This is a genomic window from Alteromonas sp. I10 (assembly GCF_003201515.1).
In the GTDB taxonomy this organism is placed as follows: Bacteria; Pseudomonadota; Gammaproteobacteria; order Enterobacterales; family Alteromonadaceae; genus Alteromonas; species Alteromonas macleodii.
Map to the genome: position 1 here is coordinate 461,372 of NZ_QJJN01000002.1, position 57,671 is coordinate 519,042.

Sequence of the window (57,671 nt, forward strand, 5' to 3'; positions counted from 1 at the left end):
GCTAAACTTGTAGAAGACTACAAAATTGATGCAGTGATAATTCGTCAGCGTCAAAGCAAAGGTAAATTTGCAGGTAGTGCAATTGGCTTCAAGCTAGAGGCTGCCATTGAATTGATTGAAGGGCTTCAAGTTGTAGTATTTAGCCCAACGGATATTAAAGAATCACTACGTAGAAATCCGCTTGCAGTGCCATTTTCTGACACGGGTTTAAAACAGTTTCAAGAAACCGCTTTTACAACGGCGTACGCGTGGCTTATGAAAAATGAGTATGCCTCGCAAGAGTCAGACGAGTAATAATCGGGAGCGGTTGGCTCAATGTTTATACTACTGTGCCTGCATTTATTGTGCGGGCGCTAGTTATCTTCATTGTCAATTTCCGAGATTGATTTTTAGATGGAATATGGCAGACTTTAATTAGACATAGTTATCAAAAGAACACGGAATGTCACAAGTCGTTTTTTCTCCAAAGCTGTCACCGCAGCTTAACTACACTACTCTGCTCTTATCTGTTTTCTCAATTTTCTTTGTTGCTAGGCTTATATTTCTTCTGGATATCGATGAAGACAAGCTATCCATCCCGGTTTTAGATTTTATAAACCTCTTCGCCAATCTAGAGTTTTTTGCTCTAGCTCGATTGCCTGAATTTTGGAATTTCAGTGATTTAACGTTTAGTAACCTATTAGCAAATTTACACACTACAGCAAACGTATACGCTGCCATTTCTTTAAGCATTTTCCTTATTGGGTTAATGATTTTTCACCGTAACATGACGCAATTGCCATTTCGCTATTGTGGATTAATGTTGCTTGTTATGGGGTGGATGCATCTTCTAGCAGCAAAGCTCGTGTTGCTCTCATCATTACCTATATTACTTACAGGGCCTGTTTTAGCTGTGGGGTTAATCTCTGTCGTCTATTTTAGTATTCCTTGTTTTTTCATTGAAATTATTTATTTACTTAAGCGAAAGGGACATCAGTGAAAAAGCTATCTTTCTTGGCTGTCTTGTTTTCTTCCTCTGCAGTAGAAGCAGTGTCAGATGCCGTCATTGAGTATCAAGAAGTCGCGGCTAATACCATCATGCTTTCTATTGTATTGGCATTAAACCTATTGTTTTTCTTTTCACTTTTAACGATAGCCGGAATTTTGAGTAAAAAGCGAGTATCAGCTTTAAAAGCGGCTGAAACGTCTGCGAATCTTGATCCGCTTACTGCATTACTTAATCGCAGAGGTTTTGAAGCTGCAATGAGTATAAAAGACGATGCCAGTGGCTTTCTTCTCATTGTAGATATCGACGACTTTAAGAAGATTAACGATACTTATGGACACTCTTATGGAGATAAAGTCCTTCAGGAAGTTTCCACACGTTTATCAAGTGTAGTTAGAAGCGGAGATGTTCTCGCTAGATTAGGAGGAGAAGAGTTCGTAATTTTTGTGTGCTCTGAAGATAAAATAGAAAAGTTAGCTGATAGGCTGGTAAAAAGCGTTTCTAGCGAATCTTTTTATTTAGATAATGGTGTGAATATCCAAGTTACAGTAAGCGTTGGAGTTGCACCAATTAACGATTTTTACGCACAGTATGAATCTGCTTATCAAAAGGCGGATAGTTCTCTTTATGAAGCTAAAAAACAAGGAAAAAATCAGTTCGCGGTTTCATTGTCTCATTGTGTAAGCCCACAATGATGACTAACGTTCATAGTGCGAGAATAAATGAACGTTCTTTGCGTCCTTCCTTTAAATTACCTATTTCTTAACTTTTGCTCTTAATTCTAATAAAGCGTTGTATAGCACTTCTAATTGATTACTGAATTTATCTGCTGTTTTGTGCTCGTTACGTTTTATGGTTAATTCTATTGAACTTGCCAATTCCGCAAGCGTATAAGCGCCGATGTACCGAAGAGCAGTTGTGAAAATATGCGCATTTCGCGCAATAGAAGGGAAATCACGATTATCTATGGCTTGTTTAAGCGCGTTAAGCTCATCTTCTAGCTCCAGAAAATCGTTTAGTAGGTCATCATAAAGTTTATCATCACCCATTACCGCCTGTAATGCTTTAGGCTTGTCTATGGATGTCAATGATGATGCCTCTATTCTCGCCTCGCCGGTAACTTCAGTGGTCGCCGTCGACTTTCCTTTATTTAGCACTTCAACAAGCACGTCAAAGAAGCGATTTGGGTCAACCGGTTTGTTGATGTGGCCGTCCATGCCCGCTGCCAGGCTCTTGTCAATGTCTTGCTGCATGGCGTGAGCCGTCATGGCAATAATCGGCAAAGTTAATTTCAGCTCATCTCTGATTTTTCTAGCTGCTGTTAACCCGTCCATAACGGGCATTTGGATATCCATCAACACCACGTCATAGCTGTTATCTTCACGTAAGGCTTTTATGGCTTCAAAGCCGTTGCTAACCATTTCAATAGTAGCGTGGGTGTCGTTTAACAGGCCAAGGGTTACTTTTTGATTCAGCGTATTGTCTTCTGCGAAAAGGATCTTCGTTCCTCGCAGATTAGGCACAGGCGCAGCATCTGTTGGTAGGGTTCTTGTGTTCACGTTTAAGCAAAGCTCTTGTAGCTTATCTACAAGCTCACTGGTGCTAAAAGGCTTTTTAATGAAGGTTCGAATACCTAGTTGGTTAGCCTGCTCTCGCATATGAGGCGACTCGAATGCATACAGCATTATCACCTTCGGTGGCTTAATTGAAAACTCCTGCTTCATGATGGCTGCAACTTCCAATCCATCAATGTCAGGCATATTCCAATCTAAAATAAGTACGTCGTAAGGCGCACTGTTTCCCACAGCAGCACGCATTTTGGCTACGGCTTCTTTACCGCCGGTCGCAACATCTGCTCTAATGTTAGCTATCGATAGCGACTCGATAATAGCGTCGCGCGACACGCCAATGTCATCAGCAATAAGCACCTTAAGTAACGAAAGTTGCTTAGACGGCGATACAATTTGTTGGGAAGCATCCTGTTTAACGGTTACGGTAAAATGAAAGCTTGCGCCTTTTCCAAGTTGGCTCTCAACCCAGATCTCTCCGCCCATTAATGTGACTAACTGCTTACATATTGCTAAGCCTAGGCCGGTGCCGCCGTATCGGCGAGATATAGACTCATCACCTTGGTTAAATGGTTGAAATAGCAAAGCCTTTTGCGTGCTGTTTAGCCCAATTCCTGTGTCTTTAACTTCAAATTCAAGCTGAATGTCTTCTATATTATGCGTGCACCTAACGCTTACCGAAATCAGTCCATCCTCGGTAAACTTAAGAGCGTTGCTAACTAAATTGCTGAGAACTTGCTGTATGCGTAACGGGTCGCCGATAAGGTTTAACGGTACGTCACGTGATATATGCTGAATAAGCTCTATGTGCTTTTCCTCAGCGCGCCCTAGATGCAGTCTAATGGTTTGGTTTACTAGCGCGTCTAAATTGAATTGCGTCGATTCAATATTAAGCTTGCCCGCTTCTATTTTCGAGAAGTCGAGTATGTCGTTAATTATACTTAGTAGGGTTTGCGACGCGCCTTCTATCTGAATAAGGTTCGTTTGTTGATCTTTATCTTCTGCAGCCCGCTGCGAAAGCTTGGTCAGGCCGATAATGGCGTTAAGCGGCGTGCGAATTTCGTGACTCATGCGTGCAAGAAAGTCAGATTTTGCTTTTGTTGCTTTCTGAAGGTCTTGAGTAAGTGCATCGAGCGCCTTACGCTGTTGGCGAGTTCTAAGCCATAGGCCAACGACTAAGCCTAATGAAAGGATCACGAAACCGATGAAATACAGCTGAAACGTGTTTTGCTTTTTCTGTATAAGGTTACGCTGCTCTTTTAACTGGTTGTCTTTCTCTAGAAGCTTGATGGTTTCTTCTTTTTCGGAAATAGAAAGCCGTACGCGGTTAAGGGCTAACAATCTTGACTGCTGTTCATTAAAACTCTCTTCATAAGTTTTCGTGTATAGCTTTGAATATTCTAATGCGGCTTCAAAATTGTTGGTTGATTCAAGGAGTGAAATGAGCTTTTCCAACATGCTTAGCACCACTGACTTGTCGTTTTTTATGGCGTCTTTTTTTAATCCACCTTCAAGTTCGCTAATAGCCAAGTCTATTTGATTGCGTTTAATGTAGATGTCGACCAAGCGCAGTAGTCTAGACCCTTCGTTGTATTTAAAACCAACTTTGCGATCTGATTCCGCAGCGCGGTTCAACATGGTTAGCGCTTCAGTTAAATTGCCTTGGGCGATATGTAGCTCAGCCATTTTGGTATGAACAATGCCAATAAAGGGGTAGTGCACCTCTTTGAACAATTCTTCTGCTAGCAGAAGGCTTATTTTAGCGTCTTGATAGTCGCCCAGTTCCGTTTGCGCGTAACCTTGGAAAAAGTAAGCAATGGCTTTGTTTTCTTTATCATTTAAACGCTGAGCTGCGGCGAGGAAGTTTTGACCTAGCTGCAACATCATTTCGTAGTTTTGCAGCGACATGTACACATTGCCCATAGCGCTATATACAAGCAAGGCGTTATCGCTATTTACTTCAATGAAAGCAGCAAGGGATTTGTTGAGCGCTTCGAGTGCACGAGCATGCTCACCTGACAAGTCCAAAATAAGCCCTTCTAAGCGAAAAGACTCTGCCAGCGCCATGGTGTTGCCGCCTTTTTTTGCAAGCTTGCGGGCTTCCAACAGAGTTTCGTACCCCGCAACAAGGTCTTGCTCAAGAATGTGCTTATAAGCTCTTAGGTTGAATAAGCGGGCTTGCTGAAAAGCGTTTGGGTGGGCGTCGAAGAAATAGCCTAGCTCGGTGAATGTGGTTTCTACAGACTCATCATTGTTTTGAATACGCTGTTTCAGTTCGTCTAGCGTAGTGACTGATGATGTGGTGTTAAGTGGTTCTTTTAAAAGCGCAAAAGTAGGAAGCGCCATCGTAAAACAAACGATAGCGAAGATGCATTTCAAACGGCGCTTCACTTTCTACTTCAGCTAGCTTAAAAAGATAACGACTAGTAGCTAATTACGCGGGTAGCCTTGCTTGTATCATCAAAGCGTTTGGCTACTTCGTCCCAGTCTTGGTCTTTAATTAGCTGAAGATCTTCACCAGATAAACCGTACTTTTCTGCAGTGCCCACAGGGTCCTTTTTATACGCATCCATTAGTTTGCTGTTGCTGTCTAGCTCAACCAAGAAATCTACAATTGTTTTCTTTGCCATGTCGTTTTTTCCTTTTAGTTTACTTTTGGAGATCTAAAGTCAATAACTTGCTGCTCAGTTAAACCTAGCTTTGCCAAACGATCCTGACGGTATGCTGGCATGCCAAGTGAGGGTACAACTAGGGTCGAAATTAATGTTGGCTTGGCGAACTGTAATTCGCGAAGCAACACTTTTTGTATTTTTGGCTCGCAAAGGGGCAGGGTGGCTGCCTCGTAAATAATCAGCTCGTGATCTTCTGGGTAGTGCTCGGCCAGAATGTCAGCCAGCATGGCAAGCCCAGATTCACTGTGATTAGCATCTAACACGCTTAGCGTTGCTTCTCCGGCTAAACCTATTTGCCAGATGATTTGCGTCATGTGAGGATCAATGCGGTAATCGCGAAACAAAAATTGAGTTGCTTCATAAGACTGACAGCCAAAGCGAGAGGGATCTATTCCCAAATCCGCAATTAAGCAGTCTTCTGCAGACACGCCGGGGAGCATTTGCGCATCTAGGCCAAGTTCCCGCACTCTGCGAATAGCCTCATGAGAAGGCGTAACAAATACGCCTGGGTGACCATAAAAAGCCACACATACTTTTTTACCTTCAACAACTGACTGCACGATGCGGTCGGCCATTTGGTCATAGGTGACAGCGCGAGATTTCCCTTCTTGATAAAGATCGTCTAAAGACACACTGTTCGGGTTTATGTTGGTGACCACGTGTTCACCAATTTTGTTCATGATCCCCATGTACACAATGTCAGCATTTTCGATGTGGCTTTTGGTCGCTATCGTCATTTGACCCGCAACACTGATTCCAGTGCCAACTACAACTAGCGATCCCTTAGGAGTATGTTCTTGTCCCTGAATTAGCGTCATATTTTCCTTTACCACTTGCTAATTGTGATTCACTCAACACTATAAATTAGATTTAGGGTATTTGCTACGTTCACTGATTTATAGCATCTACCATTGCTTTCACATCAGCGTATCGGCAGTTTTCACAAGAACCAAAGCCCTTCACTTGTCTCACTTTAAATCGAGTGAACAAAGGCATGGTCATGCCAGTTAGAAAACGACAGCAAATAGATGATGTGATTGGGCCATCAAATTTTCCGCTCAAATGGGCTCTTAGTGCTGCTATGGCCTCTGATATTTGGTCTGGGTTCGGTGTGGGAATTGGGTTTGAATAGCCGAGCTTAGCCACATTTCCCTGACATACACTGCAGTGCCCGCATTCATTGGGCGCTTGGGAATCGTCAAAATACGCCGATAAGTTATAGCTTAAGCAAGTATTGAGTTCGAAGAAGCCTACCAGCGCGGCGATACGTTCTATTTCTTTGCGCTCGTTTTCAGCGAAATAGTGAGCCAGATTATTAGCTAAGTCGGCATTTTGCAGTTTTTCGTAGTCCACGCGGTATACGTCAGTTATTAAGCGCGAGGCAAGCTCAATATGATTGTGTTCATGTAAATACTCTAGTGCGGCAACCACTCTTGCACGCTCTGCGCCGTAATGCTGATAAATACTGTCGAAATCTACAATGCCCCACACCTTTTTCATATTTGAATGAGTGAATACGGCGTCTAGAAAGCGAGCCCGTTCTTCTGAGAAAAGGCCGAGTATGGTGGTTTTCTCTGAAATAAAGCGAAATTTATATTCAGCAAAATAGGCATACAAAGGGCGAATAACGTTGGCAAGTTCAAGCTGTACCAGCAGGGTTTTAAGCGGAAGCTGTCGTATGTTGCAGGCACTCGATAAGCTATTTATTTGCGTTTCCCACTGGTAAACATTGTTTTCGCCGTTAATAGGTGAATCATTTTGCGCCGCTGAATTTATGTGAGCAGGGACCTGTGAGCTAATATCATCAATTACGCGTTGAATGGCGCTCTTATCTGGTGTGTCGCCGTAAACGAAGTTCTCTATGGTGACTAAACCGTCAAGGTTTGCTAATACCGTGCAGTTTGCCGCTTTACCGTCTCGTCCACCCCGGCCAATTTCTTGGCTGTAGTTTTCAATAGACTTTGGTAAGTCGTAATGAACAACAAAGCGAATATCCGACTTATCAATGCCCATGCCAAATGCAATGGTAGCCACAACAACTTGAAGCTTATTGTGCATAAAATCTTGCTGGATACCTTGTCTTACATCACTGTCGAGACCAGCGTGATAAGCCTTTGCAGCAAACCCATGTTGCTGTAAGAACCGGGCTACTTCTTCTGCGCTATTTTGAAGCGTGACATAAACAATACCCGCGCCTTGCTGTTTTTGAATTTCTTCAAGTAAGGCTTGGTTTTTATATGGTTCATGTACAGGGCGAACATGCAAATTCAAGTTGGGTCGATAAAACCCTGTTTGGATAATATTAGCTGGCGCAATATCAAAGCGCGCTGCCATATCTTCTTTTACTTTTTTAGTGGCAGTAGCTGTGAGCAGAAGTACTAACGGAATATTAAGCTCTTTCTGATACGCGGGGAGTTTTAAGTAGTCAGGGCGAAAGTTGTGTCCCCACTCAGAGATACAGTGTGCTTCATCGACAACTAGCATACTTACTTGAACAGACTCAATGAACTGCCTAAAGCGTTCGTTCTTAAAGCGCTCCACCGACACCATCAGAATTTTACACTGGCCTGACCGCACGTCGTTCATCACTTGCTTGTTCTGCTCGGGCGTTAGCGTAGAGTCGATACTCGCTGCTGTAATGCCTTTGCTATGAAGAAACTCCAGCTGGTCTTTCATCAGCGCTAACAGTGGCGACACAACCAAGGTCAAGTGTGGCAATTGCGTAGCAACAAACTGATAGCACAATGATTTGCCCGAGCCAGTGGGAAAAATCGCTAACGTTGAATTTCCACCAAGCAGTGATTCCACTGCCTCCTTCTGTCCCTCGCGAAACGCCGAAAAACCAAACAGCTGCTGCAAAATATTGGGGTCAGAGTACATTAATAAGCTCCCAAGTCGCGATATAAAAAATGGGGTCAGAGTACATTAACTTATTTCCAAACAGTTTGTGGTTAAGTGTTCGCAGGTTTGAGCTAGTTGAACCATCGCGACATTTATTAAAAATAAAGGGGTCAGAGTACATTAAGCTATTTCCGAGCAATCAGCGGTTAACTGCTCACTGGTTTGCGGTGGCCTACCCAACGCTTCGTGTTTTAAGCGGTGCCCAGTCAAGCTTTCAATTTGTTGTTTAAATGTATCGCTTCCCAGTACTAGTCCTCTTCGAGTACCGCTTTGAATTTTATCAATGTCAGTTTGAGGCAGTTCATCATCGAACAGAACGCGGTAAGCGGCAAGACGCTGGTTTTCTGAAGCTCCTAAATTTAGGTATACAGGATGAGGACTGTGCAGTGACGAAGGTGTGCCTAACGCATTTATTCTGTAGCTTGACCATTTATATTCAACCGGCTTTTCGACCATGTTCGCTCTTACAGGGTTCAGCTCGATATATCTATAAACCGTGAGAAGATATTCGTCGTTAGAGACCAGACTGGAATGAAACCTTCCTTCCCACAACGTTCCAGAGCGCTCATATTTGTGGTTAAAGTACCTCACATACATGCGGCCAAGCGCTTGCATCATTTTGCTTACGCCAAGGTTATCAAGCTTAGGAGTGCAAAGTAAATGAACATGATTGGTCATCAATACCCAAGCATGTATGTCTACATCAAATTTTGCAGAGAACTTTTTAAGCCAGCTAATATAAGCGATGTAGTCGTTTTCACACTTAAAGCATATTGAGCGATTGTTACCTCTTTGGATGACGTGTTGAGGATAGCCTGCGGGAGCCAAACGAGGTTTCCTTGCCATAATTTCACCAAATTCCTTTCTATATTCTCTCTAATAAAATGAGTGAACTGAGTAAAGGCTACAACCCTGTACCTATCAAAACTGGTCTAACGGGCAAGCTGGAAGAATGAAATGAATGGCTTGTTTGGCTCTCCTAAATTAGAAAATGTACTCTGACCCCATTATTCATATCCCCAGGAGGCGCTTGGCGTTGCTATAGGATTTTCGAGATCAAAATCTACCTGTACTTCGCGGTCAGGGCGAATTAGTCGATAGCTAAAGCGGCTAGGGTAGATCATCATTTGCCAGACGTTATCCGTTGATGCTGCAATTCCCGATTCTATAAATAACGCTTTTGAATATACATCTGCAGGAAACGACTGCACTTGGGGGAACCCTTCATCTACTGTGTGGCCGCCATACATGGTTGAAGAATGAAAGCTGCCATCTTCATTTCTATGGTCGTGCTTCAGCATAAGACCCGCGCCGGTTTTCGTTAGAATCCAAGTGCGAGATGCATCGTCTCCCACGTGAAAAGGAATTTGAATTTCAGAATCTGTACACTTTCGTACGTGCATAACAAGCTTCGCATTACCGAACGTATTACCCGCATTGTCTTTGCTAACTTTGCCCTGAAATGCTTTACCGCAGTGGGCCTTTATCGCATTAAAAAATGCATCGTGAGTAGGAATCGAGACCAACGGTGCCTCTTTAGCAAGCGCAGCATTGCTTATTACAGCAAGCCCAAGTAAGACATACGCACAATACTTTTTCATTTCTTAATTCATCATAGCAAGTTGATACAGGCTTAGCAGTGTAACCCATCTGAGTAATGGGGTCAGAGTACTTTATTGATAAAGCTCATGGCGTGAAGTGTGATTAGGAGAGCGGCGGTATCACTTGGTGTAGCCGTTGGGTTGCTAAGCAGAAACACTCGGAAAAAATGTACTCTGACCCCATTTTTTTATGAGGGGGCAGTTCAATACTTGAAGTAATGGGGTCAGAGTACTTTATTGATAAAGCTCATGGCGTGATGTGTGATTAGGAGAGCGGCGGTACCACTTGGTGTAGCCGTTGGGTTGCTTCGCGGAAAAACTCGCAAAAAATGTACTCTGACCCCATTTTTTCTGAAGGGGCAGTTCAAAACTTGAAGTAATGGGATCAGAGTACTTTTTTGATAAAGGCTGTGGCGTATTGTGCAATAGAGAGTGGCGGTATCAGTTGGTGTAGCTGTTGGGTTGCTACTCGTAAACACTCGCAAAAAATGTACTCTGCCCCCATTTTTCTGAGGGGGCAGTTCAATACTTGAAGTAATGGGGTCAGAGTACTTTATTGATAACGCACATGGCGTGATGTGCGATTAGAAGAGAGACGGTATTACTTGGTGTAGCCATTAGGTTGCTTCGCGGAAAAACTCGCAAAAATGTACTCTGACCCCATTAATTTTGAGGGGGGGCTATCTGGGGGAGCAGGGAAATGTGCTCTGACCCCATTTTTTGGGGTGTATAAGTGGTCGAAACGCATATGTATTCGCAATATAAATATTGCTGATAGTTGCGGCGTGTTAGCTTAGCAATACATTCAGCGTTTAATTTTCAGGGCAAAATAATCACATGAATAAATCAAAACAACTGTTTACGCTAATTACCTCAGAAGGTGAACTTCAGGTATCGTTAAAAGAAGTTGATGTTCCAGAGCCGAAGCCGCACGAAGTGATTGTGCGTATGGAAGCATCTCCTATTAACCCGTCAGATATGTGGCCTATGTTTGGTCCAGCAAGCCTAGATAAAGCGACCTTCGATACAGATAAAAGTGCGTTGGTTGCGCCGGTGCATAAGCCTTTGTTAAATCGTATTAAGTCGCGTTTAGACCAGACTCTGCCTATCGGAAACGAAGGTGCAGGTACGGTTGTTAAGGCGGGTGATAGCCCGGAGGCACAAGCTTTAATGGGCAAAACCGTATCTATTCTTACTGGTGCAGCGTATACCGAGTATGCCTGTGTGCCTATGCAGGCATGTTTGCCTCATCTAGAAAGCACAACGCCACAACAAGCAGCGTCGTCATTCGTTAACCCACTGACCGCGCTAGGTATGGTTGAAACCATGCGTATGGAAGGCCACAAAGCGCTAGTACACACCGCAGCGGCATCGAACCTTGGGCAAATGCTGAATAAGATTTGTTTAGAGCAGGGCGTAGAGCTTGTAAATATTGTTCGCAGTCAAAAACAGGTGGATATGCTTAAAGAGATCGGCGCGAAAATAGTGCTCGACTCAAGTAGTGAGAATTTTAAAGCCGAACTTTATCAAGCCATCGACAGCACGGGCGCAACACTAGCGTTTGACGCCATTGGCGGTGGTGAGCTAGTTAGCGATATCCTCACTATGATGGAAGCGTCGGGCAGTAAAGATGCAAAAGGCTTTAACACTTACGGCTCTGACAGCAATAAACAAGTGTATATCTACGGCGGCTTAGATTTCTCGCCTACTACTTTGAATCGCGCTTACGGCATGACGTGGAGCATCGGTGGTTGGCTATTAATGCGTTTCTTAGGCAAGCTTGATAAGAAGCGTGTAGGCGAGCTTTACCAAAAAGTTGCTACGGAAATTAATACTACCTTTGCGTCGTCCTACACCAAAGAACTGAGTCTTGAGGAGGCATTACAGCCTGAGAATGTGGCGCTTTATAACGCTAAAAAGACCGGTGAAAAATACCTGATTGTGCCAAACAAGGGCTAATCAGCGCAGCGTTTAAATACGGCATTTTCAGCTAAACTTTGATTAATAAAAGGGTCTGTTGATCTTTGATGTACAAACTTCGGTTTAAAGTACATCAAAGGGCTACAGGCCTTTTTTGTATTCGTTATCATCCAGCTGCAAAGAAGCTTAAAATGATGCGAAGTAACCAGTAACCGATATAAAAGGTATTTGAGACAGCATGCCTGAAGGCCCAGAGATTCGTCGCGCTGCAGATAAAGTTGAAGCGGTGATAAAAGATATCCCCCTAGAGAAAGTAGAGTTTGGATTAGCTCAGCTAAAACCCTATGTTAAACAGCTAGAAGGCGAAAAAGTCTTGCGCATGGAAACCCGCGGCAAGGCGCTAATTACCCATTTTAGCAATGGGCTCTCTATGTATTCACACAATCAACTCTATGGCGTGTGGCATACCTGTAAACGCAACGAAATACCGGGTACTACCCGCCAGCTAAGGGTAGGGCTTCATACCGAAACACACAGTGCTATTTTATATAGTGCGTCTGACATTAGCATTTGGCCAACACAAACTATTCATGAACACCCTTTTTTACAAAGAGTTGGACCCGATGTACTCAACAATTCGGTGTCAGAAGAGTTGGTATTAGAACGTTTACGTTCAAAAGCTTTTTATAACCGCGCACTAAGCGGTTTATATCTGGACCAACGCTTTTTGGCAGGTCTGGGCAACTATCTTCGCAGCGAAATATTGTTTGCAGCAGGTGTTCACCCCACACTTAAACCCTCTCAGTTAGGTGATGAGCAGCTACGCAGCTTGGCACATCACACCTTAGCAATATGCAAACGCAGCTATGAAACCGGTGGCTATACCGTGTACACAGAACTACGCGAAGTGCTTGAAGCAAAAGGCGTTAACTTTGAAGGTACGCGGTTTATGGTGTTCGACAGGGAAGAGCAGCCTTGTAGAGTCTGCGCCACTCCAATAAAACGCCAAACGTATAACGGGCGACGTCTTTATTGGTGTAGCCAGTGCCAGGCGAAGTGAACCACATCCCCGTTTTTTGATGATCAAATAATAATCTGTTTGACTTGTCTCCAATTACGATTAATTATGTCCGTAACTGGTTACGGAGTTTTGTGAAGTGAAGTCATTTAATGAATTGGGGCATATTGCATTAGGTACTGCCTTACGTCAGTTAGCCGCGCAGGTGTCAAAGGATGCGGAAAATACTTATGCGAAATTTGGGTTTGCGATAGAGCCAAAGTGGTTTCCAGTATTTTACGTGCTCGCGTCAAAAGGTGCTGATTCCGTCGTGAATATCGCTAAAGAGATAAATCATTCTCACGTGTCGGTGAGTAAAATCGTAAAAGAAATGAAAGCACGCGACCTAATTGAAAGTTATAAATCGAGCGACGATTCGCGGGTTACGCTGGTGGCGCTAAACGATAAAGCGAAAGCGATGGTGCCCAAAATGGAAAAGCAATGCGATGCCATAGACGCTGCTATGCGCGAACTCAAGGAAGAAACGGGTATCGATTTATGGGAAGCGGTGAGTGTAGTTGAACGGCACCTTCGATATCGCCCAATTAGTGCAAGAGTGGACGGTGACTCGCCTGATATTAAGGTAGTCGATTATGCGCCAAAGTATCGCGAGGCATTTAAATCGCTCAATGTTGAATGGATAAGTAAATATTGGGAATTGGAAGAGCCCGACTTTAAAGCGCTCGACGACCCTGAAGGCTACATTTTGAATCAGTCGGGTGTGATATTGATCGCGTTAGATAAGGGCGAACCCATAGGCTGCTGTGCACTTATTAAACAAGCTGACGATATGTTTGAACTTGCCAAAATGGCGGTGTCTCCCAAAGCTCAAGGCAAAGGGGTAGGGCTGCTGTTAGGTAAAAGTATTGTCGAAAGAGCGAAACTGATGGGTTTAAAGCGGCTTTATTTAGAGAGCAATTCGGTACTTAAGCCCGCAATACGTTTGTACGAAAAGATAGGGTTTAAGCACATTAAGGGGGCGTCATCGCCTTATGCGAGATGTGATGTGCAGATGGAGCTTTATTTAAATAAGTAATTGTTACCGTGAAGTGCAGCGATAAGTAAAGCCACACAACACCACGGTCACTGTCTTGGTTTAACTGGAGGTTCGATACTGTTGCCAAAACGGATAACTCTCAGCTTTCAATGTAAAATGATAAAAAGCTGAGACGCATTCAGTCCATTCTTGCCAAAAGACGAGTGTGCGCCTTGTTAACCGCACACTCACATTTTCACTTAAATATTCACTCAAAAGCTATCGGGCTGAAAGTATTATTACTTTCTTTGTGAGTAATAATGCTGCTCTCTGCCTTCGTTTACCATTTTTACATCGGCGCAGTATTCAGAGACCGGCCTTATCAGTAACCTAGGAATGCCAATGGGTTCTCCGGTCTCCAAGCAGTATCCAAAAGACTTGTCTTTTATTCGTCGCAACGACTTATCGATTTTAGGAAGTAGCTTTCGCTCCCTGTCCAAAATTCGAAGAGAAAGCCTGGATTCTTCTTCATACTGCGCCCGATCAACTTCATCGTTTATCTCAGGAGGTTGGCTTAACGATGCCTTCATCTCTTCAATATGAGCCATGGTTTGCTGTTTTAAATCGTTGAGCAATGCCTGAAAAAATTCAAGCTGCTCATCGTTCATGTAGTCGTCTTCACTGGCGGCAAGAAGCGCTTCTTTAGTCAACGTTTTACTCATTTCAGCTCCACTAAGGCTTGATGAAACCAGCCTAAAACCTGCTTATAGTGTGCCTCGCCATACAAACGTAGGAATTGCTTTGTATGCTGATCCTTCATGTTCGAAAGCGCCGCTATCCGTGATTCTAAAAACGCTTTGTCTAACGTTATGCCACAATCGCGGACAATACAGTTTTGCCATTCAACGAAGTTAGACGGTATTACCGGTGAATTCATGAGGCCTCCTGTTAGTCGAGTTTGGTTTTAAGCCCTCTGCGAATAAGCAGAGCATCTGTTGTTGGCGCTTTTCCTCGAAATGCTTTATAAGACTCCATCGGGGGACGAGAATTGCCGGTAGATAAGATTTCCTTTCTATATTTCATACCGTTTTCTAACTTTAATCCGCCGAGTTCTTGCATATAAGCAAAGGCATCAGCGGCTAAAATTTCACTCCACATATAGGCATAGTAGCCAGCGGAATAGCCGCCACCCATTGAATGTGCAAAGAATGCTGATTTATAACGAGGTGGTACATAAGACAAGCCAACATTATGTTTATCGAGAGCTTGGGCTTCAAAGTCTTGGACATCTTCAGGCGTCTGCTCGGCAGAGATAGAATGCCACTCCATATCAAGCAGTGCCGCAGACATATATTCCAATGTGTCATAACCCATATTGAATGTACGTGAACGAATCACCTTTTCCAGCAGAGCCTCTGGAATAGGCTCGCCAGTTTCGTAATGTTTGGCATAGTTTGCAATAACGTCAGGGTGGGCTGCCCAGTCTTCTTCGAAGGTAGAAGGGAACTCTACATAGTCTCGCGAGACAGATGTGCCGGCCAACGTTGGGTAATTTACGTCTGATAGCATGCCGTGAAGTCCGTGGCCCATTTCATGGAACATGGTAGTAACATGATCGTAACTGACTAATGTAGGCTCGCCATCAGGCGCTTTGTTTATGTTCATTACATTAACCACAACAGGCTTTTGCGAGAGCAATTTCGACTGTCCTACGAACGAACTCATCCAAGCTCCACCGCGTTTATCTTTGCGAGAAAAGTAGTCGGCATAAAAAATCGCTAAACTGTCACCATTTACATCAAACAGCTCGTAAGCCTTTACATCAGGGTGGTAAACCGGCAAATCTGGACGGGGCTTGAAGCGCACTCCGTACAATTTATTCATAGTGAAAAATACGCCATCTTCAAGCACGCGATTAAATTCGAAGTATTGTTTCACCTCGTTTTCATCTAGCTCGTATTTAGCTTGTCTTACCTTTTCTGCGTAGAAAGCCCAATCCCAAGGTTTTAGTTCGAAGTTATTACCTTCCGCTTCAATCATTGCTTTAATGTCAGCGGCTTCTTTTTCAACGTTTTTAAGCACAGCGGGCACCATACTGCCTAGCATGTCGTATACAGCGCTTGGCGAACCGGCCATTTGCTTGTCTAGGCTGTAGGCCGCCCAGCTATCAAATCCAAGCAATGCTGCTTTTTGTGCGCGCAGTCCTGCCAATCGGCTAATAATTTTGGTGTTGTCGTATTCCCCAGATTGGTTTCGGTATGCTGATGCTTCCCACACTTGCTGGCGAAGTGCTCTATTTTCTAGTGAAGTAAGGACAGGTTGACGAGTAGTGTTCGTGATACTTAGAAGATACTTGCCTTCTTTATCAGCAGCTTTAGCAGCATCTGATGCGGCCTTTATTTGGCGCTCTGACATCCCTGACAGCTGCTCTACGTCATTTACTACCACCGCAATTTCAGATGACTCTGCCAGTAGGTTTTGAGAAAACTGCGTGGTTAAGGTTGAATGTTCTTCGTTTATTTCACGTATCTTCTGTTTATCTGATTCATTGAGTTTAGCGCCAGCGCGAACAAAATCAGAGTAATACTCTTCGAGTAGTCGGGTTGATTCAGTATCTAACTCCAACGCGTCGCGCTGGTTGTATAGCGTTTCAATACGCTTAAAAAGCGCACTATTTAAATTAATGGTATCGCTGTGAGCCGCCAGCTTTGGCGCTAGAATTTTTTGGATTTCTCTGCGTTCAGGCGAGCTATCTGTTCCTACTAAGTTGAAAAATACTCGGCTAGTTCTGGTGAGTAAACTTCCGCTTTTTTCAAGCGCTAGCAGCGTATTATCAAAGGTGGGGGCGTCAGGGTTAGACGCTATTTTTTCTACTTCTTGTAAGTGCTGTTCCATTCCTTTTTCAAATGCAGGAATGAAATGCTCGTCCTTTATCAAATCAAATTGCGGCGCGCCGTAAGTCAGTGAACTTGTCATAAACAAAGGGTTCGTCTGCTCTGCTTTTACTGAGTCTGTCTGCGTTGTGGCAGTCTTATTCATTGTTGACGCCTGTTCGGTGCAGCCTGTTGCCAAAAGTATAGAAGATATCGTGGCTGAAATAAGGAGCTTTTTCATAGGGTTCCTAAATTTTTAGGGTAATTAACTGTCTTTGAGTGTAATGTTATATTGTAACAATTGTCAATTGTGAGAAAGTGCGAAGAAATTAAAGGGAGCGATAGAGGTGCTGCTGGGTTACGCCTTGAATAGCGATCTGCTAGTTTTCTTTGAATAAAACTTAACGTGCTTCTCGTTTTACAAACATGAACACTAACATTACGTTTAAGCCAAATATGGCAATGCACAACGACCCAATAGTGGCATCTCTGAAGCTAAAGAATTGAGCCACGGTGCCTGCGCCAATGGTGCCTAGCATCATACCCACCCGAGTGGCGTTTGAATAAAACGCTGAAGTGAATCCAGTTAAGTCGGGCGCTTGTTGTTGCAGTAAGGTCAATCCAATACCAGCATATAAACCGTAGAACAGCGCGTTCAATATTTGAAGGGTCAATAACTCCCAACTTGACTGAGAAAAGTACACGCCAACGTAAAAGCAACAGCCGAAAATAAACGCCACAGCCATGATACCCGCAGGTGGGAACCGTCGGGCTAATTTGGCTGCTAGCAGCATGGTAGGTATTTCAAGTGCTGCCACAACCCCCATCATTAGCCCAGGCAAATTTTCCGGCAACCCCAGTTCATTCATTACGTACAAAGGCATGGATGATAAATACATGACATTGCCTGCCATTCCGGCAAGTATGGCTAACCCCACAAGCCAAAACGGCAGTGATAGCGAGCCTTTAAGCGTTGTATTGAGTGACTTTTGATTGGCTTTTTGAGGCGGCACAACGTTCACCACAAAAAGCGTTGCAACAATCACACATGCAATGGCCACCGAGAAGGACGCTGCGAAGCCAAAATTGGCAACCAGCGTAAATGCCAGCGGCGGACCTACTACCCAAGCGAGAGAAATGGCAGCGCGAACTTTTGAGTTAAATGCGGCTAAGTCGATGTCTTGGTTTTTTGCCCATAATCCCGAAACGGTCAACATTTGAGACACGGCTCCAGCGCCCACCGACATAAATAAGACGCCTGCAAGAAATACGTGCCAAAACTGTTTGCTAAAGATAAAGGCGACCATGGCAATGCCCACGCAAATCATGGTTAGCCCGTAAAGGCGATTTGCGTTAAAACCTTTGTCTGCCAAGTGCCCGAGGTACTGACTGATCACCAACCCTGATAGCGTAACGGAAACCATATAAATACTTATATAAATAGGCTCAACGTTGATCTCATCAATGAGGAAATAGCTCATCAGTGGCGTAACAAACGACGATGTTAGGCCAGTTAATAGACTTAACAGTAAAAAAGGAAGTTGTGGAGAGAATGCGTGACGCGATGACATGAGGATACGAGCTCCGAGGGACTGTTAAACGTGGTTGACCGAAATTCGTAAAGAAAAGGTCGCAGCCCTTAATAACGAGGGCGCATTATAAGTGCTGCGTATCTCATGTCTATGACAAAGCTTTTATTAGTTATGCCGTTTTAAATACTTAGTTTACTTCATGCGCCCAGGCCAATAGCGCTTTTTAAATTTAAAGAAAGCTCGCAATTTCTCTAAGCGACTTTTTCTGCATGGCGTGTGCAGGAATTGTGGCGTTATCCGCCGGATAACCTGCAATAATCAACATGTAAGCACGCTCGTTATCAGGCCGTTGACAGACTTCGGTTAAAAAATTCATTGGCTTTGGTGTGTGGGTCAAAGTTGCCAAACCTGCGTTGTGGAGTGAAGTAATAAGCATACCCACTGCGATACCCACCGATTCGTGCACATAGTAGTTTTGGCTTTTTTCGCCCGATTCTGTCTCTCCAAACTTTTGACTGAATACGGCAATAAGCCAAGGCGCGGTTTCCAGATAAGGTTTACTTGCGTCAGTGCCTAACGGCTTTAAATCATCTAGCCACTGTTGCCCAGCACGCCCATTATAAAAACCGCGCTCATGCGCTTCAGCCTGTTCGCGTATTTGTTGTTTTACTTCGGGCGACTGAATGGCGGCGAAATGCCAAGGCTGATGATTCGCTCCACTGGGTGCGGTGCCAGCAGTCAAAATACAGTTTTCGATTACCGTTTTATCAACGTGCTTGTCACTAAAGTGACGAATACTGTGGCGGCGCTGCATGGTTTTCAAAAAATCTTCGCTTCGGGAAAGCATTTGCTCTTCAGGGTACTCAATGAAATCACTGAGCGGAGAATGGTCGTGAGGCTGCATTTATAATCTCGTTTTTCTGCTTTTTTACTACTCTATCGTTAGTGACGGGTTATTAAAAATAAAAACGCGCTAACTAGAGCGTGTTATTTACATCGAAGTAAAAAATAGCGTAAACAAGTATGCACAATAAAAAAGCGACTCACTCAGGCAAAAGTGAATCGCTTTGGTGCAATTTGTTGGTAGTAGAAAATGCTGTTAGTGGCGTTTGAACGGCGGACGAGTGCCGCGTTTTTGCGTGTCAGTTTGCTCTTCTAGCATTTCAAGTTGGGCAACGTCATACACAGGCATCATGGTTGTCACTCTGCGATACGGTGGCTTACCGCGCATAATGACTTCTTTCACTTCTACGTATTCAATAGCTTCTTGCCCTACTGATTCCAATTGCGCTACATCGTTAACCGATAAGCTTACGATCTTGCGTTTAAATGGCGGCTTTCCTGAATAATCAACTACTTGTACATCAACCGTTTCATCAGTTGATGATGTCATAGCTTGCGCTGCGTTTGCAGAAAAACCAAGTGAAACAGCCGTAATTAATGAACCCAATACATAGCGTAATTTCATGTCGTGTCCTCTCGTTGACATACTTACCTTTCTACATTGTATGAGCGAAAAAGTTCTAAACAATGACGATTGGTGATAGGTGATTGCTATCACCTAATTGGATATAGAGAATTTGAGTAATCAAGAGGATAGAGAGCAGTTGAAAGAGAAGCTACTGCGTTGAAAACGGAGTGTTTAACGATGGTGCGGAATGGATGGTTTTGTGCACTATTATGGTGCTTTGGCACCGCCTGGTATTGTAGAGTTTCGGTAAAATCAATCATTTACCCTTTGGTCTTTATCTTGCTGTCAATCAACACCTATGTAAAGAGTCGACAAAGGGTGTATGTGCGGTGAGTGTAAAATTTAAAATCCCCTTATTTTTTCTGCTAACTTTTTGGTTAGCGTGCACATCTGCCGTGTCAGCGATAGAGCAAAATATTCCTCTTTCACAAAGCAAAGGCGGAACACTGTATCTAGAAGCGACCCTAGAATCGAACATAAAGGCTTCGTTTCTATTAGATACGGGTTCAAGCTTGTTAACCCTCAATCAAGCTACGTTCGATGCGCTAACAAGAAATCAAAAGCTTCTTGCCACCAGAACCTCTGCTGCCAGAATGGCAAATGGAAAGATCGTTAAAATATCTCAGTATCAATTAAACTCGGTTCGTATAGGAAATACGTGCGAAGTGGGGCCAGTGGAAGTGGCCGTGCTTCCCAAAGGGAACAATATTTTAGGTATTAATACGTTGCTTAGGGTCGCACCTTTAACTATAACACCAGACGCTGTGATTTTAGCCGGGTGTGAATAGCGTGAATGATTCACTTTTGTTTGGTTAAACACCAACAAAAAAGCGAACCCGAAGGTTCGCTTTTAAATTTGCTTTTCGCTGGAAGATTAAATTAATCGTCGCACTCGCTAACGTCGCCGCCCATTTGCTCTTTCATTTTTACGCAAGCTTCATAAGCTTTTTTCGCTGCGGCGTCTTTAAATTCGCCTGCTTTCTCAGCCGTTGCGTCGTATGCGTCAGAGGCCATTTTCTTGCCATCTTCGTATGCGTCTGAAGCCATCTCTTTGCCGTCATCAAAGGCATCAGAAGCCATTTCTTTACCTTCTTCGTAAGCTTCAGAGCTCGCGTCTTTGGTTTTATCCCATGAATCTGCAGCACTTTCTTTTGCGCTGTCATATGCGTCTGCTGTCGCTTCGCCCGCTTTTTCCATCTCTTTTTTTACTTCGCTTTTCGTCTCTTCGCTAGACTCAGTACAGCCCATTAAAGACAGTAACAGTGCTAACGCCATTGCTTTAGTTTTCATTGTGAAGCTCCTTTTGCTGGGATAGTGGCTTGTTTCAAAGCCGGTCAACATGGTGTGTTCAAATATCCATTGTAAACGTTCAAAATGCCTGCCGCTTTATTGTCATATTCGGCAAGCTGAATATTCGACGAGACCAGTCTAGCCTACTTACCTGATAAAGTGTAAGTAGACTTTATGAGGAAAAATGAAAGGTTTATAACCAAAAACAAGCCTAGCTAAGATTGAACAAAGAAGTTGGATACCCTGTTCTGCAAAGCGTGATGTGGGTTACTCTTCTGGGCCTTGTGTGGTGAATATAAGATGTCGACGCATATCTTTTAACACTACGCCTTTTTTAAGCAGCGCTGCGCTTAATTTTCGCTGCCACTTCTTTAGCTCGGGCTCAGCGTTTGACACCGCTTCTTTATTTTCGAATTGAAAGCGAAGCAGTAAAGAGCCGGGGAATTGGTGATACTGAACGTCAAACCAACACTGTTGCATACCTTTTAACTCTTCAAGCGCTTGTGCTTCAAGGCTATCGGCTACACTAAAAACCAGTGCTTGCTGTTTGAGTTGAACGGCAGAGAGTTTTTTCATTACAACTGCTTCTCTATAGACACTTCAACGCTCTCGGTGACATCTGCACCTTCAATGGTTAGCCACATTTGCCCATCTTGAATAGTAACCTGTATTTGCATAGAGCGATGAACAGCATTGGCCAAAGTAGCGGCAAGCGACTCTGGCAAGGTAAAAACTGATAAGTTCTTTTTGGTTTGTAGCTTGTTATGTTCTTTCTTCCACCACGCGTCGAAGCTGTTGTCGGCGTAGGAATAAATCATCATTTGTTGGCTTTGATTGCAGCCCTTTTTGATGCGCTGTTCAGAGGGTTGGCCTAACTCAATCCACAGCTCTATTTCATCGCTAAAACTCTTTTGCCATAAATCTGGAACGTCGTCGTCAGACAGTCCTTTGGTAAACTGTAGGCGTTCATGAGCATTAACAATAAACGCAACCACGCGCAGCATCATTCGCTCGTCATTTTCAGAAGGGTGACGGGCAATAGTAAGGTTGTGGTCGTTATAGTAATTGCGATCCATATCCGTTATGGATATGTCAGCTTTAAAAATGGTCGCTTTAAGAGCCATGGTGTTCCTGCTTTGTTCTTAGGAGGCTTGAAGTTAACCCCGTGTGCTATGTAAAAAAGTGGCATAGCAAGTTTTGGCGCTATAGTAGCAGTAAAAAGCAAATTTCGCTGTAGGTGAGTAGCGCCCAATACAAGTATTTGTCGGTTTATTTATTGGTGCGCGAAATTTCTAGTGAGGCTTCTCGGTCATATTGGACATCGCGCAAAGCGCGGATAACCAAAAACTAAACAAACAAAAATGAAAACGGAGAGGGTTGATGAAGAGACTAGTAGCTATGGCGATGTTAATGTTCGCCTGTATAGCAGGCGCATCAAATGCGTATGCTTTGGAGCGTGGCACTATTGCAGAAGATGCAGATTCAGTAACGCCGTTGCTTAATGGTCAAGTGGTGCCTAAAACAACACTTAAAATGGCAGATGGCTCGCCGGTAAGCTTACAAGCGCTTACTATGCAAAAGCCCAGCATTGTACTTTTTTATCGCGGCGGGTGGTGCCCGTATTGTAATGAGCAGCTTGCCCAGCTTAAAGATATTGAAAAAGACTTGGTGGATATGGGCTATCAGATTTTGGCCATTTCACCTGAATCACCAGCGCGCTTGCAAGAGCAAAAGCTTGAAACAGAATTCTTGGTTACGCTTTTATCCGACGACAAACTAGACACTATTCGTGAGTTCGGCGTTGGATTCTATTTAGATACTGTGACTGAGTTAAAGTACAAAACCTATGGCATTAACTTAACAAAAGATGAAGGCGGTAATAGTGTTTTACCAGCACCCAGCATCTTCATGCTCAATAAAAAAGGGCAGGTTTTGTTTAGCTATGTTAACCCAGACTTCAAAGTTCGCCCGTCGGCAGACTTAGTTTTAGCGGTTGCGAAAACCCTTAAAAAAGAAATGTAATGCGAATAGCCTTACCAAGGCGTTGTTCTTGGTAAGGCATGCCAAAAGAACTTTATGATATCGAGCACTACATTTCATCGTGTCTAATATTGATTAAGTTAGATTCGCACGTATTTGACTGTCATAACGAGCTGTACTTAACCATTTACCAAGTCACCCTATCTCAAAATATCAAAGTGTAAGGTGTAAGCATTTACACTGAGATCAATGAAGTGATGTGCGCGGCTAGACGTTTAGGTTCAATATAAGTGTCGCCTTTACAGTTTTTCACGACGCTTAATAGCTGAGTAAGTAAGTGTTTATTCGCTACGTTCCGCTGACATATAGCGTGAACGGTATTGAGTTCAAGTGTACTTGCTAATGCGTACACACCTTTCAAATTGCGATTTATTAGAAGCGCGTTTAAAACGCGGTTAGCGGTGTATCGACGCCACGCCATATGAAAGCTGTCGAAATCGCACGTTAAGTCAACAGTTAACGCCACATGAAGCGCCCAAGACAATGGGCGAAAGTGTAAAAGATGTTCGGTTAGTAAGAATATTTCAAGTGCATGGTCAACAAACAGTGACGGCTTTGCAGTTTCACTTAGCTCAATAATGGGGAATAGCCCTTCAGCAGCGAACATAGACTCTACGAATTCAAAGGTGTAATACCCGTTACCATGAAGAGCAAGAAGGCACGTCTCAATTTCATCGAGAAGCGCTTCATCGAGGGTATTAGCAATGTCTTGAAGCGTTAGGTTATCTAAAAACTTCGCAATGTTCGGGTAGAGGGCATTAATCTCAGCCCATTTACTTTCTTTTGAATGACGTAAGGCCCTCTGATATTTGAGAACGTCGTCATGCCGTGTTAAATCGATTTGGGTGTGCAATTCGTTTCTCGAATAAATCCATCCTGCCCAAGCTATCATTGGCGAGTCCGCTAATCCGAGTGCGTGGAGCTCATTGAGCGAAGAACCTAATGAGCATACCGCTTCCACCAAGCCATGGGCAGCCTTTACATCATTCCCCATAAAATCGGGTTCTTCTTGCATATGTTCGAATGAATACACGCCATTACGCCAGCCTGCTAAATAGCAGCCTTCTATACATTTTCCGCACATGACTGTGCTCCTGTTAGTGTTTTTTGGTGATAACGAAGAGTCATGTTGCTCTTTGGTGGTATTTAGCCTGTGTGACAAGGCGCACGCCAACGAGCAACTGGCTCGTTGCTACTGAAAGTTATGAAAAGTAATCAAGAAAAGCATCGATAGAGTGAAGTTAGATGCCAAGAGCGAACTTAAAACAAATTTTGTTTCAAAAAAAGCACTGTTTTGTCCCGCTATAAAAAAGTTATTTTCTGCAAGAGTGCGAGGTTTACAGCGCCAAGTGGTATAGTAGGGCTTACGCCTTAACTCATCGTATTTCCATGATAAATAAAAACTTTCCATTACTTGATTTACATCGTCATTTAGATGGCAATGTGCGTCTGCAAACCATTCTGGAGCTTGGTCAGCAATTTAACATTTGTTTGCCTGCTTATTCGTTAGAGGGCTTGCGACCGCATGTTCAAGTAATGGAGATCGCCCCCGATTTGGTGTCATTTTTAGATAAGCTTACTTGGGGCGTTAAGGTGTTAGGCAGTCTCGACGCCTGCAAACGGGTGGCGATAGAGAATGTAGAAGATGCGGCTAAGCAGGGTATTGACTACACAGAGCTGCGTTTTAGTCCTTATTTTATGGGTGAAAGTCACGGGCTACCAACTCAAGGTGTGGTTGAGGCCGTGATAGACGGTGTAAAAAGCGCAACTAAAGATCACGATGTTAAAGTTAATCTCATCGGTATTTTGTCGCGTTCTTATGGCGCAAAAGTATGTCAGCATGAGCTAGATTCAATCTTGGCCTGTAAAGCGCATATAACTGCAATTGATTTGGCGGGTGATGAAAAAGGCTTTCCTGGCAACATGTTCATAGAGCACTTTACAAAAGTGCGCCGCGAAGGGCTGCCTATCACAATTCATGCAGGTGAAGCAGTAGGCCCACAGAGTATTTGGCAAGCCATTAACGACTTAGGTGCTGTGCGAATAGGGCACGGCGTTAATGCTATTAATGATGCTAAGCTAATGGACTATTTGCGCGACAACCGTATTGGTATTGAAAGCTGTTTGACCAGCAACGTATTGACGAACACGGTCACATCATTAACTGAGCACCCGTTAACAACCTTTTTGGATCACGGCATACTCGCCTGTCTGAATACTGACGACCCGGCAGTTCAAGGTGTAGAGCTAGATCACGAATTCTCCGTTGCAGCTAAGCAAGCTGGTCTTATGCCTTCTCATATTAAACAAGCGCAAGAGAATGCGCTGGCAATTGCTTTTTTAAGTGAAAGCGAAAAAGCCGCACTTAAGCGCAAAGTAAACTAATCCCAAAGATAAAAATCGTGCCGTGGTTAAGCGGACAGTAACATTATTTTGATTAATAATGCCACCGGTGGCATTATTGTCGTGATGTGAATATTTTGTTTCTTAAACGTAATAAGTTACGACTTAAATAATGGAGCTTTTATGCTGCGCTTTATACCTGATGTTGACCGTTCTATGAGTAGCTACCCCAGCCGTTTCACACACCGCCGGGCTTTGGGATGGGTGGCGTTTATTGTGACCCTTCTAACTTGTTCCTGTGCGTCGGCATCTACTGACGAAGACTGGAAAATTGCTGAACAGATTGTAAATCAGATCCAGCTGCCCACTATTCCAAACGAAAAATTTGTGGTTGATGTGAGTGATACTTCACTAAGCGCAGCGCGAGCGCCAATTCAACGTGTAATTGACACGGCTTCTGCCAGCGGCGGCGGTATTGTTGTTGTGCCCAAAGGAACATGGCAAGTAGACGGTCCTATTCGTCTTAAAAGCAAAGTGAATTTGCACCTAGAGGAGGGCGCTACTCTGCTGTTTTCCGGCGACCCTTCGCACTACCTACCGGTGGTTAAAACCCGTTGGGAGGGTACTGAGGTATTTACCTATTCACCGCTAATTTATGCGCTAAATGTGGAAGATGTGGCCATTACAGGTAAAGGTACTATCGACGGAAATGCCCAATCGGCGTTCATTGGCTGGTATGAGAAACAAAATACAGATATGCATGCGCTTCGTAAAATGGGGTTTGATGGCGTTCCGGTAGAGAAGCGTCAGTTCGGCGAAGGGCATTACTTACGCCCTCCGCTTATTCAGTTTTTCCACGCCAAGCGTGTGCTGCTTGAAGATTATACAGCCCTGAATTCCCCGTTTTGGGTTAATCATCTGGTTTATACGTCTCATGCTACGGTGAGACGAGTGAAGGTAGAAAGTCACCTGTACAATAACGACGGGTTAGATATTGAGTCGAGCCAGTTTGTGCTTGCTGAAGATAATCACTTTAGAACCGGTGATGACGGTATCGTTATTAAGTCTGGCAGAGACGCAGACGGTCGAAATATAGGTATACCTAGCACAGACATTGTTGCACGAAACAATGATTTAGGCGGGGAAGACGGCATTGGTCTTGGTTCGGAAATGTCTGGCGGCATTAAGCGCGTATTTTTCGAGAACAATGTCTTGCATGAGGGAGACTCAGCATATCGTTTTAAAAGCAACTTAGACAGAGGCGGGCGCGTAGAAATGGTTCGAATTAGAGGCAGTAAAGTGGCTTCGTTTAAGCACTTATTCTGGTTCCAGCTAAACTACCCAAGTAATTTACACGGTAATTTTCCGGCTACCTATACCGACATTATTATTGAAGATTTAACGGTAGAAAATGTAGGAACGGTTTTGGAAATTCACGCTCCGGACGCAGCCCCTGTGCATAACGTTAAATTCAAAGACATTAAAATTAAGGAAGCAGAAGAAATTCTTATCCTAGAAAATGCCGACGATATTAGCTTTGAAAATGTCACCATAGGTGAGCAAATCTGGAACGGCACGTTTTCTTCGCAGCACATTGAATCTGTTACTCGCTAGAAAACAGTTTAAACGCGATAGGTTGTTCGCATTGGTCGTGTATTTTTGATAATTTATTGACGACTCCCTTAAGAGATATGGATTGTGAACCGAAACTTTGCTGTCAAAATACTGCTAATACTAGAGATTGTGTTGCAATCGTTTAATGCAGTGTCAGCTTTGTTATACGCTCACCAAGTCGATGCACAGCATCTTGAGACGGTTCACGATCATGCCTCTGACACGAAAAGTGTTGCTGAAAATCAAGTTACTGACGTGGGTGATGATGATCACAACATAAACGATTGCCATCACTGTGGACATTGCAGCGGCAGTCATTTTTCTTGGGTTTTAGTAAAAGCCTATTCTCCAAACATTGCTTTTGTTAACTCGGGAAAAATTCTCAAAGAAGGGGCTTCTCCCTTTCGAATAAGTGGTTTCATTTACCGCCCTCCCATTGCTTAACGTTTGAACTAATTGGCCCTTTGGCGCCGTGGAAAAAATTTAGTTAAAACAAACGTTGAGATCATTATGAAGAACTCTAAAACGGTCGTAGGCGCAGTCCTGACGACATTGTTGTGCGTGCCTGTCAGCCGCGCAACTACAGCGATAGAAAACGACAAGAACATTGATGCACCTATTCAGTACTACCTAGCACATGAAAGTGGCTCGCATCAGCATGAGAAAGCGCACGAGCCTGAGGAAAATCATAAGCCTGAGGTAAGTCATCAATCTGAGGTGAATCACCAGCCTGAGGAGGTAGCCCTTACAGAGCAGCAAAGGCAACTTGCAGGCGTTCAAACCTCCGTAATAGAACCTCGTATTTATAACCAACGCGTTTACGCGCCTGGTGAAGTAAAAGTAAATGGATACTCAAGCTCATTGGTGTCTCCTCGGACTGATTCGGTAGTGATTAGTCGACACGCGGCGCTTGGGGATGAAGTGGAAAAAGGGCAGGTGCTTGTCACCTTGTTCAGCGAAACCATTGCCCAGTCTCAAGCCGAATTTCTTATTGCTTCATCCAATTACAGTCGGGCAAAAAAGCTAGACAAAAACACCATAAGCGAAAGCGCGTTAGTTGAAGCTGAGAATCGTTACAAAGCGAGCTACGGAGAGCTAATTGCATTTGGACTTACTCCTAACGCGATTTCAAGCATCACTGCTTTAGATGTTGACGCTTTCGGTCAGTATGAGCTTGTCGCCGTGCGCGATGGCGTGGTGTTGCAAGACAACTTCATGCAAGGGCAAAGGGTGTTAGCTGGCGAAACAGTCATGTTGCTGGCAGACGAGAGCGACATTTGGATAGAGGCCAGCTTGCCAGCCACTAGCACGTTTCCTGTTAAGGTAGGCGATACGGCGCAAGTCATATTTAACGGTGAGCATTTTACCGCGCAGGTTATTCAACAGTCGCACATTATCGACCCACTTACCCGCACTCGCACTGTCCGCTTAGCTATACGCAATACCACCCATAGCCTTCATGCCGGTATGTTCGTCGACGTACTGTTTAGTGTGTCCACTCCATCTCCTGTAATGGCAGTACCTGAAACTGCAATGGTGAGAAGTAACGACGGAGACTGGGTTATCTATGTTGAAATCGAAGCGTCGGGGGCATTTACCCCTGTTGAGGTACAGAGAGGGGAAGCGCTAGGCGAATATCGACGTATAGAGGGCGTAGAAATTGGAACGCGGATTGTTACCCACGGTGCATTCTTTGTCGCCTCTGAACTAGTGAAAAGCGGATTTGATCCGCACAACCATTAGGAGGCCAATTATGTTTAATCGAATAATAGATTGGTCGGTAGACAATAGTATTTTAGTGGTTGGGCTGCTGTTAGGCATAATTGCGGGGGCGGCGATGCTTTTGCCGTCGCTGAATTTGGACGCTTTCCCTGATGTAACCAATGTTCAGGTAAGCGTGAATACCGAAGCTCCGGGGCTTGCCGCAGAAGAGATTGAGCAACTTATTACCTACCCAATTGAAGCTGTAATGTATGCGTTGCCTGATGTTGAAGAAGTGCGCTCCATCTCTAAAACCGGGCTCTCAGCGGTTACCGTTGTGTTTAAAGAGGGGACCGATATTTACTTTGCCCGTCAGCTTGTTTTCGAGCGCTTGCAAACAGCAAAATCCTTCATTCCTGAAAACGTAGGAACGCCAGAAATGGGGCCAAATACGTCTGGGCTAGGTCAAATTTATCAATACTCCCTCATTTCAGATGACGGTGCGAAATATGATGCAATGGCGCTGAGAAGCCTTAACGACTGGGTAGTAAAGCTGCTACTTATGCCCGTAGATGGCGTGACAGATGTGCTGTCGTTTGGTGGGGAAGTTCGCCAGTACCAAGTGAACGTAGACCCGTCAAAGTTACTTGCTTATGGGTTATCTCAACAGGACCTTGTTACAGCGTTGCAACGCAATAACACTAATGTTGGCGGGTGGTATCTTGAACGGGGGCAAGAACAACTTGTTGTGCGTGGAACGGGGTGGTTGGCAAGTGGTGAGCAGGGAATTCACGATATTGAGCAGGTGCCGGTAAAAACGGTAGATGGCGTGGTGGTAACTGTGTCTGATCTTGCTGATGTTAAAACAGGGCCTGAAATACGACAGGGCGCGGTCACTCTGTCTCAAAGGGCATCTGATGGCAAGGTAGAACAGTTTGGTGAAGTGGTAACAGGCATAGTATTAAAACGGATGGGGGCTAACACCAAAGCTACCATTGATGGTATAAATTCAAGAGTTGCGCTTATTAATCAGGCGTTACCTGAAGGGGTACGCTTCACACCTTTTTATGATCAGGCAAACCTGATTGAAAAAGCAATTTCTACCGTAGTTAAGGCATTGACCATCGCCTTTGTTTTTATCACCGTCGTTCTCGCTCTATTTTTAATGAACGTGGGCGCAACGTTTCTTGTGCTCATCACTATTCCAATCGCGATAGCAATGGCGTTGGCCATCATGGCTTTCATGGGGCTGTCTGCAAATTTGATGTCGCTTGGCGGAATAGCGGTGGCTATTGGTATGTTAGTAGACGGTTCCGTTGTGATGGTTGAAAACATCTTTAAGCGATTAAATGCAAACACTTCGAGCTCGCATGAAGATGCCCAATCTTTCAAATCATCTGTAAAACTAGCGGGGAAGGAAGTCGCCAGACCTATCTTTTTCGCTGCATCGATAATTCTAGTGGTCTTTGCTCCTTTGTTTAGTTTTGAGGGAGTAGAAGCCAAGCTTTTTCAGCCTATGGCTATCAGTATTATGCTTGCTGTACTTTGTGCCACTGTCGTTGCGCTGTTCTTCGTTCCTGCCTTAGCCACATTTCTATTCAAGCGAACTAGGAATGTGAAGCCGAGCGCTATGTTGATACCTGTTGAGCGCGCTTATCAACGGGCACTTTCTTTTACGTTGCTGCATACCAAGTGGCTAATGTTAGTGGTTGGTCTGCTTCTGGTTTCTGCTGTTGCCCTTGTGCCAAAAATTGGCACCGAGTTTGTTCCTGAGCTAGAAGAAGGAACAATAAACTTGCGTGTTACCTTGGCACCGTCTTCAAGCCTAGAGACTTCATTAGCGGTAGCCTCAACGCTAGAAGAAAAGCTGTTGGCGTTTCCCGAAGTAACTTATGCGCTAAGTCGTATAGGCCGTGCTGAAATAGGCGGCGACCCAGAACCGGTCAACAACATCGAAATTTACGTCGGGTTGAAACCTGTTTCAACGTGGCAAAGCGCGAGAAATCGTGATGAGCTACAGCAAAAAATGCAGGCTGAATTGTCGCAGTTCCCCGGCCTTCTACTTAACTTTTCTCAGCCTATTGCCACCCGTGTAGACGAACTGCTTTCCGGTGTGAAAGCACAGCTAGCCGTTAAATTATTTGGGCCAGACTTGGCTGTTCTAAGTGCTAAGGGACGAGAAATAGAGAGCGTTATTCAAAACGTAAAAGGAACAAGAGACGTGGCGATGGAACAAATTGTGGGGGAAGCTCAGTTGGTTATTGCTCCTGACAGACAAGCGTTATCACGCTATGGCTTATCGGTGAGTGACATAATGGAAGTGGTACAAGACGGGGTAGGAGGTGTAGCCGCAGGTCAAATCATTAACGGAAATGAACGCTACGACATTTACGTTAGGTTAAAAGAAAGCGCACGAAAAAGCAGCGACACCATAGCAGATATTCGACTTCAATCGCCCAGTGGTGCCTGGCTTCGTATTGGCGATGTGGCATCGGTATCTTATGAATCCGGGCCTCCGCAAATACGCCGAGATGACGTTCAGCGTCGCGTAGTGGTGCAAGCTAACGTCCAAGGAAGAGATATGGGCAGCGTGGTTCAAGAGATACAAAGCGCCATATCATTAAGGGTGGATTTGCCCGCGGGGTACACGGTTCAAATAGGCGGGCAGTTTGAGAGCCAACAGCGTGCTCAGAAAAAATTGTCGCTCATCGTGCCGCTTTCTTTGGTATTGATTGCGGTGTTGCTTTACCTCGCGTTTAATTCTCTGGGTCAAGCGATGCTCATACTGATTAATGTGCCTCTTGCCATCATCGGAGGCGTGTTCTCTTTGTACTTATCCGGCCAATATCTGTCAGTACCAAGTTCAGTCGGCTTCATAACACTATTTGGTGTTGCCGTTTTAAATGGCGTAGTGATGGTGGAAAGTATCAACCAACGGATGAAAAGGGGGATGACTGTTGAAAGCGCTGTTTTCACTGGTGCTACATCCAGGCTAAGGCCGGTTCTGATGACGGCGGTAACGTCTGCACTAGGGTTGGTACCCATGTTGATGTCAAACGGTGTCGGCGCTGAAATTCAGCGGCCGCTCGCAAGTGTTATCGTAGGTGGGCTGGTTACTGCAACGCTTTTAACACTTTTTGTGTTACCTGCCTTGTACAGCGCATTTTCGCCCAAACAAGCGGCTAATTAATTGTGGGCGAACCTATTTAGGTTCGCTGGCTTTCAGTTTCGACCAGCTCAACAACAAGGCGTAAATTACTTTGTGTTGATACCGCATTAAATGGGTAGCAGGTAACTAAATAGAGCTGCTGCCCATTTACATCTACTTTCATTGCCGAGTCGGCATCGACTATCGTCTTCGATACAACTCGATAGGTTACCCACCGTGAGTTCGGCAACTGTAGTTGCATAATATCTTTGGCTCTCACCTTCTTTAAGAACGTGAAGTGAGTATCTCTATGCCCGCCAATCACACTACCACCCTGTCCGAGTGGGGGCGAGTCGGTGTGGTGTCCAGGGCCAAATGCAAGGGCGTTTCCCTGTGCGCCTTCTAGTACATACAGCTGCGTCTCGCTTTTTGCATGAACCAGCTTGCCCACTGGCCAAGTATCAGACCAACGCCAAGGCTTCTGGTTAGCGCCAGTGGCTAGCGTTTCTTCCCACGAAGATTGAATTAAATATTGCGCCAGTTCAGCTTTCAATAATATCCAGCTAGCTTTGCCAAAACTGGCTGTGGCGATCAAGACTAAGATGATGGTAAAAGAGTATTTAATCATTGTTTGTCCAAGCCATATTAAGTCAAAAAATAAAGAAATGAGTTTAAGGTGCTAACCTCGTCCCCCCCCTTGTTTCGCAAAAAGGCGATGCTGTGAAAAAGCGACAATAAAAGTATGGCAATCATGCCTAATACGACATGTTCAGATACACCCGCTGCGGTTTGGGGGTAACTGATTTGTCTGAATTGCGTTCCCTGTGGCATTAGGTTTCTTACGTTTTCGGTGGAAGACGGTATGCGCTGTGTATTTGCTATTTTTTCTTCAATAGCAACGAAGCTGGTGAACTCTGTTATAAGTTTATGGGGCAGGGCTACAGCAAGAATGTCTTGTTTTACTTCATCTACATTTCGTCCTAACGCTTTTTCATCCATTAACGCCGCCACTTTCTTTCTTGCCCACGCAGTCGCTACGCCAAGGTGTTGAGTAGAACCTGTCGACGTTGGCGATATTGCTACCGAACGGGTCCACTCGCGAGCGGTGCCCTGCTTGTCTACTAGTGTGCCTTGAAGGGTTATTTTTCCGCTTGTATCGGCGTTATGAGGCAGTTTCACATTCAAAAGCAAAGGAACACCCGCGTATAAATCAGGGATTTTAGAAGGGTAAATCTCTGCTGACTGTGCATAGCCAGCCGGAAGAGTGAGGCTTAAATCACTCAACACAGGGCTTTCTAACTTATAAAGCAAGCTATCCATTTGCTGTTTAATATCTGCAGTATTGCTAACAAAAACATAGCTTCCGCGACCAAATTGAGCGGCTCGGGTCATAAAGTAGCTATTAGGCGCGCTGCCTATGCCTACTGTAAAAAGGCGCGCATCACCCAGTTCGTTCTTTATTTGCGAGAATAATGCAGCTTCATTGCCTACCGCACCATCGGTAATAAAGACAACTTGTTTTATAAAATCTTTAGTTGTCGTGCGCTTAAGTGCGGCATTAAGCGCTGGCGCCATTTCAGTACCGCCCCCTGCATTGAGGTGCTTTACAAAATCCCTCGCATATTGCTTGTTTCGTGTTGTTCCCTCTACGGAGGTTTCAAACAAACGCGTGGTATCATTGTTAAATGCAACAACATTAAATCGGTCTTTCTCACTCAAGCGGTCTATCGCTAATTGTAAACTCTCTTTTGCGTCGACAATCGGGCGACCTCCCATAGAGCCTGACGTGTCGATAACGAAGGTGATATCGCGATCAAAATCCTGTAAATCTTGGCTCTTCACTTGTGGCGGCATTAGCATAACAAGGGCGTAGTCATGCTGACCTTTCGATTCAGTGAAAATAGCTGCTTGTGGTGCACTAGAGGGCGAAGGCTGCCACTCTAGCCAAATGTCTCTGTCCATTTTGATATTGCTTTGATTAAAGGTGACAAGATAATTACCTGTGGATTCTGACCAATTCACACGGTGATTTCTGCTAGTGACGCTATTAAGCGTTAAACCAGTATTTAGTGTTGCGTTGAACGTAAGTTGCGGGCCTTCATTGCCTTCACTCATAAAAGGCGTGATAGCTCTGGCATCGGGTACCTGATCTGTGGGTTCTCCCCAACCTGTACCTGATATTTCAGCCTCTATATTCTCGTTAAACTGATTTAGCGGAATGCCGGGCGAATAGCGAGGAGTGAGCGTAGTAGGCAAGTGAAAAGTAAATCTACCATCGCGGTAGTCTACCTGTTGGACGTACTGAAGTGTCACCGTTATTTCCTCACCCGGCGCTATATTCGCGACCTGCTGGGTGAATAAATTTGGGCGTTGTTGCTCTGTTAAGCTGGCTTTCTTTCCCGCTTTTTTGGCCGCTTCAAATGCTTCTTTCGCTTCTGCCTTCGGCTTAATTTGCCCCCGGATTATTCTGTCTCCTATACGCATTTCCATACTGTTAATCGCCGCGTTTTCATTAAGCGGAAAGGTGTAAACGGCATGCTTCCATTCATTACTGGTGTTAGTGAATTTTTGAGAGTAGGTAACGTGCGCAATCATGCCATTCACCTGTAAATCCACGTCAGTTGAATGCAAAAGAGCGGGGGAAGACTCACCGTCTACGCTTTGCAGCATCAATTCGCCAGACTCAGCGCGACTTAGCGGGCTAACTACTACACCAAGCAAAAAGCACAGGAAGGAAGTAAGGATAAGCAACCTGTGATTACGCGGCTTGGCTGCATGTTGCCGTTCTCTAAACCAAGGTTTGTGAGTATTGGCAGGCGTTAAATAATCCCGTTTGGGTGTTTTGGAAAATAGCATGGTAGTGGCACTGAGTTAACGAACGGTAACTTCTATTTAAGAAAACAAATAGGGCGTTCATGGGCGAAACAATGGGGCAAGTTTGTGATGAATTGTGTCGTTGTTAATTTAATCAGGCTATTCGTTGAATTGGCGGCGCTTTTAAAGGTGGAAGGTAACACGCCTTGTATTGCTAAATTCCAAAGTAACCGGTTCAGGCAACTAATGCGTCGTTTTAGGCAAGGTTAGCTATCTCCAAACACCTATACTTAATTCATGGTTTGACGAGGTAATCGTTAAGCAGGCAAGAACATCATTTTCACCTAACGACGAGTAGACATTATGAACAAAGTATCATTTCCAAATACCAACGGTTTAAACATTACTATGTCTGGTCTGATAAATTTTCCAGAGAATTTTGATTCAACCAAAACTTACGCAGCCATTGTGGTTTCACATCCAGGCGGTGGCGTTAAAGAGCAAACTGCTGGAACCTACGCAAAAAAACTAGCAGAAAAAGGCTATATCGCTCTTGCGTATGACGCATCGTATCAGGGCGAGAGTGGTGGTGAACCACGCCAACTGGAAAACCCTCATGTTAGAACTGAGGATGTAAGTGCAGCAATTGATTACCTGACAACCTTAGATTACGTCGACAATGAACGTATTGGTGCAATGGGTATTTGTGCGGGCGCTGGCTATACCGCAAACGCTGCCATCAACGATAGACGTATTAAAGCGGTGGGTACGGTAAGCATGGTCAACATTGGCCAAATGTTCCGAAATGGTTGGGACAACAATGTAAAAGACAGTGAGGCATTACCTTACTTAGAAGCGGGCTCTGCATCTAGAACCTCTGATGCCAGCGGTAACGATACAGCGACTATGCCAATGGCGCCTTTAAAAGAAGAAGATGCACCGAATGAAGAACTTCGCCAAGCGTGGGAATACTACCATACCGATCGCGCAGCATATTGCACAGCGCCAGGATTTGGTACTGCGAGAAGTTTAACGCAGCTAATTAGTTATGACGCCTTTTTTAAGGCCGAAGCTTTCCTTACCCAGCCTTTGTTGACGGTGGTTGGAAGCAATGCAGGAAGCAAATGGATGAGTGACGACTTGATGGCGCGTGCTGCAACATCGGATAAAACCATGCATGTCATTGAAGGTGCAAACCACATGGATTTGTACGACGGCGAAGCAGAAATTACAAACGCAATGAGTGCGTTAGAAACCTTCTTTAATCGCACGCTATAAGCAGTTATTCCTAAACAACTTCTGTTGCCGACATTGCATTTGTGATGACGGCGCAAACAATGCTTGAGACAAGGAGCATAAAATGAAAAAGGTCAGTTTTAGAAACTCAGACATGGCATGGGATATTTCAGCCCTTATTCTAACTCCACCCGATTTTGACGAGGCTAAACAATACCCGACAGTCATTAGTGTACATCCATTTGGTAGTTGTAAAGAGCAGACATCAAGCGCTACCTATGGGAAGGCACTTGCAGAAGCAGGCTATGTGGTCATTGCGTTTGACGCAAGTTTTCAAGGGGAGTCTGGAGGTGAACCTCGCTTTGTGGAAGATCCCACCCAACGGGTAGAGGATGTGAGTCGAGTCATTGATTATGCGGTTACCTTGCCTTACGTTGACGCGGAAAAAATTGCAGGCATCGGTGTGTGCGGTGGTGGTGGCTATGTTTTAAATGCTGCTTTAACCGAAAAGCGAATCAAAGCCGTAGTGGGGATCACACCTGTCAACATTGGTCGACTCTTTCGAGAAGGCTTTAGTATGTATAACCCCATTGGTGCATTAGAAGGAATGGCTGCTCAGCGAACGGCAGAAGCCCGAGGCGGTGAGCGACTGGTAAATGAACTGCTCCCTGCAAGTCTCGCTGAAGCCAAAGACAATGGAATGACGGAACGCGATGTTTATGAAGCAACTGAATACTACAAAACCCCGCGAGGCCAACAGCCGGGTGGCGCTACAAGAATGTTGTTTTCTCATGCGCAAAAGACACTGGCGTGGGACGCATTTTCTTTTGCAGAGACCCTTATGACGCAACCCGTAATGGCGGTTATTGGTCAGAAGGTTGGGGCATTTGGTGCCTACCGTGACGGCATGGAAATTTACGGGCGCGCAGTGGCATCTAAAGATCGCCAATTGGTTGAATTAGAAGATTGGTCCCATTACGACCTTTATGATAAAAGTGAACCTGTTGGGCTGGCCATGGCGCAAATTGTACCTTTCTTCAAAGAACATGTAGGTTAGTAACTAACTAAGAATAAGTAATGACAACTTGCGCCCAAGGCATACAGCCGAAGGGCGTAATTATTGTTTAATCCTTTTCTTTTCGAAGTAATGCTTGTGGGAGATCGAACGGTGTTTTTTCCAATCAGTGATGCGAAAAAAGCGTTAAGTGAAATGGTGCTGGACTACAGTCGAAAAGAGGGAGACCACGAAACGCCGATTTCAGGCCTTACCCTTCACGTAAGAAATGCGCCGACAGAGCCTTTACACTGTATTTATACGCTTAGCCTAGCGGTCGTTTTGCAAGGGGCAAAGCTCCTTTCTTATGAAGACCAGCTCCATCAGTCCACTGCTGGCCAATCTATGCTAACTACCTTTGATTTGCCGGTAATTTCTCATGTATCAGAAGCGACGAGGCATAACCCCTTTGTAGCGCTGGTTCTGAAGTTAGACTATACCCTCATTTTGCAAGTTTGCGCCGAGCTTAATCTGTCAAAACCGCCAAGAGATATTCGATATCAACCAATATCGACACAAGATGTGGATGAGGGCTTGTACGACGCTCTAGGTCGCCTTATTAAAATGTGTGCCCAGGGAAAGTTTTTGGATAGCCTTTACCCATTGGTTGAAAAAGAAATTGTTATTCGTTTACTTGATGGACCACACGGATTGCACCTTCGCCACCTTGTGTCGTCAGGCGCGCCAAACGCACATATTTTAAAAGTGGTGACATGGTTAAAACAGAATTTTACTCAGTCAGTGGGAATGGACGCATTGGCGGACCAAGCCCACATGAGTGCTTCTACTTTCAGGCAGCGCTTTCGAGCACTTACTGGTACCAGCCCTCTGCAATATCAAAAGACACTAAGATTACAAGAAGCAAGGGATCAAATGCTGATGAACGGTTTGGACGCAACACAAGCAAGCTCATTGGTTGGCTATGAAAGTGCATCTCAATTTAGCCGAGAATACAGCCGATTGTTTGGCATGCCACCTCAAAAAGATATTCAACGCTTACGCACAGTGTAGAAGTCTTAGCTGCCCAGAGCATCAACCAGCGTATTGAATTTAGTTCTTCCTACTGGAACACTCGCGCCAGAGTGCAGATGTGCGATGTACTTCGCACCTGAGTGTTGTTCGATATGCTTAACTTCATTAAGAGGTAACGCATAAGAGCGATGAACTCGCATAAATCCTTGAGGTAGAATTTGCATTAACCTGTCTAAGTGCTTGTCATGCAATATGGTTTGATTGTCTTTAGTGGTTATTTCACTGTAGTGCCCTGCCGCTTGAATGAATTGAATATCATCAACTTGAAGAAAGCAGAGCACATTGTTTTTGCGATATGACAACCGCTGACATTGGCCCTTAAATTGATGCAGAGAAAAGCGTTCTATCGCTTTACTTATTCTTTCTTGCGTAAATGGCTTACCAATAAAATCGAGTACGCCAAGCTCAAACGCTTCTAAAGCCCTGTCGGTATTCGCTGAAACCACCACGGTGTGATAAGGGGCGGCAAGCTGTTGATGAATTAATGAAAAACCGTCTTTTCCATGCAAATTCAAATCTAGAAAGAGCAAGTCTGTGTCGCGGTTAGACAAATGCTCTTCTGCATCATCGAGGTTGGAAAAGCGACGAATAGTGGTTTTATCGTCGGTACACTGGTCGATAAAACGAGCAAGTCGTTTGGCAACCATGGGTTCATCTTCTACTAGGGTAATATTCATCATAGCGTTTGTAAGGTGATTTGTTCGGTCTGCTCGGCGTGCGCGTTACTTTGCCCACCCGAAACGAACGATGTTGGAAATGTGAGCTTAGTTACCCAATAATTGTCTTCAATAAATTCCACTAGCTTCCAGTCATTACCAAACGCTTCTGTGAGCCGGGCTTTAATGTACTTGGTGCCAACACCGGTTCCTTCTTTATTCTCTAACGCTGACGTCTGGTAAGAATAGTGTTGAGTAAGCTGAGCTTTAAACAGCAAGGCAGTTGAAGGTCTTTTATTGTTATCATGCTTGGCATTCTCTACGGACACACCCTGTGCTTCATCCTCTTGCTGTTCAGAAAAGCTAAGACTAAATTGATACTCTCCCGAGCCATATCTGTTGTGGCTAAACGCATTTTCTATGAGGGTGAGTAATACTCCGGGAGGAATAAGCTGCTGCCCTTTGTTTTCTGACATCTCCGGCTTTTGCAGTGAAAAGTGGGCGTCGAAGCGGTATCCCATAATTTTAAGGTGACTTTCACAAAGGGCGACTTCCTGCTGTAAAGCAATTAAGGCTCTATCGCTTAAGCTGGCCATTTGGCGAAACTCCGATGCTAATGCCTGAATAAACCCAATGGCTTCTTTAGGGGCGATTTCAATCCACTCTTCAATTGCCGTTAGGGTATTGAGAATAAAGTGAGGCTGTAGCTGTTTTTTTATAAGCTCAAGCTGCAGACGCTGAGTGGTAAGCGTTGACTGAGTAAGTGCACGCTGTCTCTCAGCATGGGTTTGGCTTAGCACGAGTAGTAATAAAAGCGCTAAGCCACTAAACGAAACAAAGAAATATTGGTCCATAAACGAAAACCGGTTTATGAGAACGGGTGAAACAAATACCGCTATTCCCATGGTCATTAACCACGCGTACTTCTTCCGTTTATAAATACTGGCCACACCAAAAATAAAGCTAATGAGCAAAGACACACTGAACAACAAAAAGCTGCGGTAATCGTAACCATCGAAATATAACAGTACCCCACAACTAGCCATAACCAACACAAGCAAGGTACTGATAAACCAAGTTTTTGAATAGCGGAAGAAAGACAGGAAAAAGAACGGTAGCACCAGGCTGATAACAAGGGTTAAGCCAAGGACGATTTCCATTCTAAGGATGTGCCACTGGTAGCTGTAACCGAATAGACCTCGCCATGACTCGGCCAAGATTAATAGAATCAGCATGGTGCATAGGCAGCTAAACCACAGGTATGCAGGCTCTTTGAGCGATGAAAAGTACACCACAAATGAATACATGGCGACAAGAACCAAGCCACTTAGCATCATTAAGGGTAATCGTATACGCCACTCATTAATGGCGGCAAGAGTTTCGAAGTCGTCTGTAAATACCCAAAATCCACTACTTTGCGCGGTATCTGGACGAAATTCGCTGCTCAGCCTTACCATCACCGTGTTATCACCAGTATTCAGGTGCTGTGAAGGTAGTATGAATATACTGTCTATTTCACCTGGCAATTCTTTGCTCTCGGCTGTTGCAGGCATACCGTTATCACCAATGTGATAACCGTTCAAATAAACAGAAAACGCGCCAAGTATAGAAACAAACAAGCCTTTAGGCGCACTCTCGGTTTGTTGCACACCTTGTGACCCATTTGATGTTGCGTTGAACGCAAGTGTGAACTTGAGCCACCTTACTTCATTAGACAGTTCGATATCCGACTGGGAATGAGCCCGCCATCGAGGGTCGTTCTCCGCTGGTACTTCCTCTTGCCCAGAATAGAGGATGCTGACCTGAGAAGGAAATGTCGGTGAATGGGTGGGCTGTTCGTGCAAAAGTACAACGCCCCAAATGAGCATTGTCATAAGCATTAAGTAGAACCAATTGAGTTTTTGCACGGGAAGTTAGGGCGTGTTGTTTGTTGTTATTGTTAACACAGTACACAGTTTTTAACTGTTAATGAAGTCGAAGTAATGCACTTGGGGAATGCCTGATGCAGTTCAGGAAATAGGTCGCCGTAAACCGAATAATTGACGCTACATTTGGCTGAAATTTATACGGAGAGTAATTTATGACACCCATTAATAAACTAGTAGCTTTTACCCTTTTACTATTGTGGTATGCGCCACTTGAAATAGCCCACGCAAATGACAACCAACTGTTGTCTCAAGCAGAACTCAACGAGCTCTTAAAAGAATACAAATTAAGTGGCGTAAGCGTCGCGGTAATCGACGACTTCAATGTTGTCTATTCCGCCACAGCTGGGGAAAAGGTGTTCGGTTCAGGTGATTCTATTAACCAGTCAACGGCCTTTTCTACCGCTTCTATTTCCAAGCCGGTTACCGCGCTACTAGCGGCTATGCTCGAAGAGCAAGGCAAGCTTAGTTTAGACGACTCTGTAGCTAAGTATCTCACCCGTTGGACACTGCAAAAAGAGCAGTTTCCCAACCCAGAGGAAATTACTTTTCGTCGGTTGCTCAGCCACACTGCAGGCACCACACAAAGTGGGTTTGCTGACTATTATAAAGGAGACGTTGTGCCAACGGCTATCGATAGTCTAAATGGAGTAAACGTCCCCCGTTATGACTCGCCCATTAGCTTAGCATTTAAGCCTGGTGAAAGTTGGTCGTATAGCGGCGGTGGCTACGTTATTGTGCAAATTGCGCTGGAAGATCTAACTGGAAAGACATTGCCTGAATTAGCAGAAGAAATGCTATTTAAGCCGCTTAACATGGTTAACACCACAATGTATCAACCTAACAGCCCGCTATTTTTGCAAAATGTGGCAAGCGTTCATCAAGACGATTTGAGCGTGATCCAATCTGGATATCCAATTTGCCCGCAAATCGCGCCTTCGGGAATGTGGAGTAATGCTCTTGATATGGCAACATTGATTATCGAAATGCAAAGAGCACTAAATGGCGATGAGACAAAGGTAATCTCGCAAGCAGTGGCGCGCAATACTACTCAAATTGAAACCCTCGATGTTGTAGGTGGTTGGGGACTAGGCTGGATGCGTCTTGAGGCTAAAGGCAACCTAGAGTGGTTCTCTCATGGTGGTTCAAACACGGGAACTGGAGGGCAAATCATGGGCACAATGCGCGATGGTAGAGGTATCGCTATATTCGGTAACGGCGGCAACCCTGCTCGAATTCCGGTTATTGAAACAGTTATTGCAACGGTTGTGGAAAAGCTCGACTGGAAGAAAAGCTTGCCCGTGGTAAAGCAACAGATTCCCCTTGAACTGTTAAATGACTTTGAAGGTAAATACCTCGCAGGTTTTGGAGAAACCATCGAAATCAGCAAGCAGAATAACCAGCTTTTCTACCAAGGAAGACTGTTGCTGTGGAGTCATATCGAAAGTGGGGAGCTTGTTTACCTTGGTGACGGAGAATTTGGTGTGGAAGGTTATCCAAACCGACTTTCTCTTGAAATAGTAAGCGGTAAAAAGCGGCTGAAAGTGTCGCGAAAGGGAAGCGATAAGGTGTCGTATTTTGAATCTGCCCCACAATAGGGGCAGTAAGATGGACAAGGCGAGTGTGTTACTCGCCTGCCATGGCGCGACCTTTGGTTTTAACACTGGCTATCAGCATATAAATACTGGTAGCAAGTAAGCACGCAAATAAGTAGCCCATCAACCCTTGAGGGCCTACTAAAAAGTTATCGGCAATGAGTGGGCCTACTACTGAACCCACGCTGTAGCTGAAAAGCATGGCCTGTGTGGCGCATACAATGAAGCTAGCATTGAGTTTGTCGCAAGCGAGATTTATTGCCACTGGGTATAGGGCAAATATTGCCATACCTAATAGAAACAGACCTGCTCCCAAAGCGTATATACCACTAACCGCTGCGGTTAATGTTATGGCGGCGACACCCAGTAAACAAAATAGTGCCATGAGTAACGTGCGGCCTAAGTACTTAGATAGCGCAGGAATTAAAGGTTGAACTGCCATAGCGCCTAAAATAATTAAGGCCATTAAGCTACCCAAATCGTCATGAGCAATGCCGCGGTTTAATAGTTCAAGAGGCATTAAGCCGTAAATGGCACCTAGGGTTAAGCCTGACACTATGCAACCAATAATTGCGGCATGATTTAGTTTCGATATTTGCTTTAGCGACAGTGGCGTACTGTGGGAAGCTTCAGGCTGCTCGCTCTTTGCAAACAAAAGTACGCCAATGGCTAAAATCAACATGGTGAAAATGGCAGCAAAAGGAAGCATGCCGCCTACGCCAATAGCGCCAATACCTAACTGACCTAAAGAGCTTCCCCCGTACAGTGCGCCCATGTACAAGCCTAAACGTTTGGCTCTATCGGCTTCGTCGCCGTGTAAAAGCCACGACTCTACGATAACAAATACACCCGCTACAGAAACGCCAGCCACTAACCGAGCCGCAAGCCAAACTGCGGTGTGAGCAAACAAAGGCATTACTACAATAGTTAGTAATAATACGCCTAAACACAGCGCAAAACCGTGCTTGTACCCAACGCGGGTGACCAACGGTTCAATACTAAGGGCACCCACTAGTAGTCCAGCGTAAAAGCTGCTAGCCAGCCAACTGGCGATAGCCGTGTCTAGGTTGTAATGGCTGAGCATTAGTGGGATCAGACTCATCAAATAGCCAGACGCAACTGCGTACATACCCAGCGCAATAACGGGAACAGAAACCCGCGCTTTGGCCGGCGGGATAAGGGTGTTGTCCAAGGTAATGCCTTACATCAAAGGAAAGAGAAGATAATTTCGCGGCGCGAATATGAGGCAAATTCTGATATAGGTAAAATGAAAAGAAATGCTCGTAAAGATGCTAAAAATTGATGATGAGGAAGGCGCTGCTAGATAGTGCATGCGCCTCAGATAGTTTAAGCATTAGCGCCTTAAATCATCCGGTGTATGATCTGCCACAAATGCGTTTCTTTCGCCCATGGGTCTGTCTTCACCCACCGTACTGTCTGCAGTAGTTTGGAGCTCTATCGACGAATTCACCTCTGCACCAATTAGAATGATGTACGCGGTTAAATACAACCACATGAGCAGGATAATAATTCCCCCAACGGAGCCGTAGGTTTTGTTGTAGCTTCCAAATTCATTGAGGTATATCGAAAAGCCATATGAGGCTACTACCCATAATAACGTGGCAAAAACTGACCCCGGCGTCACCCAGCGCCACTGAGCTTCTCGTCGGTGAGGCGCATAACGATATAAGGCAGAGAGCGCAATATTAAATAGGGCCAGCATCACCGGCCAAGTCACCCACATGGCTTGCTCGGTACTAAGGGCATTTGACGTCATCCAGCTTATTGCTTCGGGTAAAATAGTGATGCAGGCAAGGGACACAATTACAGTAAGGATCATAAATATGGTGCAGGTGATGCGTGCCAGGATACCATTAAAAAACCCTCTTCCTTCCGCCTCGCTATAGGTAATGTTGCATGCCTTTATCAGAGCGTTAGCGCCTTTGCTGCTGCTCCACAGTGATAAGAGCAGAGTAAATAAAAAACTCCAGCCTAATGCCGTATCCGACTTCTCGGTTAAATTTTTAAGCTGTTCTTCAATGATGTAACGACTGTCATTTGGTACTACATTTACCAGCAATGCCATATGACTTTGTAGTTCGTCGGGTGATACAACAAGCCCATACAAGGCAATGGTTGCCCCTAGTAAGGGGAAGATAGCCAGCAAGCAGTAAAAGGCAACGCCAGCGGAGATAAGAGGAATATTGTCTTTTTGCAGGCTAGTGAAAATGCGCTTTGTAATACTCCACCAACTTTTCAAAGAAAGCTCAAATGCAGATTTAGCGTGGTTAAAACGTTCCTTGCTCATGTGTTCTCATGCCTTGCCTAAACAATAAAACTCTTAAAGCTTGATACATGAAAATTTCGCTGTCGGCTTACATCACCTTAAAAAAAGAAGCGAGAAACAAGCTCTGTAAATTGTTCACAAAATCTGAATATGTGCGTGGCTATTGGTGTTGGTGAGATTTCTTTTTTTGTATTTATTTTCATAAAATCAATGGTTTGCTTTGTTCTTTGGGAATGGTTTGCAATTTGCACCTTCAATAGCACCTTAGCTAGATAGTAAGAGCTAGGTTATGCCATGCACAAACTAACGCGTTCACCTGATGGGATTTGCTAAAGGTGGTAGGCGGACAGTTATTCCTGTCGTGCGGCGACCCCTGTTTTTTCTAGCTTTACATTTCGTCTTTCAAAAGGAGTGAACATTATGAGCAACACCCAAAACCTTAAAGGCAAAAAAATCGCTATTTTGGCAACCAATGGTTTTGAGCAAAGCGAGTTGATTCAACCAAGAGACAAGTTTATTGAGCAAGGTGCTGACGTTGATGTGCTATCTATTGATGCTCAATCGACGATCAAAGCATGGGACGAAGACAACTGGGGAAAAGAAATTAACGTTGATAAACAAGTTACGTCTGTAAACCCAGAAGATTACGATGCCCTTGTGCTACCCGGCGGTCAAATCAATCCCGATGTGCTGCGTACCAATGAAGATGCTATTGCCTTCATCAAAAGTGCAAACAGCGCGGCAAGTATTAAAGCTATAGGTGCTATCTGTCATGGTCCATGGTTGCTGGTGGAGTCTGGGTTAGCGAAAGGTGCAACACTCACCTCGTTTCCTAGTATCCAAACAGATCTCAAAAATGCTGGTGCGACCTGGGTTGATGAAGAAGTAGTGACCCACTCAAAACTAGTCACTAGTAGAAACCCAGATGATATTCCAGCTTTCGTAAACAAAATTAGTGAAATGGTTGCCCAGTAAAAAGGAGGAAGTGTATGTCCACCGCAGCTACAAATAAAAAGGTTATCGCGATAACGGGAGCTTCCAGCGGCATTGGCAAAGAAACGGCAAAGCAACTGATAAATAACGGTTTTAATGTTGCCCTTTTAGCAAGAAGTGAGGACAAATTGCGTGCCTTAGTCGAAGAGCTTGGCAATGATGTTGCGTTCGCTGTAAAAGCTGACGTTAGCGACTTTAAAGATGTCGATACGGCGTTTAAAAAGGTGAAAGAACATTTCGGTCGTATTGACGGCATTTTCGCTAATGCCGGGCGTGGCGCGAAAGCCGCCGGCATTGAAAAGGGGGACGTAGATGACTGGGATGGCATGCTGGGCGCAAACGTAAATGGACTGCTTTATACTGCAAAAGCCGGATTACCGTACCTGCGCGATACGCAAGGCCACTTCATTATTACGTCTTCGGTCGCCGGTCGAATAGCTCTCAAAGGCTCTGTATATGGGGCAAGTAAGTGGTTTGCTTATGGTTTCGGTCAGAACCTCGCAGAAGAAATGCGCGAGTGGGGCGGCCGCTGTACAACTATCTGCCCTGGTATGGTGAATACGCCATTTTTTGATGAACCTAAGGAAGATAAACTTCAGCCAGCGGATATTGCAAAATCGGTATTATTTGCCCTAAGCGCAGAAGAGTCAGCCTGCGTTCGCGAGGTTTATGTTATGCCGGCGAAGTAAACGAACTGACCACGGGCAAGAGATAGTCTATTCAAGCAAAGGGCAGGGTTAGTCACTGCCTTTTTTGTTTGCCCCGCCCTTACTTTTAACCTGCCTTATTAATTTCATGAAGCTATCCAAATTAGCCAAATAAAGTATTTTCCCCATCCTGTTACCCCTAATCTAGGTGTGTAGATAAGCGCTAGTTGAGTGAGATAGGCGATTGCAAACTCCTCATTGAAATGGCTTTCCCAAAGGGCCCGCGGCGCAATAACAATAACAGGAGAGTAAGATGTCTAACGAATTTACGGGTAAGACCGCTATTATTTCTGGCGCCGCTGGCGGCATAGGGTTAGCGCTGGCAGAGGCATTGGCAAGGCAGGGTATGAATATCGTCATGGGCGATATTGATAATGCTGCATTAACCGAATCGGGTAACGACTTACGAGAGAAAGGTTTCGATGTATTGACTTGCGCCCTTGATGTTACCGATTACGCTCAGTGGGAAGATATTGTAGCTAACGCCAAAGAGAAGTTTGGCAAGGTTCATATGGTCATCAATAATGCTGGTGTTGGCGGTACGCCGGGGAAAGTTGAAGATTCGGAGCATGAGACCTGGCGCTGGGTAATGGACGTCAACGTTATGGGCGTACTCTATGGCGCACAAGCATGCGTGCCAGCTATTAAAGAGCACGGCGAAGGAGGCTGGGTGCTAAACGTGGCGTCGATGGCGGGAATGATGGGCATGCCATATGCGGCGGCCTATTGCGCATCAAAGGCTGCGGTTGTCTCTATGACGGAAAGCTGGGTACCAGAACTGAAACCTTTTGGAATCCATACTTCTGTATTGTGTCCAGCATTCGTGAAAACCCGCATTCACGAGTCGTATAGAAATAGGCAGCAAAAATACGCAGTAGCCGCTGAGAAACGCATTGATAAAGAAAAGCTTAAAGCAGGAGCTCAAGCGGCCACTAAAGCAGTAGAGTCGGGAATCGATGCCTCTGTGCTAGCTGAGCGCGTGATAGAGGCGCTTCAGTCAAAGCAAACTTATATTTATACACACCCGAATTATAGAAAGGTTACTACGGCGCGCTTTGGCGCGATTGATAGCGCCTTTGTCGATGCTGAGCAGAGTCAGGCTGTTGGTCATCTTATTGATGATGAAATCGTGACTTTTTAGTTCATTCGCGGCTACGGTTTGCGTATAAACACACGAAAGAGCCCTGAATCTTGTCTTCCAAAAGCCGTTATATAACGGCTTTTGGTGTTGTGAGAGTCTGAAGGTCAATGACGCGGTCACAGACTTTTTCTAGCTGTGTTCTATCGTGGCTGATAAAGAGCACCGTGCAATTTTCTTCTCTGCATTGATCGACAAGTAAGTGAGTAATTGCCTTACTTGTAATGGGGTCGAGCCTAGATGTTGGCTCGTCAGCTATAAGTAACTTGGGCTTTAGTAGCAGCGCGCGCAGCAATGCAATGCGTTGAAGCTCACCTCCACTTACCTCAGAGGCGCTGCGCTCAAACAATCGCTGGTTAAGGCCTAGTTGAGCTGAAAGTAAATCAGCACGCTTTTTAGACACCTTGTGAAGCTTTATTACGTCATCAATCAATGAATTAAGCGTAGTGTGATGGGCAAATGAACTTGGGGGATCTTGATATAGCTTTAGGGTTTGATAACGGTGTAAAAGCGTATGAAACGCAATATTGCCTTGATAGGGTAGAAGCCCAAGTAGAGCATCACCTAGAGACGTTTTTCCACTGCCGCTATCACCACAAAGCCCGACAATTTCGCCTTCCCCTAAAGAAAAACTAAGGCCAGTAAATAGTGTACGGTTACCTCTCATAATTGTGAGGTCATTCACCGATACCAGCGGTGCAAACCTATGCGTTTTTTTTGTTGTAGCCGTCCAGTGTTGCGGAGCCGACGCAATAAGGGTTTTGGTATAGTTTGAAGACGGGGAGGACAGTATCTTGCGGGTATCACCTGTTTCAACCAGTTTCCCGTTTTTAAGCACCATACATTTACCACCCAGTGCCTCTGCCACTGAAACATCGTGCGTAATGGTAAGTAGCGTACCGTCGTTAGCTTTTTGCTTTAGTTGCTCAATAATGTGATGTTTGCGTCCGGCATCTAGCTCTTTTGTGGGTTCGTCGGCTAGAAATAAAGGTGCATTAGTCGCTGATGCACAGGCAAAAGCAACACGCTGTGCCATTCCACCGGAAAGTTGAGAAGGGACCTTATCACTGTCGTCTTTAAGAGCCAGGTTGTCTAGCTGTGTCTTCGCACTCTTTTGTGCTTCGCGAGCACCGTTACCCAATGTAAACCGAAAAACTTCGGCGACTTGCTGGCGAATTTTCATCATTGGGCTTAGAGAATGCCATGGTTCTTGCGGCAGCATAACAATGTCTCGCCCCCACAATTGTTCACATTCACGTCGGTTCGCACGAAGCATATCTACACCGTTTACCAGAACATTTCCCGTAACCTTCAGTGCAGACGGTAAGTCGCCCATAATTGCTTGCGCTAGCAGACTTTTACCTGCCCCGGTTTCACCCAATATAGTAAGCGTCTCGCCTTGTTCAAGGTTAAGGGATAGATCCTCTACAATAATGGTGTCTTGCGCGTAAATTGATAAGTGTTCAATAGCAATGTATTGGCTCACAGTTTGCGCTCCAATGCATCACTCTTTGATAGTCTACTGCTGCTGTCAAAAATGAACTTATTTAAACGAGGTGTTTTGTCACTCTTCGCAGAAAGTAAGTGAAAGCCCAGTACGAGAACGAATAGGGTGGAAATAGGTTGTGCGAGCAGCCAAGGTGCTTCGTGATAGTATGGAAAAAGCTCAACTATCATCAGCCCAAGCTCAGGGCTGGGTGGTTTTAAACCAACATAAACGAAGCCCACCGATGCCATGGCGATAATTGAGGAGGAGGCACCAAAAGCAGCAAGTGATAACACGTCTTGTCGAATGGCGGGCCATATATGCTTACTAAATAAATAGCGTTTTGGAAAACCCATTAGCGCAGAGTTTTCCAGTGCAGGGCCTGTCACTACTGGTAGAGTGATAGCACGTACCAGCCTGAAGTACTCGACGGCCAGTACTAAGGAAATGGCTAAATACAGCATAATGAAAGAGCCTGGTACTAGCGCCGCGAAAAGAAGAATAAGTACCAGTCCGGGGAGCGCCAATATCGTATTGGCAATGAAATTCAACGTCGTATCTACCCAACCTCTACACCACGCTGCAATTACGCCCGTTAGCACACCAATGATTGATGAACTTAGTACACACAGTGCAGCGAGAGAAAGTGATATGCGCAGACCCTCTGAGATTCTGGCCAACATGTCGCGTCCAAATTGATCTGTACCTAACCAATGTTGCGCACTTGGGGCTTCGAGCACTTGCTTTAAATTTTGTTGATTGCCGTTTGTTCCCAATAGAACAGGCTCGCCCAACGCAAGTAATAAGAGCAGCATCAAAAGTGAAAAGCCAATCACTTTTTCAACAGGTAAAGCGAATGTCTTCATTGGCTATGTCCTCGATTTTCCCTCACCCTTGGGTCGAGTGCATACTGACTTAAATCGACTAGTGTGTTGACCAATACGAATAACGTGCCCATCAGCAAAGCTGTGCCTTGTAACATAGTGATGTCACGGGCAAAGACAGCATGGGAAAGTCCGTGTCCTATGCCGGGCCAAGCAAAAAGGCTTTCAATCATAATTACGCCTTCAATTAACCCGATAAGTTGTATGCCCATGAAGGCTAGAGCAGGTATTACAATGTTAGGTAGCGCATGGCACCTGAACGCTTCTAGAGCGCTTAACCCTTTTATCTTGGCGAAATGGAAGTAACCCGATTGAACCGCATTAACAGTACTATTGCGAATTACGCGGTTTGATATAGCCGCCAGGCTTAACCCTAAGGTCATTACAGGTAATATGGTATAGACAAAGCCTGAAGAGCCCGCAACCGGTAGCCAGTTGAGCTCTAGTGCAAAAATAAAGATGAGAATTAGCCCCAAGCAAAAGACTGGTTGAGAGCGCACGAACGTGGAAAACACTAATACTGCTTTATCAAAAAGAGAAGCACGGCTTTTAGGAGTATTTTCACTTTTTCGAGCGCTTCTGATGCCGCTATAAATTCCCAGAGGAAACGCAATTAATGCGGATACCAGAATAGCGAGTCCGGCGAGAACAAGGGTGTAAGAAAGCTGATTTTGTAGCTCAACAACAATGGGGGCACCCGTGACCAAGCTATTGCCTAAATCCAGAGAGGCTAAATCAGTCATCCAGCTGACGTACTGCTCGAAAGCGCTTCTGTGCAGACCAAGTTCTTCTGCTACGGCGTTAGCGGCACTTGTACTTACCGCATCGTCACCGTAGCGGCCAGCCGCTATTTTGTAAGCCATATCTCCAGGTAGTGAACGGGTTATAATAAATGTGAGTGTGCCTACACTCCACGCCATCAGTACAGCTTGAAGCAGCCGTTGAAGTAGGATCTTTCTCATTATTATGGGGCTATTCTCATTTGAGATACGCGAAAAGAACGCTCGTAAGGGTCGAAGCTGAAGTTTCTTAGTCGGCTAGATGTCGCCGTTTGCTGCACATAGTACATAACGGGGATAAGAGGAACGTCTTGCTGAACTTCTTGCATAATTGATGATATCAACGATTTGTAAGCGTGTTCATCCGTGGTGTGACTCAAGGTCTTTAAATCGCTAAACACTTTTTCATTTTGCCAGTTCATTGGCCCCCAATCGCCGCCTTCTTTTGAAGAAAAGTCAGCCAGCATTATACCGAGAGGGTCTGGGATGTTAGCAAAGTTACGCGCCATAAGTGCAGTTTGCAATGTACCATCAGCATGCCCTGAAGGAATGGCACTTACATTTTCCATATGGACAGAGAGCTTCACTCCAATGCTAGCCCACTGATCTTGAATTGCCGTGGCAATGGTAATGAGTTCTGGCCGATTGGCATAGGTAATCATATCAAGCGTTAAAGGTGAGCCATTTTTGTAGCGCACTCCATCCTCACCTACTAACCATCCCGCGTCGGTTAGCAGCTGTGCCGCTTTTTTCCTATTTAATAATAAGTCGCCATTTTCAACGCTATTTTTAATTGTTGGATTATTGTCAGCGTCACCCATTGAAATAGTATTGGTAGCATTATCTGTGGCAGTAGACCGAATATGCCAGTCTCGAATATTTGGGCCGAATAGCTGATCAGCAGAGATATTCGATATACGCATTACGCCAGATGCAATGCCTTTTCTGTCAATCGCTAAACTCAGTGCTTGCCTTACTTTTACATCTGAGAGGATAGGATGGCCGCTATTTAACTTAATTAAAGTGGTGCGAGGGATCCTGTCGCTAAACACGTTTACGTTAGAGTCAGTGCGCAACATGCTAACCGCGGCAGGGTCGAGGTTGTACACAATATCTGCTTGCCCCGTTCGTACCATAAGCGCCCGCGTTTCAGAGCGGTGACCCGTTACGTACTCAACGTTTTCAATAACAGCGGGCTCGCCCCAATAATTGTCGAAGCGTGTGGTTGTAATATTGTGGGGTGGTTCAAAGTGCGTAATCTGATAGGGGCCTGTACCTATTAAGGTTTTAATTCGATTGAACTTGCCGAAGGTAGCAGGTGCCACGATCGCAGTTGCATAATTACTTAACAGGGAAGGGAAAGGACGGTAACTTTGGTTCAAGGTGAACTTGATAGAATATTCTGATACCACCTCCATGTTGGCGATCATATCTTTTGAAAATGGCGTTGGTTTACCAAACGCGACCGAAAGGCTTTTGTAGACGGCGTCGGCGGTCATTAATGTGCCGTCATGAAAATACACATCAGGACGTAAATTAAATGTCCAAACAGTAAAGTCCTCATCATTTGACCATGAGCTAGCAAGTCCTGGGATAAGCTGACCTTGGTTATCCACGTCTATGAGAGTTTCCAGAATTTGCATTCGTGTAAACATGTAGCCGGTACTTGCCGGATCGTTATTGACTGGTTCAAAAGGACCACTGATCAGAATTTTGTTTGTAGGTTGTGAAGGTGTGCAGGCACTAAGTAGAACGCTGGCAACGACGAGTAAAATTGTTAGATGTCTAATCCGCATATTATTTTTATGTATTCCCTTCGAGCCTTTAAGCTTTTTCGTGTCTATTTGAATCCTGTGAGTCAGTATTAGTATTTAATATTCTTAGGCTGACGCCCTGAATAGTAAAACAAAGATCCAGATTGGACAATATACGGTTTGTTGAATAAATGTACAGATTGAGTCGGTAGGGCTAAACTACTTTTTGAAAAAATGCACTGGCTAATGACCATCAAGATATTAGGTAATGTTAAGTCGGTGCACAATATTTTCAACTTTTGTAATGGGCAGTTGGTCGTATGTTACATTGTAACTTTAAGCATTTATTAGTAATGCTATAGAGTGATAGTACTACAAATTAAAAAAGGGTTTTGAGCCCTATCAAACACACTGGATAACAATAATGAAAAAGCTTCTTAAAGCGGCAGTTGCTGTATCAGTTGCACTTGCGTGCACCCCCGCCTTTGCAGACAAAAACGACAAGAATGAAGTCTTCAGCAGTTCAACATTCAAAGCCATGGAGCTGAGAAACATTGGGCCTGCGTACATGTCTGGGCGTATCGCTGATATCGCAGTCGATCAGAACAATCCCTCAACATGGTACACCGCGGTGGGCTCGGGTGGTGTGTGGAAAACTACCAACGCGGGTACGACCTGGACGCCAATTTTCGACGACCAGCCAGTTTACTCCATTGGTGACGTGACCATTGCGCCAAGCAACTCAAATATTATTTGGGTGGGAACGGGCGAAAATAATGGTGGCCGTCACATTAGCTTTGGCGACGGTGTATATAAATCGCTAGATGGCGGTCAAACCTGGAAAAATATGGGTCTGAAGAAGTCAGAGCACGTTTCTGACATTATTATTCACCCTACAAATCCAGATATTGTATGGGTATCTGCCCAAGGACCATTGTGGAGTGGCGGCGGCGAGCGTGGGCTTTATAAGACGACCGATGGCGGTGAAACGTGGAAGCAAGTGCTTAAGCCAGCTGACGAATGGACCGGGGTAACATCACTACTTATTGACCCGCGTAACCCAGACAAACTTTATGCTGCAACGTGGGCGCGTCAGCGTTCAATTGGTGCCTATGTGGGAACGAACGAAGGCGCAGGTATCCATACTTCCAGCGACGGAGGCGAAACCTGGACTGAACTTAAAACAGGTTTACCACAAGGCAACATGGGTAAAATTGGTATGGCTATATCACCCATGAACCCAGATGTGATTTATGCCACGATTGAAACCGATAATCGTGGTGGTGGCTTCTACCGTTCAGCCGACCAAGGTGCTAGCTGGACTAAAATGTCAGATGAAGTAGGCGGTGGCACAGGTCCTCACTATTATCAGGAAATATTCGCTGACCAACATCAATTTGACCGCGTTTATATTGCCAGTAACTACAGCAAAGTGTCGGATGACGGCGGCAAAACGTGGACGCCCATCAACACTAAACGCAAGCACGTAGACGACCACGCCATGGCGTTCCATCCTACCGATCCAGATTTCGTATTGATGGGATCCGATGGTGGTATTTATATGTCTCACGACAGAATGGCAAATTGGCGCTTTATGGCGAACCTTCCATTAACCCAGTTCTATAAAGTAGCGCCAGATGACTCTAAACCATTTTATAAGATCTACGCTGGCGCACAGGATAATTCCACCCAAGGCGGTCCTTCGCGCACTATGCGTGAAGAGGGGATAAAGAACAAAGATTGGTTCTTAACCTTGGGCGGTGATGGGCACGGCCCAGCGGTAGAGCCTGGTAACCCTGACATTATGTATTCGCAGTGGCAGCAAGGAAATTTAGTGCGTGTCGATACGACTACCCGAGAAGGGGTGTATGTTAAACCTCAGCCACTACCAGGCGACCCTGCAGAGCGGTTTAACTGGGATGCGCCGATTAATGTGTCTGCACATGATCCTGCGCGTATCTATTTTGCCTCACAGCGGGTTTGGCGAAGTGATGATCGCGGTGACAGCTGGACTGCAGTGTCGGGCGATCTCACTAAAAACGGCAATCGCATGCATTCGCCACTTATGGGGCGCACGTGGTCAGTAGAAGCCGGCTGGGACCTGTATGCCATGACAGAGTTTCATACCATTGCCAACTTTGCTGAGAGCCCGGTAGATGAGAATATTCTGTGGGCAGGTACCGACGACGGTATTATCCAAGTGACCACTAATGGTGGTAAATCTTGGAAAAAGATTGAGCTAGATGACATTAAGGGGATTCCAGCCAATTCGTACGTGAATGATATTCGCGCTGACTTGTTTGATCCCAATACGGTATATGTTGCCCTTGATAATCATAAATATGGTGATTACAAACCTTACTTAATCAAGTCGACTAATTTAGGGAAAAGCTGGACTTCATTAGCTGATGATTTACCTGAAAAGCACTTAGTGTGGCGTATTGTACAAGACCACGTAAATAAGGACTTATTGTTTATCGGTACTGAATTCGGTGTGTTTTTCTCGGTAGATGGCGGTAAAGACTGGGTTGAGTTAGACGGTGGTATGCCGACCATCTCAACCCGCGATGTGAAAATTCAACGTCGCGAGAATGACTTAGTCGCAGGTACGTTTGGTCGCGGTATTTACATACTTGATGATTATGCGCCGCTGCGTTCATTAACCGAGAAGTCGATGCAAAAAGACGCCATTTTGTTTGCGCCAAGTCGACCGGTTAAGTGGTTCCAGTTAGATGATAATCACACAGACTCTGATGGTGACGATCGCTTTGTTGCCGAGAATCCCGAGCACGGTGCAACTTTCACCTACTATTTGAAAGACAGTTTGCTAACGGCAAAAGAAAAGCGCCAAGAAGCAGAAAAGAAACTTATAGAAGACAAAAAGTACCCTAAGTATCCAAGCTGGGAAGCGGTTGAAGCTGAAAACCAAGAAGCTGCCCCAGCAGTGTATGTCGAAGTACGCGACAGTGATGGTGACTTAATGAAGCGTGTAGAAGGTAACACAAAGAAAGGCTTACACCGTATTACCTGGGATATGAAATATTCACTCACTATTCCGCTTACTGACAAAGACAGCAAGAACAATGGACTCATGGCGCTACCAGGCAGCTATACCGCAACGTTATTTAAGCGAGAAGGTGCCACGGTAACAGCGCTTTCTGAGCCAGCGTCGTTTGTATTGGAATCTATCTATGACGGCGCGCTGAAAGGTGCTACGCATGCTGAAATTGAAGCATATGGTAATGCGGTGAACGATGCGCAAAAACGTGCATTATCATCGACGACTGTACTGAAGCAATTAAAAGAAACCATGGACCTTTTGCGTACCGCGATTGATCGCACGCCAAGTGATGTGAACAGTCTTGAAGCGCAATACGCTGCTATTCAAGATGAAATTAACGGGGTAAACAAAGTTCTATTTGGCCTTTCATCTCGCGATAAGATGGGTATTAAGCCTGCAAATGTGTTGAGCCGATTGGGCTATGCCCGTTCTGCACTAGGGTCTTCTTACGGACCAACACAGCAGCATAAAGACCAGCTCGGTTACGCCAACGATGGTCTAGATGATGTAGTGAAACGAATCGGTACATTGCAGCAACGTGCTGTACCATCACTTCAACAAGCGGTGGTTGATGCTGGTGGACCGTGGACTACGGGTCTTCCTGTAATCGCTAAATAGCGGTAATTAAGCATCATTTTGCTTAGTACGCGGCGGTAGTTTTACTGCCGCGTTTTTCATTTTCTTTGCCAACTTTTTCGGTGCACACTTATTTTCACAGGTATGTATCGCGTAGTGAGATCATCATTGTTTTCTTTTTTGCTAGATTCAAGTTTTTCAGTGTCTTCTAAATCCTCGTCTGGTTTATCGGTATCTATTGCTGCACTACCTTTACTGCTTACATCATCTTTTAGCGTTGCCCAAGGTGCACCGCTCAACGAGGTAGAGCGCTACACAGTAACGGCTGCACGACCCTATTACGACGAGACGCTTTCGCGCATTTTTCCGCAATATGAGTTTGATAAAAGTGGCCTGGTAGCGCCGTTACATACCAATGATGTCTTACTTCAATCTCCTTCTGTGTCGTTAAATGGGCAGGGCGGGCAAATACAAAGCATCAGTATCCGAGGGTATTCGCGGTGGCGAATTCAAAGCCTGCTAGACGGCGTACCGATTGTGAGCGACAGGCGGGCAGGGTCTAGCATAGGCTTTATTCCACCTGACTTTATTTCAACAGTATCTGTGTTACCGGGCGCCGCTTCCACTTACCTAGGCTCGGGAGCGATAGGTGGCGCGGTGAACTTGCATTTTGGGGAAATTCAAAAGCCTCACCTACGCGTTGGCTACAGCAGCAATCAACAAATGAAGGCGCTGAGCTATGCTGGCAGCACACGCCGTGCAGACAATAGCAACAGCCTAACTGAAGAGAGCGAGACAGACTGGAACATTTCATACAGAAGCGCCGACAATGGAGAAGATGCGAATGGGGGCTCGCTGTTTGATCAATTCGAACAATCAGGGCTATTTGTTAGACACAGGCCGGTAGATAGCGTCATAAAAGAGGCGTGGACGCTTTATTCTGATAACAACGACATTGGTAAGTCGAGCAGTGACTTCCCAGAAAGTAGAATAACCACCTACCCAAAGAACATACACTGGCTTGGCAAAATAGCGTTTGAAAGTCATCTATTTACTGGAAATGTCTGGTGGCATAAATCTAGCCTAGACACCTCGGTGTTGCGACCAGAAAGCCGCATCAACGACAGCGAAAACAAGGCGTTTGACTATGGGTTTAACATAAGCACAGATACGCAGCTGAAAGACTGGGATTTGAACTGGCAGCTGCAAGTTACTGGTCGAGACGGCGTAGTGGCAGATGAGAGAGAATTCACATTAACACCAGCGGAAAGCGCGTTACCTGACACCACATCGCCCAGTTTTATAACAAATGCCTTTGAAGCAGAGCTTGCCTATGAAGTGCGTACTCTCGATGCAAGCGAGATTACTACCGCAGCGGTTGCTGATGCCTCACGTCAGTGGGAACGCTTGTCGCTCGCCCTTGGCGCACGGGTTGACTGGCAGCGCCAGTCTGATGATTCAGATGCCAATACATTCCAATCTAGCACTGCTCAGACTAACACTAATCTAAGCGGGTATTTAGGCGCAAATTATCAGCTTTCTCAGCATTGGGCGGCTGGTATGTATGTGTCTAGCGCGTTTCGAAATCCGTCTTTAACTGAACGTTTCTTTGCTGGCGAAACACCTCGCGGTACTGTGTTGGGCAGCCTCAAACTTGAAACAGAGCAAGCGTTAAATTTGCAAGCCAGTGTTGCTTACAGCAGTGAGCAACTGCAAGGCTCGATAGAGGTGTTTAATCAGAAAATTGATAACTATATTGAACGCATTATGGTTGCTGAAGATGTGCTTCAATATTCTAATTTAAACAGTGCAACGATAGAGGGGATGAGCTATCAACTTAGTTGGCAATCGCACAATGACGCAATAGACGCTCGACTTAGCGGAATGTGGATTAGCGGTGAAGACGATTTGGGTAATAGCATCGCAGATATACCTGCAAACAGTCAGAGGCTTGATTTAGGCGTTCAATGGCAAGCTGTGCGGTTTTTTACGGTATTTGCCT

The 57,671-nt window shown here is 45.0% G+C and carries 48 protein-coding genes (2 of these 48 running past the window's edge); 22 read left to right on the forward strand and 26 right to left on the reverse strand.

The annotated features are described in order from the left end of the window. From BZA03_RS06370 to BZA03_RS06380, 3 genes are all read left to right on the forward strand, one after another. Window positions 1-294, forward strand: the 3' portion of a protein-coding gene (locus BZA03_RS06370) for a DUF3010 family protein (RefSeq protein WP_014950351.1). 156 nt of this gene lie to the left of the window's left edge; 294 of the gene's 450 nt are visible here — the last part of the coding sequence; the start codon falls outside the window, past its left edge; its stop codon occupies window positions 292-294. A 148-nt stretch (window positions 295-442) separates the two neighbouring features. Beyond that, on the forward strand, window positions 443-979 hold the full coding sequence (locus tag BZA03_RS06375; protein WP_039228070.1) for a hypothetical protein: 537 nt from the start codon (window positions 443-445) through the stop codon (window positions 977-979). Beyond that, window positions 976-1,680: a GGDEF domain-containing protein gene (locus tag BZA03_RS06380; protein WP_052247424.1), complete on the forward strand. Its 705-nt coding sequence runs from the start codon at window positions 976-978 to the stop codon at window positions 1,678-1,680. Before BZA03_RS06375 ends, BZA03_RS06380 begins: the two co-directional genes overlap by 4 nt. A gap of 60 nt (window positions 1,681-1,740) precedes the next feature. Here the strand turns inward: BZA03_RS06380 and BZA03_RS06385 are convergent, their stop codons facing one another. The 6 genes from BZA03_RS06385 to BZA03_RS06410 all read right to left on the reverse strand — a co-directional run bounded on the left by BZA03_RS06385 (window position 1,741) and on the right by BZA03_RS06410 (window position 9,727). Beyond that, window positions 1,741-4,899 carry a response regulator gene (locus tag BZA03_RS06385; RefSeq protein WP_110288273.1) on the reverse strand — a complete coding sequence of 1,053 codons (3,159 nt, stop codon included), beginning with the start codon at window positions 4,897-4,899 and terminating at the stop codon, window positions 1,741-1,743. A gap of 77 nt (window positions 4,900-4,976) precedes the next feature. Beyond that, the gene (locus tag BZA03_RS06390; protein ID WP_014977183.1) at window positions 4,977-5,183 is read right to left on the reverse strand and encodes a hypothetical protein; all 207 of its coding nucleotides are present in this window, start codon (window positions 5,181-5,183) and stop codon (window positions 4,977-4,979) included. Window positions 5,184-5,197: 14 nt separating this feature from the next. After that, the gene (locus tag BZA03_RS06395) at window positions 5,198-6,043 is read right to left on the reverse strand and encodes an SAM-dependent methyltransferase (RefSeq protein ID WP_049587937.1); all 846 of its coding nucleotides are present in this window, start codon (window positions 6,041-6,043) and stop codon (window positions 5,198-5,200) included. A gap of 70 nt (window positions 6,044-6,113) precedes the next feature. Next, window positions 6,114-8,105, reverse strand: coding sequence for an ATP-dependent DNA helicase RecQ (locus BZA03_RS06400; RefSeq protein WP_110288274.1), 1,992 nt, complete (start codon window positions 8,103-8,105; stop codon window positions 6,114-6,116). Window positions 8,106-8,246: 141 nt separating this feature from the next. Then, entirely contained in the window at window positions 8,247-8,972 is a 726-nt protein-coding gene (locus BZA03_RS06405) for a transposase (RefSeq protein WP_110288275.1), read from the reverse strand. Between the two features lie 161 nt (window positions 8,973-9,133). Next, window positions 9,134-9,727, reverse strand: coding sequence for a hypothetical protein (locus tag BZA03_RS06410; RefSeq protein WP_110288276.1), 594 nt, complete (start codon window positions 9,725-9,727; stop codon window positions 9,134-9,136). 837 nt (window positions 9,728-10,564) lie between these two features. Here BZA03_RS06410 and BZA03_RS06415 point away from each other — a divergent pair. The 3 genes from BZA03_RS06415 to BZA03_RS06425 all read left to right on the forward strand — a co-directional run bounded on the left by BZA03_RS06415 (window position 10,565) and on the right by BZA03_RS06425 (window position 13,740). Then, window positions 10,565-11,686, forward strand: a complete 1,122-nt coding sequence (locus BZA03_RS06415; RefSeq protein WP_110288277.1) for a zinc-binding dehydrogenase — start codon at window positions 10,565-10,567, stop codon at window positions 11,684-11,686. A gap of 199 nt (window positions 11,687-11,885) precedes the next feature. Beyond that, complete coding sequence (nei, locus tag BZA03_RS06420; protein WP_110288278.1) at window positions 11,886-12,707, forward strand: endonuclease VIII; 822 nt, start codon at window positions 11,886-11,888, stop codon at window positions 12,705-12,707. Window positions 12,708-12,804: 97 nt separating this feature from the next. Next, window positions 12,805-13,740, forward strand: coding sequence for a helix-turn-helix domain-containing GNAT family N-acetyltransferase (locus BZA03_RS06425; RefSeq protein WP_110288279.1), 936 nt, complete (start codon window positions 12,805-12,807; stop codon window positions 13,738-13,740). 239 nt (window positions 13,741-13,979) lie between these two features. On the opposite strand, the gene BZA03_RS06430 is transcribed toward BZA03_RS06425, so the two are convergent. From BZA03_RS06430 to BZA03_RS06455, 6 genes are all read right to left on the reverse strand, one after another. After that, window positions 13,980-14,402, reverse strand: a complete 423-nt coding sequence (locus tag BZA03_RS06430; RefSeq protein ID WP_039228088.1) for a TraR/DksA C4-type zinc finger protein — start codon at window positions 14,400-14,402, stop codon at window positions 13,980-13,982. Further along, window positions 14,399-14,617, reverse strand: a complete 219-nt coding sequence (locus BZA03_RS06435) for a hypothetical protein (RefSeq protein ID WP_014979965.1) — start codon at window positions 14,615-14,617, stop codon at window positions 14,399-14,401. Before BZA03_RS06435 ends, BZA03_RS06430 begins: the two co-directional genes overlap by 4 nt. A gap of 11 nt (window positions 14,618-14,628) precedes the next feature. Next, entirely contained in the window at window positions 14,629-16,794 is a 2,166-nt protein-coding gene (locus BZA03_RS06440; RefSeq protein WP_110288280.1) for a M3 family metallopeptidase, read from the reverse strand. Between the two features lie 160 nt (window positions 16,795-16,954). Next, a complete protein-coding gene (locus tag BZA03_RS06445) occupies window positions 16,955-18,124 on the reverse strand; it encodes a sugar efflux transporter (protein ID WP_110288281.1) in 1,170 nt (389 codons plus the stop codon). Window positions 18,125-18,314: 190 nt separating this feature from the next. Further along, complete coding sequence (locus BZA03_RS06450) at window positions 18,315-18,989, reverse strand: nitroreductase family protein (RefSeq protein WP_110288282.1); 675 nt, start codon at window positions 18,987-18,989, stop codon at window positions 18,315-18,317. 195 nt (window positions 18,990-19,184) lie between these two features. Next, entirely contained in the window at window positions 19,185-19,553 is a 369-nt protein-coding gene (locus BZA03_RS06455; RefSeq protein WP_014977175.1) for a hypothetical protein, read from the reverse strand. A 332-nt stretch (window positions 19,554-19,885) separates the two neighbouring features. On the opposite strand from BZA03_RS06455, the gene BZA03_RS06460 reads away from it, so the two are divergent. Then, window positions 19,886-20,344 carry a TIGR02281 family clan AA aspartic protease gene (locus BZA03_RS06460; RefSeq protein ID WP_110288283.1) on the forward strand — a complete coding sequence of 153 codons (459 nt, stop codon included), beginning with the start codon at window positions 19,886-19,888 and terminating at the stop codon, window positions 20,342-20,344. Window positions 20,345-20,435: 91 nt separating this feature from the next. Here the strand turns inward: BZA03_RS06460 and BZA03_RS06465 are convergent, their stop codons facing one another. From BZA03_RS06465 to BZA03_RS06475, 3 genes are all read right to left on the reverse strand, one after another. Then, window positions 20,436-20,846 carry a late embryogenesis abundant protein gene (locus BZA03_RS06465; protein WP_039228102.1) on the reverse strand — a complete coding sequence of 137 codons (411 nt, stop codon included), beginning with the start codon at window positions 20,844-20,846 and terminating at the stop codon, window positions 20,436-20,438. 267 nt (window positions 20,847-21,113) lie between these two features. Beyond that, window positions 21,114-21,422 carry a hypothetical protein gene (locus BZA03_RS06470; protein WP_110288284.1) on the reverse strand — a complete coding sequence of 103 codons (309 nt, stop codon included), beginning with the start codon at window positions 21,420-21,422 and terminating at the stop codon, window positions 21,114-21,116. Then, window positions 21,422-21,970, reverse strand: a complete 549-nt coding sequence (locus BZA03_RS06475; protein ID WP_039232321.1) for a YaeQ family protein — start codon at window positions 21,968-21,970, stop codon at window positions 21,422-21,424. Before BZA03_RS06475 ends, BZA03_RS06470 begins: the two co-directional genes overlap by 1 nt. Window positions 21,971-22,226: 256 nt before the next feature. Here BZA03_RS06475 and BZA03_RS06480 point away from each other — a divergent pair, with 256 nt between their 5' ends. Further along, window positions 22,227-22,868, forward strand: coding sequence for a peroxiredoxin-like family protein (locus tag BZA03_RS06480; RefSeq protein ID WP_110288285.1), 642 nt, complete (start codon window positions 22,227-22,229; stop codon window positions 22,866-22,868). A gap of 193 nt (window positions 22,869-23,061) precedes the next feature. On the opposite strand, the gene BZA03_RS06485 is transcribed toward BZA03_RS06480, so the two are convergent. Then, window positions 23,062-23,970 (reverse strand): hypothetical protein, encoded by a 909-nt coding sequence (locus tag BZA03_RS06485; RefSeq protein ID WP_110288286.1) that lies wholly within the window; start codon window positions 23,968-23,970, stop codon window positions 23,062-23,064. A gap of 305 nt (window positions 23,971-24,275) precedes the next feature. Here BZA03_RS06485 and add point away from each other — a divergent pair, with 305 nt between their 5' ends. The 5 genes from add (at window position 24,276) to BZA03_RS06515 (ending at window position 31,734) form a co-directional block, all read left to right on the forward strand. Then, entirely contained in the window at window positions 24,276-25,271 is a 996-nt protein-coding gene (add, locus tag BZA03_RS06495) for an adenosine deaminase (RefSeq protein ID WP_110288287.1), read from the forward strand. 141 nt (window positions 25,272-25,412) lie between these two features. After that, entirely contained in the window at window positions 25,413-26,843 is a 1,431-nt protein-coding gene (locus BZA03_RS06500) for a glycoside hydrolase family 28 protein (protein ID WP_110288288.1), read from the forward strand. An 84-nt stretch (window positions 26,844-26,927) separates the two neighbouring features. After that, the gene (locus BZA03_RS06505; protein ID WP_110288289.1) at window positions 26,928-27,287 is read left to right on the forward strand and encodes a hypothetical protein; all 360 of its coding nucleotides are present in this window, start codon (window positions 26,928-26,930) and stop codon (window positions 27,285-27,287) included. Between the two features lie 66 nt (window positions 27,288-27,353). After that, window positions 27,354-28,586, forward strand: a complete 1,233-nt coding sequence (locus BZA03_RS06510) for an efflux RND transporter periplasmic adaptor subunit (protein ID WP_258364595.1) — start codon at window positions 27,354-27,356, stop codon at window positions 28,584-28,586. Between the two features lie 10 nt (window positions 28,587-28,596). Further along, window positions 28,597-31,734, forward strand: a complete 3,138-nt coding sequence (locus BZA03_RS06515) for an efflux RND transporter permease subunit (RefSeq protein ID WP_110288291.1) — start codon at window positions 28,597-28,599, stop codon at window positions 31,732-31,734. A 16-nt stretch (window positions 31,735-31,750) separates the two neighbouring features. Here the strand turns inward: BZA03_RS06515 and BZA03_RS06520 are convergent, their stop codons facing one another. Both BZA03_RS06520 and BZA03_RS06525 read right to left on the reverse strand, forming a co-directional pair. Next, a complete protein-coding gene (locus tag BZA03_RS06520; RefSeq protein ID WP_110288292.1) occupies window positions 31,751-32,320 on the reverse strand; it encodes a class GN sortase in 570 nt (189 codons plus the stop codon). A gap of 17 nt (window positions 32,321-32,337) precedes the next feature. Beyond that, the gene (locus BZA03_RS06525; RefSeq protein WP_110288293.1) at window positions 32,338-34,548 is read right to left on the reverse strand and encodes a marine proteobacterial sortase target protein; all 2,211 of its coding nucleotides are present in this window, start codon (window positions 34,546-34,548) and stop codon (window positions 32,338-32,340) included. 321 nt (window positions 34,549-34,869) lie between these two features. Here BZA03_RS06525 and BZA03_RS06530 point away from each other — a divergent pair, with 321 nt between their 5' ends. From BZA03_RS06530 to BZA03_RS06540, 3 genes are all read left to right on the forward strand, one after another. Beyond that, window positions 34,870-35,784 carry an alpha/beta hydrolase gene (locus BZA03_RS06530; RefSeq protein WP_075176954.1) on the forward strand — a complete coding sequence of 305 codons (915 nt, stop codon included), beginning with the start codon at window positions 34,870-34,872 and terminating at the stop codon, window positions 35,782-35,784. 82 nt (window positions 35,785-35,866) lie between these two features. Further along, window positions 35,867-36,799 (forward strand): alpha/beta hydrolase, encoded by a 933-nt coding sequence (locus tag BZA03_RS06535; RefSeq protein WP_110288294.1) that lies wholly within the window; start codon window positions 35,867-35,869, stop codon window positions 36,797-36,799. A 63-nt stretch (window positions 36,800-36,862) separates the two neighbouring features. After that, window positions 36,863-37,807, forward strand: a complete 945-nt coding sequence (locus tag BZA03_RS06540) for an AraC family transcriptional regulator (protein WP_110288295.1) — start codon at window positions 36,863-36,865, stop codon at window positions 37,805-37,807. 5 nt (window positions 37,808-37,812) lie between these two features. On the opposite strand, the gene BZA03_RS06545 is transcribed toward BZA03_RS06540, so the two are convergent. Beyond that, complete coding sequence (locus tag BZA03_RS06545) at window positions 37,813-38,508, reverse strand: LytTR family DNA-binding domain-containing protein (RefSeq protein WP_258364596.1); 696 nt, start codon at window positions 38,506-38,508, stop codon at window positions 37,813-37,815. Continuing rightward, window positions 38,505-40,364 carry a sensor histidine kinase gene (locus tag BZA03_RS06550; protein ID WP_110288296.1) on the reverse strand — a complete coding sequence of 620 codons (1,860 nt, stop codon included), beginning with the start codon at window positions 40,362-40,364 and terminating at the stop codon, window positions 38,505-38,507. Before BZA03_RS06550 ends, BZA03_RS06545 begins: the two co-directional genes overlap by 4 nt. A 200-nt stretch (window positions 40,365-40,564) precedes the next feature. Here BZA03_RS06550 and BZA03_RS06555 point away from each other — a divergent pair, with 200 nt between their 5' ends. Next, window positions 40,565-42,007, forward strand: coding sequence for a serine hydrolase (locus BZA03_RS06555; RefSeq protein ID WP_110288297.1), 1,443 nt, complete (start codon window positions 40,565-40,567; stop codon window positions 42,005-42,007). A gap of 28 nt (window positions 42,008-42,035) precedes the next feature. Here the strand turns inward: BZA03_RS06555 and BZA03_RS06560 are convergent, their stop codons facing one another. Next, window positions 42,036-43,196 (reverse strand): MFS transporter, encoded by a 1,161-nt coding sequence (locus BZA03_RS06560; RefSeq protein WP_110288298.1) that lies wholly within the window; start codon window positions 43,194-43,196, stop codon window positions 42,036-42,038. A gap of 162 nt (window positions 43,197-43,358) precedes the next feature. After that, window positions 43,359-44,312, reverse strand: a complete 954-nt coding sequence (locus BZA03_RS06565; RefSeq protein WP_110288299.1) for a YihY/virulence factor BrkB family protein — start codon at window positions 44,310-44,312, stop codon at window positions 43,359-43,361. A 399-nt stretch (window positions 44,313-44,711) separates the two neighbouring features. On the opposite strand from BZA03_RS06565, the gene BZA03_RS06570 reads away from it, so the two are divergent. The 3 genes from BZA03_RS06570 (at window position 44,712) to BZA03_RS06580 (ending at window position 47,132) form a co-directional block, all read left to right on the forward strand. Further along, the gene (locus BZA03_RS06570) at window positions 44,712-45,266 is read left to right on the forward strand and encodes a type 1 glutamine amidotransferase domain-containing protein (RefSeq protein ID WP_110288300.1); all 555 of its coding nucleotides are present in this window, start codon (window positions 44,712-44,714) and stop codon (window positions 45,264-45,266) included. A 14-nt stretch (window positions 45,267-45,280) separates the two neighbouring features. Further along, window positions 45,281-45,973 (forward strand): SDR family oxidoreductase, encoded by a 693-nt coding sequence (locus BZA03_RS06575; protein ID WP_110288301.1) that lies wholly within the window; start codon window positions 45,281-45,283, stop codon window positions 45,971-45,973. A gap of 271 nt (window positions 45,974-46,244) precedes the next feature. Beyond that, a complete protein-coding gene (locus BZA03_RS06580; protein WP_110288302.1) occupies window positions 46,245-47,132 on the forward strand; it encodes an SDR family NAD(P)-dependent oxidoreductase in 888 nt (295 codons plus the stop codon). 67 nt (window positions 47,133-47,199) lie between these two features. Here BZA03_RS06580 and BZA03_RS06585 read toward each other — a convergent pair whose 3' ends face one another. From BZA03_RS06585 to BZA03_RS06600, 4 genes are read right to left on the reverse strand one after another with little or no spacing between them, the layout of a single operon-like run. Then, window positions 47,200-48,615, reverse strand: a complete 1,416-nt coding sequence (locus BZA03_RS06585) for an ABC transporter ATP-binding protein (RefSeq protein ID WP_110288303.1) — start codon at window positions 48,613-48,615, stop codon at window positions 47,200-47,202. Beyond that, complete coding sequence (locus BZA03_RS06590) at window positions 48,612-49,481, reverse strand: ABC transporter permease (RefSeq protein WP_014950307.1); 870 nt, start codon at window positions 49,479-49,481, stop codon at window positions 48,612-48,614. The genes BZA03_RS06585 and BZA03_RS06590 overlap by 4 nt, the downstream gene beginning before the upstream one ends. Further along, the gene (locus BZA03_RS06595) at window positions 49,478-50,461 is read right to left on the reverse strand and encodes an ABC transporter permease (protein WP_110288304.1); all 984 of its coding nucleotides are present in this window, start codon (window positions 50,459-50,461) and stop codon (window positions 49,478-49,480) included. The genes BZA03_RS06590 and BZA03_RS06595 overlap by 4 nt, the downstream gene beginning before the upstream one ends. A gap of 2 nt (window positions 50,462-50,463) precedes the next feature. After that, a complete protein-coding gene (locus tag BZA03_RS06600; protein WP_258364597.1) occupies window positions 50,464-51,933 on the reverse strand; it encodes an ABC transporter substrate-binding protein in 1,470 nt (489 codons plus the stop codon). Window positions 51,934-52,456: 523 nt separating this feature from the next. Here BZA03_RS06600 and BZA03_RS06605 point away from each other — a divergent pair. Together BZA03_RS06605 and BZA03_RS06610 are read left to right on the forward strand one after the other, a co-directional pair. Continuing rightward, a complete protein-coding gene (locus tag BZA03_RS06605) occupies window positions 52,457-55,711 on the forward strand; it encodes a glycosyl hydrolase (RefSeq protein WP_110288306.1) in 3,255 nt (1,084 codons plus the stop codon). A gap of 114 nt (window positions 55,712-55,825) precedes the next feature. After that, window positions 55,826-57,671, forward strand: the 5' portion of a protein-coding gene (locus BZA03_RS06610; protein ID WP_258364598.1) for a TonB-dependent receptor domain-containing protein. It continues 215 nt past the right edge of the window; only the first 1,846 of its 2,061 coding nucleotides appear in the window; it begins with the start codon at window positions 55,826-55,828; its stop codon lies off the right edge, out of view.

Excerpts from the sequence above, each read along its gene's own strand:
- BZA03_RS06375 (WP_039228070.1), top strand. The coding sequence starts at position 443 with ATGTCACAAGTCGTTTTTTCTCCAAAGCTGTCACCGCAGCTTAACTAC.
- BZA03_RS06385 (WP_110288273.1), bottom strand. The coding sequence starts at position 4,899 with ATGGCGCTTCCTACTTTTGCGCTTTTAAAAGAACCACTTAACACCACA.
- BZA03_RS06390 (WP_014977183.1), bottom strand. The coding sequence starts at position 5,183 with ATGGCAAAGAAAACAATTGTAGATTTCTTGGTTGAGCTAGACAGCAAC.
- BZA03_RS06395 (WP_049587937.1), bottom strand. The coding sequence starts at position 6,043 with ATGACGCTAATTCAGGGACAAGAACATACTCCTAAGGGATCGCTAGTT.
- BZA03_RS06400 (WP_110288274.1), bottom strand. The coding sequence starts at position 8,105 with ATGTACTCTGACCCCAATATTTTGCAGCAGCTGTTTGGTTTTTCGGCG.
- BZA03_RS06405 (WP_110288275.1), bottom strand. The coding sequence starts at position 8,972 with ATGGCAAGGAAACCTCGTTTGGCTCCCGCAGGCTATCCTCAACACGTC.
- BZA03_RS06410 (WP_110288276.1), bottom strand. The coding sequence starts at position 9,727 with ATGAAAAAGTATTGTGCGTATGTCTTACTTGGGCTTGCTGTAATAAGC.
- BZA03_RS06415 (WP_110288277.1), top strand. The coding sequence starts at position 10,565 with ATGAATAAATCAAAACAACTGTTTACGCTAATTACCTCAGAAGGTGAA.
- nei (WP_110288278.1), top strand. The coding sequence starts at position 11,886 with ATGCCTGAAGGCCCAGAGATTCGTCGCGCTGCAGATAAAGTTGAAGCG.
- BZA03_RS06430 (WP_039228088.1), bottom strand. The coding sequence starts at position 14,402 with ATGAGTAAAACGTTGACTAAAGAAGCGCTTCTTGCCGCCAGTGAAGAC.
- BZA03_RS06435 (WP_014979965.1), bottom strand. The coding sequence starts at position 14,617 with ATGAATTCACCGGTAATACCGTCTAACTTCGTTGAATGGCAAAACTGT.
- BZA03_RS06440 (WP_110288280.1), bottom strand. The coding sequence starts at position 16,794 with ATGAAAAAGCTCCTTATTTCAGCCACGATATCTTCTATACTTTTGGCA.
- BZA03_RS06445 (WP_110288281.1), bottom strand. The coding sequence starts at position 18,124 with ATGTCATCGCGTCACGCATTCTCTCCACAACTTCCTTTTTTACTGTTA.
- BZA03_RS06450 (WP_110288282.1), bottom strand. The coding sequence starts at position 18,989 with ATGCAGCCTCACGACCATTCTCCGCTCAGTGATTTCATTGAGTACCCT.
- BZA03_RS06455 (WP_014977175.1), bottom strand. The coding sequence starts at position 19,553 with ATGAAATTACGCTATGTATTGGGTTCATTAATTACGGCTGTTTCACTT.
- BZA03_RS06465 (WP_039228102.1), bottom strand. The coding sequence starts at position 20,846 with ATGAAAACTAAAGCAATGGCGTTAGCACTGTTACTGTCTTTAATGGGC.
- BZA03_RS06470 (WP_110288284.1), bottom strand. The coding sequence starts at position 21,422 with ATGAAAAAACTCTCTGCCGTTCAACTCAAACAGCAAGCACTGGTTTTT.
- BZA03_RS06475 (WP_039232321.1), bottom strand. The coding sequence starts at position 21,970 with ATGGCTCTTAAAGCGACCATTTTTAAAGCTGACATATCCATAACGGAT.
- BZA03_RS06480 (WP_110288285.1), top strand. The coding sequence starts at position 22,227 with ATGAAGAGACTAGTAGCTATGGCGATGTTAATGTTCGCCTGTATAGCA.
- BZA03_RS06485 (WP_110288286.1), bottom strand. The coding sequence starts at position 23,970 with ATGTGCGGAAAATGTATAGAAGGCTGCTATTTAGCAGGCTGGCGTAAT.
- add (WP_110288287.1), top strand. The coding sequence starts at position 24,276 with ATGATAAATAAAAACTTTCCATTACTTGATTTACATCGTCATTTAGAT.
- BZA03_RS06500 (WP_110288288.1), top strand. The coding sequence starts at position 25,413 with ATGCTGCGCTTTATACCTGATGTTGACCGTTCTATGAGTAGCTACCCC.
- BZA03_RS06510 (WP_258364595.1), top strand. The coding sequence starts at position 27,354 with ATGAAGAACTCTAAAACGGTCGTAGGCGCAGTCCTGACGACATTGTTG.
- BZA03_RS06515 (WP_110288291.1), top strand. The coding sequence starts at position 28,597 with ATGTTTAATCGAATAATAGATTGGTCGGTAGACAATAGTATTTTAGTG.
- BZA03_RS06520 (WP_110288292.1), bottom strand. The coding sequence starts at position 32,320 with ATGATTAAATACTCTTTTACCATCATCTTAGTCTTGATCGCCACAGCC.
- BZA03_RS06525 (WP_110288293.1), bottom strand. The coding sequence starts at position 34,548 with ATGCTATTTTCCAAAACACCCAAACGGGATTATTTAACGCCTGCCAAT.
- BZA03_RS06530 (WP_075176954.1), top strand. The coding sequence starts at position 34,870 with ATGAACAAAGTATCATTTCCAAATACCAACGGTTTAAACATTACTATG.
- BZA03_RS06535 (WP_110288294.1), top strand. The coding sequence starts at position 35,867 with ATGAAAAAGGTCAGTTTTAGAAACTCAGACATGGCATGGGATATTTCA.
- BZA03_RS06545 (WP_258364596.1), bottom strand. The coding sequence starts at position 38,508 with ATGATGAATATTACCCTAGTAGAAGATGAACCCATGGTTGCCAAACGA.
- BZA03_RS06550 (WP_110288296.1), bottom strand. The coding sequence starts at position 40,364 with ATGCTTATGACAATGCTCATTTGGGGCGTTGTACTTTTGCACGAACAG.
- BZA03_RS06555 (WP_110288297.1), top strand. The coding sequence starts at position 40,565 with ATGACACCCATTAATAAACTAGTAGCTTTTACCCTTTTACTATTGTGG.
- BZA03_RS06565 (WP_110288299.1), bottom strand. The coding sequence starts at position 44,312 with ATGAGCAAGGAACGTTTTAACCACGCTAAATCTGCATTTGAGCTTTCT.
- BZA03_RS06570 (WP_110288300.1), top strand. The coding sequence starts at position 44,712 with ATGAGCAACACCCAAAACCTTAAAGGCAAAAAAATCGCTATTTTGGCA.
- BZA03_RS06575 (WP_110288301.1), top strand. The coding sequence starts at position 45,281 with ATGTCCACCGCAGCTACAAATAAAAAGGTTATCGCGATAACGGGAGCT.
- BZA03_RS06580 (WP_110288302.1), top strand. The coding sequence starts at position 46,245 with ATGTCTAACGAATTTACGGGTAAGACCGCTATTATTTCTGGCGCCGCT.
- BZA03_RS06590 (WP_014950307.1), bottom strand. The coding sequence starts at position 49,481 with ATGAAGACATTCGCTTTACCTGTTGAAAAAGTGATTGGCTTTTCACTT.
- BZA03_RS06595 (WP_110288304.1), bottom strand. The coding sequence starts at position 50,461 with ATGAGAAAGATCCTACTTCAACGGCTGCTTCAAGCTGTACTGATGGCG.
- BZA03_RS06600 (WP_258364597.1), bottom strand. The coding sequence starts at position 51,933 with ATGTTTACACGAATGCAAATTCTGGAAACTCTCATAGACGTGGATAAC.
- BZA03_RS06605 (WP_110288306.1), top strand. The coding sequence starts at position 52,457 with ATGAAAAAGCTTCTTAAAGCGGCAGTTGCTGTATCAGTTGCACTTGCG.